Raw genomic sequence first — 56349 nt, 5'->3', positions numbered from 1 at the left:
TCAAGCCAGGGCGCAGCACAGGAATTACGGATGAAGGCGATGGCGCCGCGCACACCGAGTTCTTGATACAGGTTGCGTAACTGCCGGGTGAAACGTGCCAGGGTATTGAACACATGCGCCAGGCGCATGAGGAGGTGATAGCCTTTCATGGCATTCCAGTCGAGGGCAAAGGCATGCTCGTAGTGGTAGCCCTGATGTTTTTCGACGAGGAAGCCCGCTTCGATGCCCCAACGGTGGCGGGCACCGAGGTTGCAGCGCTCATGGACATTGTCTTGTCTGAGCGGTTGGCTGGAGAGCCAGGCGTGGCGCGATGTTTCGGTGACGGTCCTGGCCTGTTCATCGATCTTTTCCCAGCTTTCCTCACAGACCACCAGGTTCAGCTTGAGACGCTGACGCCCGTTGGCCGCGAAGGCGTAGTCGATGTCGTTGACCCAGCTGAAGTGTTGTCGGCGCCTTCCCCAAGCGCGCTGCACGGCTTGTGGCTTCAGGGCGTGGAGTGCGCGGAACTCCTGCCAGACCGTGGACAAATCCTTGTCCTTAAGCACGATAATGAACTGCCAGTGGGCGCGCAAGCAGCGCTGCATCACCGGCCCGTTGGCGTAAAGGCCGTCGAGCAGGAGCAGGATCGGCAGGCGGGGGAACAGCGTCTTGAGCCGGTCGCTCAAGCGCACAAAGCCGCGCAGCTCGCAGTCCTGCTTTTGCGCTTCGGTATCGCCCAGCGCGTGTTCGAGGAACTCGCTGAGCAGTGGGACGACCAGGCCGTTGTGGAAAGCCAGGCTGGCCTCGAGGACGTAGACGAAGTACTGGGTGTGGCGGGTTTCCTCCTTGCCGACGGTGCGCTGGAGGAGTTCCTCCGCCCAGAGGGTGTCGCCGGCGACCTTCTGCGAGCCGTCGATGGCGATGGGGTAGCAGTGGTTGATCAGATAGCGGCGGAAGCTCTTGCCGCGGATCAGCCGCTTCACCAGATCGACGTGGGCCTGCTCAAGGTGGTCAAGGTCGATGTCGCGCAGCAGCCGAAACAGGGTGTCGGCGTGTGGCAGGGTCTCGATCTCCGGGAACAGCAGGTGGAGGTTGGCCATGAACTGGGGACGGGATATTTCGCGGTTGGTCTCGCGCCGAGAGGAGAACTGAAAGACGAACATCAGCAGACCGTAAAGCAGCAGCGCGGTCAGCTTGTGGCGGCGCTTCCTGGGGTCTCTCGGGTCGGGAATTTGTTCCAGTTGCTCGAGCAAGGCGGGTAGCTCTTTGCGCAGGAGACGCGTCTTTTTGCTCACGGCGTCCTCGCGGGCCTCCCTTTCCTCGCCGACGGTCGCGAAGGCTGAGCATCGGTTGGGCAGAGAAGTGGGGGAGTGGAGGACTTGTCCACTCGCGCGCCGTTTCGCGTTCAGTGCCTTTTCCTGCCGTTTCTTCTCTGAGCGCAGCTCCTTGAGGGCAGCGCGTGTCGGGCGACGGCAGGGTTTGCTCATGGCCGGGAGCTCCCAGGGGCGGCACACAGCCGGTCGCGACAATCGGCGCTCAGCGGTTTGAGCCACACCTGGCGGGGCGTGCTGCGATACGACTGGCCGGGGCGGGCCAGCCCGCGCCCGCTGGTTGCCCCGAGCAACTGCCAACCGGCCGCGCGGTAACAGGTGCCGGTATAGTGACGAGGATCGACGAAAGTCTCCAGCAACAGGGGCTCGAAGCCCCAGTGATCGAGCCAGTCCGCGCGTGCGCGGCGCGCGAGTTGTCCGAGCACATGACTGGCCAGATGCGGCACCCGGACGTGGGGAAAGATCAGGAAGCGGCTGTTGTTCACCACCCGCGCCAGGTTCTCGCGGCGGGCCTGGGCCGTCCAGCCGATCCAGCGGTCGCGCACGGCGACCGCGCGGGCAGCGCCGGCCAGCAGGACGCTGCCGAGCCGCCGGTCGCCCGCCGTGATGAAGTAGCGCAGGCGGTAGCCGAAGGCCCCCTGGAAACCCAGTGGGTGCCAGCGCGCCACCAGCGCATCCCACTGCGCCACCAACGCCGCGTCGCGAACGACTTCCAGGCAGACCGGTGCGAGTGCCGACAGGGCGCAGTGCACGGGAAGCTCCCCGGTGACCGTATCTACGGGTGCCGCGGGCGGCGCGCAACGGCGTGCTGACGACGGCCTTATCGCCGGCAGTGTCAGCAGCCCGGCCGCCTGCAAACGCTCCAGAAACTCCAGGCAGGCGCTGATCTTCGCCGTCCCTGTCAGAGTGGTCCACCCCAGGTGCTCGCAGACCGTCGCCGCCAACTCCTTGCGCGCCAATCCCGGCAGCCACGCCACCGTCCCGCACACCTCGGCGATCTCCGCGGCGCTGAATACGCGACCGCAGTGCACCCACTCCCCTTCGCTCGTTGCAACCACCACGATACCTCCGGCTGAAACGTGGACCAATGACCCTCCACCTATCCTGCCAGAAGTCCCCCCGGCTGTCTAGCTCCCTTGTGCGAAACCTTTTTTGCCTGCCCACCGCAACGCCTTGCCAGTACTGGGCTGGCGCAGTCATGCTTCAGCGCTGCGCCCTCCTGCTGTTTCCAGGCGCCGGCACCGAGCAGCCACAGACCACCGCCGACGCCCTCCGGCAAATTGCCTAAGCCCCTGGCTTCCTTTATCCTTCGTCCCTCTTCTCATCTCGACCCCGAGCTCCACGCATGAGCATTACACTCAAGACCCCGCAGGAAATCGACAAGATGCGCGTCGCCGGCCGACTGACGGCCGAGGTGCTCGACTACATAGCGCCGCAGATCAGGTCGGGAATCACCACCGGCGAACTCGATCGACTGTGCCACGACTACATTGTCGATGTTCAGGGTGGTATCCCTGCGCCGCTCAACTACGCGCCACCGGGCTACCAGCCGTACCCAAAATCGGTCTGCACCTCGGTAAACCACCAGGTCTGTCACGGCGTTCCCGGCGATCGGCAGCTGAAAAACGGCGATATCGTCAATCTCGACGTGACGGTGATCAAGGACGGTTATCACGGCGACAGCAGCCGCATGTTCCTGGTCGGCGAAGCGTCGGTGCAGGCACGACGGCTGTGCGAGATCACCTTCGAATGCCTGTGGCTGGGAATCGCGCAGGTCAGGGCCGGCGCGCACCTCGGCGACATTGGTCACGCGATTCAGCAGCACGCCGAAAAATCGGGCTATTCGGTGGTCCGCGAGTTCTGCGGTCACGGCATCGGCGCCAAGTTCCACGAAGAACCACAGGTTCTTCACTATGGCCGACCACACACCGGTATCCGGCTCGAAGCGGGGATGGTTTTTACCATCGAGCCGATGATCAACGCCGGCAAGGCAGCCATCAGGACGATGGCTGACGGCTGGACGATCGTCACCAAGGATCACAGCCTGTCCGCACAATGGGAGCACACCATCCTGGTCACCGAGGCCGGGTACGACGTCCTCACCGTCTCCGAGGGTACGCGCCAACCTCCGGACAGCATCGGCTAGCAGACAATGGACGCCGAGGTTGTTGATCCGCAAGCGCTGGTCGCACGCTGCCGCGCACACTTGCAAGTCGAGCAGGCGGCAATCCGCGAGCACTATCTCGCCGACGGTAACGCGCCGCGCCTGCTGCGCGAGCGCTGCCGCCTGATTGACGGCGTCCTCTGCGACTTGTGGCAGGCTCTGCGTTTGCCAGCGTCGCTGGCGCTGCTCGCTGTCGGCGGCTACGGGCGCGGCGAACTCTACCCCGCGTCGGACGTCGACCTGCTGCTGCTGCTGCCGGAGCCACCCGACGAAGTGCTGACCAGACAACTGGAGCAGGCAGTCACTCTTTGTTACGACATCGGACTGGAAGTCGCGCCCAGCGTCCGCACGGTTGCCGAGTGCGCCGACGCCGCCGCCGGCGATCTGACGATTCAGACCGCCTTGCTTGAGTCGCGCCTGCTGACCGGCAGCGATCAACTCTTCCACGACTTCTCGACAGAACTGGAAAAAGTCCTTGATCCGCACACGTTCTTCGAAGCCAAGCGAAGCGAGCAGGACGAACGCCACCTGCGCTACGATGACACGCCCTACAGTCTGGAACCGAACTGCAAGGAAGGTCCGGGTGGCCTGCGCGATTTGCAGTCGATTCTGTGGATTGCCAGCGCCGCGGGCTACGGTCGCACCTGGGACGATCTGGCGCAATACGGCTTCCTGACCCACGAAGAAGAAAAGCAGCTGAAGCGCTGCATCGGCTTCCTGCAGCAGTTACGAACCCGCCTGCACATTCACGTCGGCCGCCGCGAAGACCGGCTCCTTTTCGACTACCAGACGGCGCTCGCTGAACAACTGGGCTACCAGGCGACGCCGACCCGCCGCGCCAGCGAGCGGCTGATGCAGGGCTACTACCGTACGGCGAAGGAAGTCACGCAGATCAACGCCATCTTGCTGCTGAACATCGGCGCCGCCATTAGCCCGTTGCCGGAGCAGCTGCCGCAGGCGATCAATGACCGCTTCCAGAACGCTCACGACTTGCTCGACGTGGTCGACGACGAAACCTTCCACCGCGATCCCGCCGCCATGCTTGAGGCTTTCCTGTTGATGCAGCAGCATCCCGAGCTGCAGGGAATGAGCGCGCGCACCCTGCGTGCCCTGTGGCACGCCCGCACACTGATCGACGATGCTTTTCGTAGCGAGCCCGGCAATCGTGGCCGCTTCCTTGAGATCATCAAGCAGCCGCGCGGCGTGCTGCATGCCATGCGGCTCATGAATCAGTTCGGCGTTCTTGGCCGCTACCTGCCCAATTTCGGCAAGATTGTCGGTCAGATGCAACACGACCTGTTCCATGTGTATACGGTCGACCAGCATATCCTGCGGGTCCTGCGCAACCTGCGGCGCTTTCTGGCCGACGAGTTTGCGCACGAATACCCGCTGTGCAGCGAGTTGATCAGCGATTTTCGTCACCCCTGGGTACTCTACATCGCCGCCCTTTTCCACGACATCGCCAAGGGTCGAGGGGGTAACCACTCGCGCCTTGGCGCCGTCGATGCCGCCGAGTTCTGCGCGGCGCACAAGCTCGACGCCGACGATAGCGAACTGATCGTCTGGCTGGTCGAGCAGCATCTGCTGATGTCAACCGTTGCACAGAAACAGGACATTGCCGACCCCGAAGTGATGGGCGCATTTGCCGCGATAGTCAAGAACGAACGTCACCTGATCGCACTTTATCTGTTCACCGTCGCCGACATCCGCGGCACCAGCCCGAAAGTCTGGAACAGCTGGAAGGGGCAGTTGCTCGAACAGCTGTTCAGGAGCACCTGCCGAACGCTGCTCGCCGGCGGCCAGGTGCCGGTCAGGCAAGGACTGATCGAAGAGCGCCAAAATGAAGCTTTGCGCCTGCTGCGCTATTTCGCCCTTCCCGACGCGGTGCACGAACGCCTCTGGAAGCAGCTTGACACCGTCTACTTCCTCCGCCATTCGGCGGAAGAGATCGCTTGGCATACCCGGGCACTGCACTATCGGACGAATGTCGAGCAACCGGTCGTCAAAGCGCGCATCAACCCGCAAGGCGACGGGCTCGAGGTGATGATCTATACGCTCGACCAACATGACTTGTTCGCGCGTCTGGTCGGCTTCTTTGGCCGCGCCGGCTACACCATCGTCGATGCCAAGATCCACACCACACGTCACGGCTATGCCCTGGACAGCTTCATGCTGCTTGACCTCAGCGATCGCGACAGCGATCGGTCGATGATCAGCTACGTCGAGCACGAACTGACGGTCCGCCTGAGCCGACAGAGTCCGCCCGAGGCGCCAGGCAGCGGGCGAATCTCGCGGCAAGTGAAGCATTTCCCGATTCAACCCATGGTCACCATCGAACCCGACGAAAAAGGCTCGCATTACGTGCTTTCGGTAAGTGCGGCCGATCGCCCAGGCCTGCTTTATAGCGTGGCAATGACATTGGCCACACATGGTGCTAATCTACATACAGCTAAGATCTCCACTCTCGGCGAACGCGTTGAGGACACTTTCCTGATCAGCGGCGGCGACCTCGGCAGAACGTCAAGCCGCATCAAACTCGAAACCGAGTTGCTGGAGCGTTTGAAACTTTGATCGCGCCGTTCGGCGCGTGGCTCATGAGCACAGCTTGGTGAGCCACCCCGGGAGCGGCGAAAAACCGAGGAGCAGCCACCGATGGAGACTGTCGGTTTTTTTTACACCCGGGCACTTCAGGGCTCATTCGAGAACGAGACAAAATCTCTATCAAGCTGATTTATAGATTTATATCTATTGCAAATCAGAAATGGCACGGAAGTTGCTTAAGGTCTATTGAAGAACTGTTTGTTCAGGAAAAGTGCGTAGCCGCGGCAGGAGCGTCCAGCATCTTTGGTCAAAACGTGACGTAATCGACAGTCAATTTGCGTCGCGAGAGCGAAGATAAGGGTCAGCCAGACAAGAACTGCGCGCCGCCTTGGCCACCCTAGCGAAGCGCTTGCTGATTGATCACCGCGGAACGAGCTTGTGGAAGCTGTCACACCTGCACCGCAGACGAAAACTTTTAGGAGCTGCACCGATGAAATCTACGGAACACCTTGACGACGCGAACAAGTCGGTCGATTTGTCATCTGCACCCGGTGCGACAGCCAACCCCGAAAGTGCTTTGATTTCGGACGCGAAGCGGCGGCGCCTGGTCCGCGGTGCAATGGCTCTCGCGCCATTGGTGCTGACTTTGCGGAGCGGCGCGGTAGCGGCGGCGGTATCGTGCACGGCTGCAAAAGCGATCGGGACGCTCGAGCAAGTTGTAACAACGGATGAAAACGGTCAAGCCATTACCCGATTCAAGATTAACGCTACAGAGGGCATTCCGAGCGGCCAGTCGGAAGTTTGCGCCACTGACGCGCAGCAATGCCCTGCCAATGGCGGAGAAGGGATAAAGATCAACGGCGGAGTTCAAAACGGCGTTGTCCTGGAACAGGGGGCGCCCGGCGGCGGCGTTGCCTATCGCTATTGCGATGGCGGCTTGTACAACAATAATCAGCCGGTTGCGATCCTCAGTGCTGCAAGCGCCACCTCCCTCTACGGTTAGACGTCTCGGCAAGCTTTTCTGGAATGCGATAGAATGCGCTCCAGAACTTTCCTGATGGCGGCGTGCACGGCGCGAGAGCCGAGCTGATGCTGGTGTCGCCGCTTGCTGATCGCTTGATCTGGCAAGAGTGGGATGATATCTACATTGTTTATCAGCCGGCAGCTGCCGCGACGCACGTTTTCAACGAGACCACCGTATTGATCTTGAAATGCCTGCAACAAGGTCCCCTGTCGATGGAAGTGCTCAGGCACCAAACCGAAGCTGCCCTTGGTGTTAGCCAGGATGAACTGGCCGCCAACGATTTCGAATTCGCTACGACGAGGCTGGAGGAACTGGGCCTGGTCGAGTTCGTGGACGACCCCAGCACCGCACAATGATCGTCGGTGACCTTAGTCGCCGGGAATTGGCTGATCGCTTGGCGGGAGAAGGTCTGGCACTCCAGTTCGGCCCTTTCAATCTCAGGATTCGCTCCAACCTCGGCTCCTTCGCGTCACTCGCCCATCAGCTGTACGAGCCCTACCCCCTGCCAGAGCCGGCAGCGATCAGCGACTTTCACGTCGACATCAGCGCACCGCGCGGGCTGCGCCGCTGGCTACGCCGGCAGGCGTGCTTTGGCATCGATGGACAATTGCCCTTCGCTCCCTATACCATCGAACATGCCTTTCCGGCGCTCGAATGGGGAATCAACTGGTGCGTTGCGACGCGCGCCCATCACTTGCTGCTGCTGCATTCAGCGGCGGTTGAGCGCAATGGCCGGGCGATCGTGTTTCCGGCCTCGCCGGGCGACGGCAAGTCGACGCTCTGTACCGCACTGATCCACTCCGGCTGGCGCCTGCTCTCCGACGAATTCGGAATTGTCCGGCCCGAAGATGGCATGCTGCTCCCCATACCGCGCCTGATCCCGCTGAAGAACCAGTCGATCGAGGTGATCCGGAAATTCAGGCCCGAGGCGATCATCGGGCCGTCCTTCCTGGAAACCCGCAAGGGCACGGTAGCGCATGTACGGCCACCGGTGGAAAGCATCAGGCGCGCGCAGGAGCCGGCGCGTCCGCGCTGGCTCGTTTTCCCGCGCTGGGTCGCCGGGGCGCCCTTCACCCTCGAAGCAATGCCGAAAAGCCAGGCTTTCCTGAGCGTGGCAACCAACGCGTTCAACTACGAGGTCCTCGACGAAATTGCCTTTCGGCTGGTTACCGAGATGGTCCGCTCCTGCGATGCGTATTCCCTGGTCTACTCGGATCTCGACGACGCGGTCAACGCGCTCGACAAACTTTCGCAGGCCAGCGATGGCTAAACCCGCCAGCGAAAACCGGCGAGCGCAGCGGCTTCTGTTCGAGGCGCTGCAGGCGCCCGAAAAACTGCCCGCCCTGCCACCTGCCGACTGGGAACTGCTGCTGCGCGTAGCCCGCCGCAACAGGCTACTCGGACGACTGCAGTCCGATCTCGAACAGGCGAATTTGCTCGGCCAGATCCCGCCCCGCGCCGCCGCCCATCTGCGGGCCTCCCACAACGTCATCGCGCATCGGCAGACGCTGATCTCCTGGGAAGTAAACCGTCTGCTGTGGGCGCTCAAGGGCATCGACGTGCCGCTGATCCTGCTCAAGGGCACCGGCTATCTGCTGGCCGGCTTGCCGCCGGCGCGCGGCCGGATCTTCGCCGACCTCGATCTGCTGGTGCCGGAAGATCGGCTCGGCGAAATCGAGGAAAGACTCGTCGAACGCGGCTGGTTCAAGACCGACATCGACCCGTACGACGACCGTTACTACCGCGTCTGGATGCACGAGATTCCGCCGCTCCGTCACCGCGAGCGGGGTACCGAAATCGACATTCATCATCGGCTGCTGCCGAAGACCAGCCACCTGAAATCGGACCCGGCACCACTATTCGCGGCGGCCCGACCACTCGCCGACCCGCGGCTACGCGTTCTTGCACCTGCCGACATGGTGCTGCACGCCCTGGTGCACCTGTTTCTCGAGGGCGATCCCGACGAGGGTCTGCGCCTGCGCGATCTGGTCGATGTCCACGATCTGCTTTGCCACCATGGCCAGGAGCCAGGATTCTGGGCGGGCCTGGCGCTACGGGCACGCGAGCTTGGTTTTCAGCGACCCTTATTCTACGGCCTGCATCATGCGCAACGACTTTTCGGCACGCCGATTCCCCCGGAGGTACTACGCGGGCTGGCCGACGCGGCGCCGGCCTGGCCGATCCGCGGGCTGATGGATCGCCTGATTCACCTGGCGCTGCTGCCTGAACACCCGGATTATCCCTCGCGCCTGGCGGCCCTCGCCCGCTGGCTGATCTATGTGCGCGCCCACTGGTTGCGGATGCCACCCGGCCTGCTGGCCCGACACCTGTCGCGCAAGGCGTGGTTGCGCTTTCGCGGCTTCCGCAAGCGGATCGATCTGGCGCAACTGGACCTTAAGCAGCAATAGCCGGCAAGACCGCGCCAGCGGCGGCAAACGCGAACAAATTCCGGACAAAGCGATATACTGTAAATAACAACAGTATTTCACGATGTCCGATACCCTGCCGCTCTACGCCGAACTGCACTGCTGCTCCAACTTTTCCTTCCTGCGCGGTGCCTCGCATCCCGAAGAACTGGTCGAGCACGCGCAGGCGCTCGGCTACAGCGCGCTGGCGATCACCGACGAAGCGTCGCTGGCCGGTATCGTGCGCGCGCATCGAGCGGCCAGCGCGCGTGGCCTGCCACTCATCATCGGCGCCGAATTTCGTCTCGCCAATGAATCGGGGGCCAGCCTCAGGCTGATCCTGCTGGCGCAGAACCGTGCCGGCTACGGCAATCTGTCGGCACTGATCACGCTGGCCCGTAGACGCGCGCGCAAGGGCGACTACCGCCTGTCCCGCGGCGACCTCGAGAGTCCCGGCAATTTCGCTGGCAGCAGCGGCGCCGTTCCCGATTGCCTGGCCTTGTGGATCCCGAGCGCTGACAGCAGCGCGACAGACGGGTGCTGGCTGGCAACGCGCTTTCCGGCGCGCTCGTGGTTGGCCGTCGAACTGCATGCCGGCGGCGACGACGCGTCGCGACTGGCGAGGCTGCTGGAACTGGCCAAAGCGAGCGGCCTGCCGGCAGTCGCCGCCGGCGACGTGCACATGCACCAACGCGCCCGCCGGCCACTGCAGGACACGCTAACGGCAATTCGCCTGAAGTGCACGGTCTTTGCCGCTGGCCGCGCGCTCTTTGCCAACGGCGAGCGCCACCTGCGCAGCCGCCTGCGGCTGGCACGGCTCTATCCACCCGCGCTGCTGGCAGAAACGTTGGCCATCGCCGGCCGCTGCAATTTCTCGCTCGCCGAACTGCGCTACGAATACCCCGACGAAGTGGTGCCAAACGGCCAGACGGCGTCGGACTTCCTGCGTGGCGAAGTGGAAAAAGGGCTGTGCCGACGCTATCCCGGCACGCTGCCGCCCGGCGTCCGCGAGCGTGTCGACCACGAACTGGCGCTGATCGGCGAACTCGCTTACGAGCCCTACTTCCTGACCGTCTACGACATCGTCAATTTTGCGCGCAGCCGCAACATCCTTTGCCAGGGACGCGGCTCGGCGGCCAATTCGGCGGTGTGTTACTGCCTCGGCATCACCGAAGTCGATCCGGCGCGCTCGACGCTTCTTTTCGAACGCTTCATCTCGCGTGAGCGCGGCGAGCCACCGGATATCGACGTCGATTTCGAACACCAGCGACGCGAGGAGGTGATCCAGTACCTCTACGCCAGGTACGGACGTGACCGCGCCGCGCTGACGGCCGCGGTGATCACCTACCGAACGCGTGGCGCGCTGCGTGACGTCGGCCGCGCGCTCGGCTTCGGCAACGCCCAGATCGACGCCCTGACCGCTTCGCTGGCCTGGTGGGACCAGCGCGATCAACTACCCGATCGCCTGCGCGCGGTCGGCCTCGATCCGGCGGCGCCGCGCGTTGCCAAATGGCTGGCGCTGGCCGACGCACTGCGCGGTTTCCCGCGCCACCTCTCACAACACGTTGGCGGCTTCGTCATCTCGCGCGGCGCACTGGCACGGCTGGTGCCGATAGAAAACGCCGCGATGCCCGAGCGGACGGTGATCCAGTGGGACAAGGACGACCTCGACGCCCTCGGGCTACTGAAGGTCGACATCCTGGCGCTGGGCATGCTCTCGGCGATCCACCGGGCGCTCGATCTGGTCGGTATCGGCTTGCCGGACGTCCCGCCCGAAGACCCGGCGGTCTACGACATGCTCTGTGCTGCCGATACCGTCGGCGTCTTTCAGATCGAATCGCGGGCGCAGATGGCGATGCTGCCGCGCCTCAGACCACGCAATTTCTACGACCTGGTGATCGAAGTAGCGCTGGTCAGGCCGGGGCCGATCCAGGGCGACATGGTCCATCCCTACCTGCGTCGCCGGCACGGCCAGGAAGCCATCGAGCCGATGCGCCCGGAGATCGCCGCCGTTCTCGGCCGGACCTGCGGCGTGCCGATCTTCCAGGAGCAGGTGATGCAGCTGGCGGTGGTCGCCGGCGGCTTCACGGCCGGCGAGGCCGATCAACTGCGCCGCGCCATGGCCGCCTGGCGACGCAAGGGCGGGCTCGAGCCTTTCGAAGAAAAACTGCTCAGCGGCATGCGCCAGCGCGGCCACGACGAAGCGTTTGCGCAGCGCATCTTTGCCCAGATTCGGGGTTTCGGCGAATATGGTTTCCCTGAATCACACGCCGCCTCGTTCGCCCTGCTGGTCTACGTCTCGGCGTGGCTCAAGCGTCACCATCCGGCGGCTTTCCTGTGTGCCCTGCTGAACAGCCAGCCGCTCGGCTTCTACTCGCCTTCGCAGCTGCTGCAGGACGCGCGCCGACACGGCGTGCAGGTTCTGCCAGTGACCGTGAGCGACAGCGGCTGGGACGCGCAGCTCGAATCGTCCGGGCCGGCGGTGAGCGCCAGCCGCGTCGCCGTCCGCCTGGGTCTGGCCAGTATCAGCGGACTGTCGCAGGCGGTCGCCACACGTCTGCTCGCCGCCCGCCAGCAACGCCCCCTGGCTAGCGTCGCCGACCTCGCAGCGCGAGCGCAACTGGCATCCAGCGAGCTCGCCATGCTCGCCGCTGCCGGCGCCCTGGCCAAGCTTGCCGGTCATCGCCGGCAAGCCGCCTGGGCAGCGGCCGGCGCCACCCGGCAACTCGACCTGCTCGACGGCGCGCTGGCAGCGGAGGTCGCGCTCGAACTCGCGCCACCGTCAGAAGCCGAGGAACTGATCGCCGATTACGCCAGTACCGGTCTGACGCTCGGTCGCCATCCGCTGACCCTGTTGCGCGTGCACCTGGCCGCGCAACGCTACGTTACCGCCAACGAGCTCCAGCACGCCGCCGATCGCCAGCTGTTGCGCGTGGCCGGGATTGTCAGCTGCCGGCAGCGGCCGGGCACCGCCAGCGGGATTGTATTTGTCACTCTGGAAGACGAAACCGGACTGGCCAACATCGTCGTACACTCACGGCTGGTCGAGCAGCAAGGCCGCGAGTTGCTGGCAGCACGCCTGCTCGGCGTCCTCGGGCAGGTGCAGCGCGAAGGCCAGGTCGTCCATTTGGTCGCCAAGCGCCTGGTCGACCTGTCGTCGCTGCTCGGTCGCCTGCCTACCAGCAGTCGAAATTTCCGTTGATTGGCCGCAGGCCAGCGCCTGGATGCCCGTCAAGCGTCGCTGGCAGCGACCTCGGCGTAAAGATCGTGCTCGTCGGCGTCGACCACCCGCACCCGCAGAAAATCGCCGGGCGCGGCGTCGAAATAGTCATTGATGAACACCAGCCCGTCGATTTCCGGCGCGTCGGCTGACGAACGCGCGATCGCCCCTTCGTCGTCGACCTCGTCGACCAGGACCTCGATTTCTCGCCCGATCTTGGCCGCCAGCAGCTCGGCCGAGATGTCTTCCTGCACTTCCATCAAACGCCGCCGCCGTTCCTCGCGAAGCTCCGCTGGCACCGCATCGGGCAAGGCATTGGCCGTCGCACCGTCCACCGCCGAGTAGGCAAAGCAGCCCAGCCGGTCCAGCCGAGCTTCCCGGATGAACGCCAGCAATTCCTCGAATTCGGCATCGGTTTCGCCGGGGAAACCGGTAATAAAGGTGCTACGCACCGTGATTTCCGGGCAGATCGCGCGCCATGCCCTGAGACGCTCGAGATTGTTTTCGGCGCTGGCCGGACGCTTCATCGCTTTCAGAACACGCGCACTGGCGTGCTGGAAAGGGACGTCGAGGTAGGGCAGGATACGGCCTTCGGCCATCAGCGGCAGCAGCGTGTCTACGCTCGGATACGGGTAAACGTAGTGCAGACGCACCCAGATTCCCAAATCCCCCAGCGCCTCGCAGAGTTCAAGCAGCCTGGTCCGCAGCGGACGGCCACCGACAAAACCGGTCCGGTACTTGACGTCGACGCCGTACGCGCTGGTGTCCTGCGAGATGACCAACAGTTCGCGCACACCGGCGTCGGCGAGACTCTTCGCTTCCTGCAACACGTCGCCGATCGGTCGGCTGACCAGTGGGCCACGCAGCGAAGGGATGATGCAGAAGGTGCAGCTGTGATTGCAGCCCTCGGAAATCTTGAGGTAGGCAAAATGCTGCGGCGTCAGTTTGACGCCGTGTGGCGGCACCAGGCTGGTAAACGGGTCGTGTGGCTGCGGCAGGTGGGCATGCACGTGCTGCAGCACCTCGTCGGCCGCATGCGGGCCGGTCACCGCCAGCACCTGCGGATGCGCCTTGCGGATCACGTCTTCCCGGGCCCCCAGGCAACCGGTGACGATCACCTTGCCGTTCTCGGTCAGCGCCTCACCGATGGCGTCCAGCGACTCCTCAACCGCCGCGTCGATAAAGCCACAGGTATTGACGACGACCAGATCGGCACCTTCATACGAAGGTGAAATCAGATAGCCCTCGGCGCGCAGCTTGGTCAGAATCTGTTCGGAGTCGACCAGCGCCTTCGGGCAACCCAGCGAAACAAAACCAACTTTTTTCGGCTTGGACATGGCGTACCACTTGTCTTGAATAGCCCGCCAGTATACCGCCAGCGGTCGGCCACCGAGCCGCCGTATTGATCAAGCGTGATCAAGCACGGCTTATGGCGCGCGCCCGATCAGCACCAGGAATCATTCGCGCGCGGGCAAGGAACGGGCAGCCAACACCAGCAGCAGAAAAAAACAGCCAATGACGACGCCGCCAATACCGGCCTGCAGGAGCGTCGCCAGTTGCAGCGTGCCAAGGTAGAAATTCCCGAGAAGACGCATCACCGCGGCGACGAGGCACAGGCCCAGGCCAACAATTCCGGCAGCGCGCCCGAGTAATAGAAGAAGACCGTCCATGGATACCCCCTTATGCGTGTAAACCAACTTTCCTTGCTCTACCGTCTCGGCAACAGCCGACACAGTCCTGGCGACAGCGACCGCGTCGAACGCAACACGTAGCGAACGCTTTCCGCCGGGATTGTAAGCGAGAGCGCTCCGGAGTCAAACCCTGGCCCGACTCGCAAGCGCGCTGGCACACGGCACGACCACGAACGACCGGCAAGCGCTGCTCGAGCATCGGCCAAACGCCGGCGCAGGTTTGTTGCCGCCCGACGCGGCGATCGCCGCAGTCAGTAGCGCCGTGGACACTCCCGAACCGCCGCCAGTGGGCGCTGTGCCAGGCTATCGCAGAATTCGAGATTTGCTCGACAGGTTACGAATGCTTCTCAATGTGCTATATAACGGTGCGTCATTACTTGCGTTGCGACAAGCACCGCGCCGCTTCGCCAGCAGCTGCGACGGTCAAGGCGGAGTGCCGGATGGCCGGCCCGCCATGAGCCCGCTGGGCACAACTCCGGCAGTCGGCAAGCGCCGTCTGGCGACCAAGGCCGAACGGAAGCGAAAATCATACGAAACTGAAGGAGGCCCGTCGATGAGCGAAAATCAAGCGCCAGGCAGCGAAAGCCCTGCCAGCCGCTTCCCGGTCATCCGCCGCGTGAAAGCTGGCGCCGTCGTCGGCTGGATGCGTGGCGGCTGGCATGACCTCTGCAAGAGCGGCCTGCCCAGCCTCTTCTACGGCTGCTGCTTCGCGACCGCCGGTTGGTTGATGCAGGTCGTTTTTGCCGAAGCCTACGCGCTCTTCGCAGGCTTGACCACCGGCTTCCTGCTGGTCGGCCCGTTCCTGACGCTGGGGCTCTACGATCTCAGTCGGCGGATCGAATTCGGCATGCCGCCACGACTGTTGCCGACGCTCGCCGCCTGGCGCCCGAACCTGCCGAACGTCGGTCTCTTTGCCGCCCTGCTGGCGATCGTCCTGCTGGTCTGGGCGCGCGCATCGATCATTGTTTTTGCGCTCTTCTTTATGGGCGGATTACCGACCTTCGGTAACGTCGTCCATGCCGTTCTGACTTTCGAGCAGCTCGACTTCGCGCTGGTCTACTTTGCCGTCGGTGGTTTTTTCGCAACTTTCGTTTTCGCCATCAGTGTCATCGCCGTACCACTCATGTTCGACCGCAAGACCGACGCAGTCACCGCGGCCATCGCCAGCCTCGTCGCCTGCAGCCGCAACCCGGTCCCCCTGTTGCTTTGGGGAGCGTGCATCGGGATCCTTGGCGTCATCGGCTTTGCGACCTTCTTTATCGGCCTGATCGTCACCATGCCGCTGGTCGGGCACTCAACGTGGTACGCCTATCGGGACATCGTCGCACCAGAAGACGACGACCCGAGCGCAACGGCCACGCCTTGAGTCGTGCCAGCCTACTCCGGCAAGCCGTTCAGGAAGTAGACGCTCTGCAGCGTCGGTCCGGGCTTGGCAAGGACGCCAAACCAGCGCTCATGGATGGCGTAAATCTCGCCACTGCGACTGAGACGCGCCAATTCCCGATTGACCACCAGGCGGAAGTCGGCGTCGTCGCGACGCAGCATCAATGCGTAAGGTTCATACGAAAATATTTCGTTGCCGAGCGCCCAGGAATCCTGGTTCCCCGAGTCGAGAGCCAGACCGATCAGCAAGGCTCGATCCGACGCGTAAGCAACGACATTGCCCTTGATCATCGCGTTGATCCCCTGCTGATGGTCACTGACCTTGACCAGCTCAGCGCCGACCCGGTTCTCGCGCAGAGCTTCGGCCAGCGTCCGTTCGGTCGTCGTGCCCGCGGCGACGGCAATTCTCTTGCCGGCCAGATCCTTCAGGCTCTTGATGCCGGCCGCCCAGGGCGACAGGTAGCTGCCGCCGTCGACGAAGATCGGCAGGCTGAAATCGACCTCTTCCATGCGCGAAAGCGAACTCGTCGTCGAGCCGCATTCGAGGTCGATCGCACCCGACTTCACTTTGTCGATACGCGTCTCCGGCGTCACCGGGACCCATTGCAACTGCAGCTCGTCAAGTCCAAGCTGCTTGACGAGCGCCGCCGCCACGTGCGTACACAAGTCGACCGAATAGCCCCAGGGCTGCCGGTCCTGACCGGTGTACGAGAACGGAATCGACGCCTCACGATAGCCAAGCGCAATCGTCCCCGACGCCTTGATCTTGTCGAGTGTGCCAGCCGCCTGCGATGGCGCGCTCAGGCAGACCACCAGTGCTGTCCCGACAAATGGAATCCAGCGATGCTGCACCATGACCTTCCTCCGCAACAATTCTTATTCAGACGGGATGATTGTGGCACAGCGGCAACGATTTGAGAATCACGTCTCCAGGCACTTCCTTGACCTGGCAGCGGCCACGCCGCAGCTGCCGGCAGCCATCGCGCCGTCGCCGAGAGACGCGCGCGCTACCTCACAACGCCAGCGGAGCCTGTTGAAATGAGCCGACTGATGAGTCCCCTGCTGCTCCTGACGCTGATCACCTGCACGCCATCGGCGTCGGCGCGTCCCGATGAAACGTCCTACCGTGGTCTGTGCGATGCCTCTGCGGCGGTGGCCCTCGGCTCGGAGCACTTCGTCGTCGCCGACGACGAAGTGAATGTGTTGACCATTTACCGGCTTGGCAAGCCAGACCCAACGGCCCGTATCGATCTCACCGACTACCTCGGCAATCGCCAGGCAAGTGGCAAGGCCAGAGAAGCGGATCTCGAGGGTAGCGCGCGCATCGGCCAGCGGATCTACTGGATTTCCTCGCATGGCCGGACCAGCAAGGGCAAGACCGCCGAGCCTCGGCAGCGCTTCTTTGCCACCGACATCATCGACAATACCAGCCCGCCAAGGCTACGGACGACGGGCACGGCGTCCTACTCGATCCTTCTCGAAAAGCTGATCGCCGACCGCCGCTTCGAGCTTCTGGCGCGCGCCAGCGAGCTCGCCATCTCGCCCAAAGCAGCCGGCGGCGTGAACATCGAAGGTCTGGCGGCGACAGCTGACGGAGCGCTGCTGATCGGCTTCCGCAACCCGCTTCGCGAAGGGCGGGCGCTGTTGGTTCCCTTGACGAATCCGGCGGCGGTGATCGACCACGGCGCGTCACCCCTTTTCGGCGATGCGATCTGGCTCGATCTCGGCGGACGCGGCATCCGCAGCATCGCAAGCGTCGCGGCGGGCTTCCTGATCGTCGCCGGGCCCTTCGGCAAAGACCAGCCCAGTGGCAAAGGCTTTGCGCTCTACAGTTGGTCCGGCGAGGCGACGGCAGCTCCGAAGCGGCTCAAGGACGTCGATTTCGGATCCTGGCACCCGGAGGCACTGTTTGCCATCACCGGCCGGATCTATGTGCTCAGTGACGACGGCAACCAGAAAACGAACGGCGTGCCTTGCAAGGAGCTGCCGGCGAGCCGGCGGTCGTTCCGCGGCCGCGCGCTGGAGTCGCTGGAGTAGCTGGAGTAGCCGACGGCTCGTCGGCGAGCGGGCGGGTAGCCGTCCGGATTGCCTTTCGGCTGGCCGAGCCCTGGCACCTCGCTGCAAAAGACACGCGCTCGCTGGCGGCCAGCCAGGCGGCACGCCAGCGAGCCGTCGCGGCTACCCTAGCGCCAGGCGGCCAGGAACTCCCGCCAGTGCGGCTTGCCGATTTTCTCGAGTTCGCCGCGAACAAAGGTCATCTCGGCGTCGTACTCGGCGCGCGACAGCTCGCCACGCAGCAGGCGGAAGCGCACTGACACCAGGTAGGTGTTCAGAGCATCGGTCTCGCAGTAGTCGCGAACATCGGCAGTTCCACCCGCCTGCCACGCCTGCCACACCTTGCCGCCATCCATGCCCAGCTTGCCGGGAAAACCGATCAGTTTGGCAAGCTCGTCCAAACGCACACTGGCGCGCGGCTGATACATCGCCAGGAGGTCCATCAGATCCAGGTGGCGCGTGTGATAGCGGCTGATGTAGTTGTTCCATTTGAAGTCGCGGCTGTCGCCGTAGTTGCCGTCACCGAGGTCCCAGTAGCGCGCCGCGACGACGCCGTGAATCAGCCCGCGATAATGCAACACCGGCAGGTCGAAGCCGCCACCGTTCCACGAGACGATCTGCGGCGTAAACTTCTCGATGCCGTCGAAGAAACGCTGAATGATCTCGCCTTCGCTCTGTTCAGGCTCGGCCAGCGACCACACCCGGAAATCGCTGCCGACGCGCAGGGCGCAGGAAATGACGGCTATGCGCTGCAGATGATGCGGCAGGAAATCGTTACCGTGGGCCGCCCGCCGGTGCTGAAATGCCAGTTCGGCAACTTCGTCGTCGGATAGCGCCGGGTCGAGGTCGTGCAGCCGACGCAAGCCAGCGACGTCCGGAATCGTTTCGATGTCGAAAGCGAGAACCGGCTTCATCGGCTTCTCAAGCGCTCCGCAAACGCTTCTCCAGATTTTCTCAAGCCGGAAAGACGCCGGTCGACAGGTAACGGTCACCACGATCACAAACGATGGTGACAATCGTCGCGTTGTCGAGTTCGCCGGCCAGCCGCAAGGCGACGGCCAGCGCGCCACCGGACGAAATGCCGGCAAAGATGCCCTCGTCTCTGGCCAGGCGGCGAGTCATTTCTTCAGCCTCACCCTGCGAGACGGATTCGATACGGTCGACCCGCGTGCTCTCGAAGATCTTCGGCAGGTAGGCTTCCGGCCATTTGCGGATGCCCGGGATCTGCGAGCCATCTTCGGGTTGGCAGCCGACGATGCAGACGCCAGCGTTCTGCTCCTTGAGGTAGCGCGAGACGCCCATGATCGTGCCGGTAGTGCCCATGCTGCTGACGAAATGCGTGATTCGCCCGTTGGTCTGACGCCACAACTCGGGCCCCGTCCCTTCGTAGTGCGCCAGGGGGTTGTCGGGATTGGCGAACTGATCGAGGATGATGCCACGGCCATCGCGACGCAGGCCCTCGGCGACGTCGCGTGCCGACTCCATGCCGCCGTCGCGAGGCGTCAGTACCAGCTCGGCACCAAAAGCCCGCATCGTCTGCCGCCGTTCGACGCTCTGGTTCTCCGGCATCACCAGGATCATCCGGTAGCCGCGCAGTGCCGCGGCCATCGCCAGAGCAATGCCGGTATTGCCCGACGTCGCCTCGATCAGGGTGTCGCCGGGCTTGATGTCGCCACGCTGTTCGGCACGCGAGATCATCGACAGCGCCGGCCTGTCCTTCACCGAACCGGCCGGATTGTTGCCTTCAAGCTTGGCCAGAACGAGATTGCCGCGCGCCTCGCAGGCGGCGCCTGGCAAGCGTTTGAGGCGCACCAACGGCGTCTCGCCGACGTAATCCTCGAGTGTCTTATCCACCGGCACTCAACCACTTGACATACTGCGGAACACCATCTTCGACGCCGGCGAAGCGCTGCTCGTAGCCCGCCTGGCGCAACTTCGCCAGGTTGGCCTGCGTGAAGCTCTGGTATTTTCCCCTGAGCGCCGGCGGGAACGGGATGTACTCGATCAGACCCTGCCGCACCAATTCGGCGAGCGCCAGTGGCGGCTCCCCTGACAGCGCCCGGCAGGCATTGACGTTGGCCACCGCCAGCTCGTTGAAGCTTTGCGCGCGCCCGCTGCCAACGTTGAAGATTCCCGAGGTCTGTGGCTGATCGAGAAAATGGAGGTTGACCCTCACCACGTCGTCGACATAAACGAAGTCGCGCTGCTGCTGACCATCGGCGTAGCCGTCGCAGCCGGCAAAGAGCTTGACCTTGCCGTCGCTGCGAAACTGCTGGTAGTGGTGAAAGGCGACCGAAGCCATGCGCTCCTTGTGCGACTCGCGTGGACCGTACACATTGAAATAGCGGAAACCGACGACCTGCGAATTGGCGCCACCAGCCGCCGCCAGGCGCTGGCGGACGATCTGATCGAAGAGAAACTTGGAATAGCCGTAAACGTTCAGCGGCGCCTCGTACTGCCGCTCTTCGCTGAACGTCGCGCCACCGCCGTAGGTCGCCGCACTCGACGCGTAGAGGAAGGGCACTTCCTGGTCGAGACACCAGTCGAGCAGCGCCAGCGAATAACGATAGTTGTTTTCCATCATATAGCGGCCGTCCATCTCCATGGTATCCGAGCACGCCCCCTGATGGAGAATGGCGTTGACGTCGCCATCGAAATCGCCGGCCAGCAAGCGTTCGAGGAATTCCTGCTTGTCGATGTAATCGGCGATATCGCAATCGACAAGGTTCCGGAACTTGTCCGCCTTGCGCAGGTTATCGACGGCGATGATCCGCCGCAGCCCGCGTTCGTTCAGCGCTTTGATGAGGTTGGCGCCGATGAAGCCGGCGGCACCCGTTACGATGGTATACATGGACTGGACTCACCTCACCTCAATGCCGCATCAAGCTCGGCACAGCTGACCACCGCCGTCCCGAGCTTGCCGACCACGACGCCAGCGGCAACGTTCGCCGCATGCACCGCGTCCGACCAACTGGCGCCACACGCCAGCATCACCGCCAGCGTAGCGATGACCGTATCGCCGGCACCCGACACATCAAAAACCTCTCTCGCCACCGCCTGCTGATGCACGGCACCCGCCGCATGGAAGAGCGACATCCCCTCCTCGCTGCGGGTCACCAGCAAAGCCTCCAGGCACAGCTCGCTGCGCAGCCTGGCCACCTTGCGAGCCAGCTCATCCTCGTCGTGCCAGCGACCGATCACCGCCCGCAACTCGCCACGATTCGGAGTGATGACGGTCGCCCCGGCGTACTTCGAAAAATCGTCGCCCTTGGGATCGACCAGCACCTTCTTGCCGGCAGCCCGCGCCAGGCGGATCATTTCGCCGATATGCGTCAAGCCGCCCTTGCCGTAGTCGGAAAGGATGACTGCGTCGCAGTCGGGCAGGCGCGACTCGAATTCGACAAGCTTGGCGCGCAACACCTCATGTGACGGAGACGTTTCGAAATCGATGCGCAACAACTGTTGCTGGCGACCGATGACGCGCAGCTTGACCGTGGTACTGATTGCCGGATCGACGTGCAGGCCGACATCGATCCGGCTGTCTTCCAGCAGCTTCTGGAGCGCCCTGCCCGCCTCGTCGTTGCCGACGACCGACAACAGGCCGACGCGCGCGCCGAGAGCGGCGACGTTGCGCGCCACATTGGCGGCGCCGCCCGGGCGCTCTTCGCGACGCGTCACCTTGACCACCGGCACCGGCGCCTCGGGCGAGATGCGCTCCACGTCACCGAACCAATAGCGATCCAGCATTACGTCGCCGACGATCAGCAGCCGCGCGGCCGACAGACTACCGAGGTCCATCGCGGCCTGTCTTGGCAGGGCGAGCGGCGCTCGCCAGGCGGCAACGCCCGCGGTCGGGCTCGGTGACAGGCAACATAATCCCCCTAAGGCGTCAGATCGAATTCTTCGGTGCGCTTCGGTGAGTAGGTTTCCCAACCACCACAAGCCGGGCAACGCCAATAGAACTGGCGCGCCTTGAAGCCGCAATTATCGCACCGATAGCGTGCCAGGCGGCGGGTGTAGCCCTGCACGATGCCCTTGGCCAGGTCGAGGTCGGGACGAATTTCCGGCGAGGCGAAGAGCAGTCTCGCCTCCAACAGCTTGTCGAAGCCGAGCAGCGTCGGATTGCGTCGCAGCTCGTCGCGAACCAGCCGGTACGCCGCTTCCGGCCCACCGCTCTCGAGTACCAGCTGAAAGACGACGTCGAGCAGGTCCAGCGATGGGTAATGCTCAAGATAGCCGCGCAAGAGCTGCAGACCCGCCTCGCGGCGATCCTGCTGGCGAAAAGCGTCGAGCAAGCGCTTGGCGACCAGCGCCAGATAAGTCGGATCCTGCTGCTCGATGCGCTGCCACGACGCGATCGCGGCAGCGAACTGATCCTGCTGGAAGAGCAGATCACCCTGGAGAAGGCTGGCGCGAACGCACTTGCGGTTGCGTTCGAGTGCGGTCTGCAGGTAGCTTGCCGCCAGCTCCCGGCGCGAGCGGATCATTTCGGCGGCGGCCAGCTCGCAATAGTATTCGGCGATTTCCCGGTGCGAGGCGAAGTCCGGCAGCTCGGAGGCGATGGCTATTGCCTTCTCCCAGTCTTTTTCGAGCTGATAGATCTCGAGCAGGTTGCGCTTGGCGTCTTCGGCCATCGCCGAGTCGCGCAACTTCTCGAACACCGCTTCAGCACCGTCGAGCAGGCCCGCCTTGAGATAGTCCTGCCCCAGTTCGGCCAGCGCCTGCAGCTTCAGGTCTTCGGCAAGATCGTCACGGTCGACCAGATGCTGATGCATGCGGATCGCACGCTCGGTTTCACCGCGGCGACGGAACAGGCTACCAAGCGCGAAGTGGATTTCGATAGTCTGTGGATCGACCTTGACGGCTTCAACGAAAGCCTCGATGGCGCGATCGGGCTGCTCGTTGAGCAGGAAATTAAGGCCCTGGAAATACGAGCGCGGCAGCGCGCGCGACTCCTTCACGAGGTGCCGGATATCGATCCGGGCGGCCGCCCAGCCCAGCCCGAAAAACAGGGGAAAAAGCAGCAGCTGCCAGTACTCGAACTCGATCATGGCGTCGACTTCAGGCCACCCACCGCTTGCTTCCCGGGCGGCGTCACATCTGGTGCCCCTGCGGGCCGACGACGCTGGTCTGCGCCACCCTGAGCGCACGCTTCAGCCGGGCCACTTCGCGACGCTGAGAAAACAGCGTGGTAAACAAGGACAGTGCCGCAAACACCGCGCCGCCGGCGAAAGAAGCCAGCAGAACAATCACCAGGGGTGCCTGCCAGACGGTGTCAAGGAAGAAGCGAACGCCCACCGGGTCGGTGTTCTTTATGGCGAACGCAAAAATAACGAGAAACAGGATAATTCTCAGAAACCACATCACAGAACTCATCAATCACCTTATCGCAGGAAACGGGCGACAACTTTCGTTGCCGCCCGCAGACCGACATAGCAGACCACAGAGCAATCAGATCAAATCCAGCACACCGTCGACGCGCTCCCGCAATTCCTTGCCTGCCTTGAAATGCGGCACCCACTTTTCCGGGACATCAACCTTCTCGCCCGATTTGGGATTGCGGCCTACTCGTGGCGGCCGATAGTTCAACGCGAAACTTCCGAAGCCGCGAATCTCGATGCGATCACCTTTGCCCAGGGCCTCGGCCATCGCCTCGAGAATCATTTTTACTGACAAGTCCGCATCCTTGGCGACCAGTTGAGGGAAGCGCCCGGCCAACTGGCCGATAAGGTCTGACTTGGTCATCTACCAACCCTACTGGGGATTGTTCAGCTTGGCTTTGAGCAAAGCACCAAGGTTGGTGGTGCCCGAACTGGCGCTGTTATCGGCAGAGAACTTCTGCATCGCCTCGTTCTGCTCGGCCTGATCCTTGGCTTTGATCGACAAGCTGATCGAACGAGTCTTGCGATCGACGTTGATAATCATCGCTTCGAGCGTATCGCCTTCCTTGTACACCTTGGTCAGATCGTCAATCCGGTCACGCGACACTTCCGAAGCACGCAGGTAGCCCTCCATGTCGCCATCGAGCATCACCACTGCGCCACGCGCATCAACCGACTTGACCACCCCGCGGACGACGCTGCTCTTCTCGTGGGTCGCGATATAGCTGGTGTAGGGATCGCCGTCGAGCTGCTTGATACCCAGCGAAATTCGCTCCTTGTCGGTATCGATGGCCAGCACCACCGCATCCACCTCGTCGCCCTTCTTGAAGTTGCGAATTGCTTCTTCGCCGGGAAGCGACCACGACAGGTCGGACAGATGGACCAGCCCGTCAATGCCGCCTGGCAAGCCGATGAATACACCAAAGTCGGTGATCGACTTGATCGCGCCGCGGACGCGATCACCCTTCTTGTAATTCATCGAGAAGTCGTCCCACGGGTTGGCAGCGCACTGCTTCATACCCAGGGAAATACGACGCCGATCTTCATCGATTTCGAGGATCATCACTTCGACTTCGTCACCCAGCTGGACGACTTTGGACGGATGCACGTTCTTGTTTGTCCAGTCCATCTCGGAGACGTGCACCAGACCTTCGATACCCTGCTCGATCTCGACAAAGGCGCCGTAATCGGTGAGATTGGTGACTTTGCCGAAGAGGCGGGTAGACGACGGATAGCGGCGGGAGATACCCACCCACGGATCTTCGCCAAGTTGCTTGAGACCCAGCGAAACACGGTTCTTTTCCTGATCGAACTTGAGGATCTTGGCCTGCAGCTCGTCGCCGACCGCGAGGACTTCGGAGGGATGACGAACGCGGCGCCATGCCAGGTCCGTAATATGCAGCAGGCCATCGATGCCGCCGAGATCGACGAAAGCGCCGTAATCGGTGATGTTCTTGACCACACCCTTGACGATGCTGCCTTCCTTGAGCGCTGCCAGCAGTGCATCACGCTCTTCACCGACGCTCGCTTCGAGAACGGCGCGGCGCGAAACCACGACGTTATTACGCTTGCGGTCGAGCTTGATGACCTTGAACTCGTAGGTCTTGCCTTCGTACGGCGTGGTGTCCTTGACCGGCCGCATATCGACCAGCGAACCCGGCAGGAAGGCGCGAACGCCGTTGGTCATCACCGTCAAACCGCCCTTGACCTTGCCGGTGATCGTACCGGCGACCAGGCTACCGTCGTTCAGCGCCAGCTCCAGCGCATTCCACGCGGCGACGCGTTTGGCCCGGTCACGTGACAGGCGCGTTTCACCGAAGCCGTTCTCCAGCTGCTCGATGGCCACCTGGACGAAGTCACCGACACCGACTTCCAATTCACCCTGATCGCTCAGGAATTCTTCGAGGTCAATATAGCTCTCGGACTTGAGGCCGGCATTGACCACGACAAAATTCTGGTCGATGCGCACCACTTCGGCGGTGATGACCTCGCCTGGGCGCATTTCCTGGCGTCCGAGGCTTTCTTCGAAAAGATCGGCAAAGCTTTCTTGCATTGTGGGATTGTCTGACATATGGATTGAGTTACCTAACCGCAGAGCTGCGGGGTGAGTTGAAAATCATCACCAGCCCCAACCGCTACCGACGCCTCAGCAGAACCGGCAGCGAGGACACGACACCATCACACCCTGAGGCGAACTTACCGCTGGGCAGACGGAACGACGCGTGGAACTGGTAACACCTTGGGCCAACGGCAAGCGCCGTTTCACCCTTGTTCGGAGACCTTGTTGACCCAGTCCAGCACCTGCCCCACCGCACTGGCGATGGTCAGGTTTGTCGTGTCGAGCAATTCAGCATCCGCACTCTGCTGCATCGGCGCGACGCTACGTTGACTATCGCGTTCGTCACGTTCGCGCAAATCTCGCAAGAGGGCTGCAATATTAGCAGCGATTCCTTTTTCGATCAACTGCTTATGACGTCTCTCCGCGCGCACCTCGACAGCCGCGGTGAGGAAGACCTTGGTCAGCGAATCAGGGAACACCACCGCGCCCATGTCGCGCCCGTCGGCCACCAGTCCGGGATGTCGGCGAAACGCCCGCTGCCTGAACAACAGCGCTGCCCGCACGGCGGGAATTGCCGCCACCAGAGAAGCGCCCGCCGAGATCTCCTCGCTGCGGATGGCGTCACCGACATCGTCGCCCGACAGGGTCATCGCGCCGCCAGCGAAACTGGCGTCGAGTGCAGCGGCAATCGCCGCCACGCCGGCCTCGTCGTGCCAGTCGACCCCAGCCCGGCGAGCGGCCAGCGCGGTCAGCCGATAGAGCGCGCCAGAGTCGAGGTAATGCCAGCCGAGCGCCGCGGCGACCCGCGCGGCGACCGTCCCTTTGCCCGAAGCCGAGGTGCCGTCGATGGCGACCACGGGTACCGGCTGTGTGAGCTTGGCGAAGCACGCAAAATAATCCGGGAAGGTCTTGGCGACGGTCTGCGGGTTGTTGATCCGCAGTGGCGTCGCCAGCGCCGCCAACGAAAAACACATCGCCATGCGGTGGTCATCGTAGGTGTCGATGACCGCCGGCCGCAGACCCTGGCCCTTGAGCGGCGGCCAAACGCGGATGAAGTCGTCGCCGGCGTCGACCGTCGCCCCCAGCTTGCGCAATTCGGTGGCCATCGCCGCGATGCGATCGGTTTCCTTGACTCGCCAACTGGCGATGTTGCGCAAGGTGCTCGGCCCTTCGGCAAACAGCGCGACGATGGCCAGCGTCATCGCCGAATCCGGAATGTGATTGCAGTCGAGCTCGATGCCGCGCAGCTTGCCCGTCGCCGGCGCCGACGCTTCGATGCAGTCGGCACCAAAAGTAATCGTCGCGCCCATCGCCGCCAGCGCGTCGGCAAAACGCACGTCGCCCTGGAGCGAATCGCGACCGACGCCGGCAACGCGCACCGGGCCACCGCCAATCGCCCCGAGGGCCAGGAAGTACGACGCCGACGAGGCGTCACCCTCGACCTCGACGACGCCCGGCGAATGGTAGGCACTGTCAGCGGCAACCGTGAAGCGCTGGCTGCCGTCACGCCGTACCGAGACACCAAAACGTGCCATGGTCGCCAACGTGAGATCGACGTAGGGTCGAGAAATCAGCTCACCAACGACTTCCACCGTCGTCGCCACAGCACGCAGTGGCAAGGCCATCAGCAGACCGCTGAGAAACTGGCTCGAGACGTCGCCGCGCAGCGTCACGACCTCGGCCGCGGCCTGATCCAGCGCCAACGAACGCGGCGTCGCAGGTGCCCGCGGCGGCGCAATCGCCAAGGGCGGAAAGCCCTGCTCCTCGAGGTAGCTGATCTCGGCGCCCAGCTGCCGCAAGCCATCGACCAGGTCGGCGATCGGTCGCTCGTGCATGCGCGCGACACCGGCGAGTCGGTAATCGCCGCCAGCCAGCGCCAGGACCGCGGTCAGCGGCCGCAAAGCCGTACCGGCGTTGCCGAGAAAGAGGTCGGCCCGGCGCACCGGGAAAACGCCGGCGACACCGCTGACGCGAAGCGTGTTTTCGGCCACCGTTGCGATGCGCACGCCGAGTGTCCGCAGCGTCTCGAGCATGCGCGCCGTGTCGTCGGAGTGCAGCAACTGGCGAACCTCGGTTTCGCCCTCGGCGAGCGCCGCCAGCAGCAGTACGCGGTTGGAGATACTCTTCGAGCCGGGCAGGCGAACGCTGCCGCCGGCCGTGACGAGCTGCGGCAGGTCAAGAAAGTCCACGGTCAGTCCTTCGTTTTGTTCTCGACCCACGCCCGCCGCGCTGTCCGCGCCACGTCGAAGGTCTCGTGCAGGCGAGCGCCGTTGTTGTCGTGCAGGGCTGCCCGCAAGTCGTCGAGCTGCGCCCGGTAGCGGTCGAGTTCGTCGAGCAAGGCCGTGCGATTGGCCAGGCAGATGTCGCGCCACATCTCCGGGTGGCTGGCGGCAATCCGGGTGAAGTCGCGAAAGCCGCTGGCGGCGAAAGCAAACAGCAAATCGCGGTTATCACGCCGCGCCAACTCGTGTACCAGGGCAAATGACAGCAGGTGCGGTAGATGGCTGACCGCCGCGAAAACCCGGTCGTGCTCGGCCGGCGTCAACTCCCTGATCAGGCCACCGCAACACTCCCACGCCGCGCGCACGCGAGCGATGCTCGCCGGCGTGCTTTCCGGCAGCGGCGTCAGTACCACGTGCTTGTGGCAATAGAGATCGGCACGCGCCGCCAGCGCGCCACTGTTTTCGGCGCCGGCGATCGGATGCGCCGGGACAAACTGGCCCAGGCGCTCGCCGAAATTCGCGCGCGCCGCAGCGACCACGTCCTCCTTGGTACTGCCGGCGTCGGTGACGACCGTCTGCGGCCCCAGGCAGGGGGCAATGCGCGCCATGATTTCCGGCGTCGTCCCGACCGGTGTGGCGATCAGCACCAGGTCGGCAGACGACACCTCCTGGCCGATATTGAAACCGACGCGGTCGACAATTCCCAGTTCGAGCGCCTGCGTCAGCGAACCCAGGCTGCGCCCGAAACCGACGACCTCGCCCACCTGCCCCGCGGCTTTGAGCGCCAGTGCGAATGAACCACCAATCAGGCCGACGCCAAAAACGACGACCTTGTCGAAAGCAGCGGTCGCGCTCATGACCGCCAATCACTGCCGTAGTTGATCATGCTGACGCCTCCAGCGCCGCCAGGAAGCGGCTATTTTCGTTTTCGGTACCAATCGTCACGCGCAACCAATCGGGCATCCCGTAGCCGGCGATCGGCCGGACGATCACCCCATGCTTGAGCAGCCGCTGGTTCACCGCCGCCGCGTCGGCCAGCCGGAAGGTGACGAAATTGCCGTGCGATGGAATGTGGCCATAGCCCAGCCGCTTGAGTCCGCCGACGATCTGCTCCATGCCGGCGCGATTGAGCGCGTAGCTGGCAGCGACGAACGGGTGATCGTCGAGAGCCGCGACGGCGCCGGCCAGCGCCAGGTTGTTGCAGTTGAATGGCTGTCGAACACGATTCATCAGGTCGGCGATCGCCGCCGAAGTCAGCGCATAACCGATGCGCAGACCGGCCATACCGTAGATCTTCGAAAAGGTGCGGGTGATCACCAGGTTCGGCATTTCGGCCAGCCAGGCGGTAGTGTCTACGCGCTCGGCCGGCGGCAGGTATTCGTTGTAGGCTTCGTCGAGGACGGCCACCACGTCCGGCGGCAGCGCTTGCAGGAAGAGCTTGAGCTGTGGATACGCCAGCAAGGTGCCCGTCGGGTTGTTCGGATTGGCTATCCACAACAGCCGGGTATCGGGCCGGATCGCCGCCCGCATCGCCTCGAGGTCATGCGAGAAGTCACTGGCGGCCGCGGCGATCGGCTCGGCGCCAGCCGACAGGGTCGCCAGCGGATAGACGGCAAAAGCGTATTCGGAATAGACCGCCGAGCGACCCGGCGCGAGAAAAACGCGCGCCACCAGGTCAAGCACGTCGTTCGAGCCATTGCCGAGAACGATGCGCTCGACCCCCAGGCCGCTACGCTCGGCCAGCGCGTGCTTGAGCTCGAAATCATCCGGGTAACGCGACAGCGTCGCCATCGCCTCGATCACTGCCGCCCGCGCCTTCGGACTCATTCCCAGAGGATTTTCGTTGGACGCCAGCTTGACGATCTGGTCTACGGCAAAACCCAGCTCGCGCGCCAGCTGCGTAATCGGTTTGCCGGGCTGGTAGGGCGAAATGGCCCGGATGTACGGTAAGGACTGCGTGTGCGGCGCCATCGGCGTTCCTCGCAAAGAAGTCAATTGGCCTAGTAGGCGGCCATCGGGTAGGAGCCGAGAATCTTCAGGTAGGGCGCACGCCGCGCCAGTTCGGCCAGCGCCGCTCGAACCGCCGGCTCGTCACGGTGGCCTTCCAGATCGACGAAGAAAACGTAGGCCCACAAGGTATGCCGCGCCGGTCGCGACTCGAGCCGGGTCATCGACACACCAGCGTCCGAAAACGGCGCCAGCAGTTTGCTCAGCGCGCCGGTCTGGTTGTGCGCCGACATGATCAGGGACGTCCGGTCACGCCCCGAAGGCCCAGCCTCCTGATGGCCGAGGACGACGAAGCGAGTGGTGTTGTTCGGCTCGTCCTCGACGTTGCTCGCCAGTTGCGGCAGCTGATAGCGGTCGGCAGCGGCCTGTCCGGCGAGCGCCGCCGCGCCCGGCTCGGCGGCCGCCAGTTGCGCGGCCTGCGCATTGCTGCCGACCGAAATGCGCTGCGCTTGCGGCAGCGAGCGGTTCAGCCACTCGTGGCACTGTGCCAGCGACTGGGCGTGCGAATAGACCTTGCTAACGGCGCTCAACGAAGTCTCGTTCGACAGCAGATGCTGGTGGATGCGCAACACCACTTCACCGCAAATCTTCAGCGGCGTCGTCAACAACAGATCGAGCGTCCGGCCGATGGCGCCCTCGGTCGAGTTCTCGATCGGCACCACCGCATAGTCGGCATGCAGAGCCTCGACCTCGCGGAAGACATCGTCAATCGAGGTCTGCGGCAGCAGGCGCGCCGCGTGGCCAAAGTGCTTGGTCGCGGCGCCCTCTGAAAAGGTCCCCAGTGGGCCGAGAAAAGCGACGCCCAGCGGCTGCTCGAGCGACAGGCACGCCGACATCACCTCGCGGAAAAACCAGGTGACGGTCTCGCCCGACAGCGGCCCCGGGTTCATCTGCTGGATGCGGTGCAGCACCTGCGCTTCGCGCTCGGGTCGATAAATGAAACCCGCTTCACCGTGCCGCGACTTGATCTCGCCGACCTGCTGGGCAAAGCGCGCGCGCTGGTTGAGCAGTTCCAGCAATTGCCCGTCGAGCCGGTCGATCTGCTCGCGGACAAGACCCAGCTCGCTCTGCAGGTCGTCGTTCATCGAACGGCGGCTGCCAGCGCTCGGCAGCGCGGCGCCGGCGATTTGCCTGCGCCGCCGACGCCCGGCAGCAGCGCGCCGGCGAGGCGCACGATGCAAAGCATGCGCTTTACTCCTGATCCGGATCGGCGGCCGGCTCGTCGACCTCTGGCGGAGCCGCTTGTTGATCCGCTTCGGCGGCTTCGCCCGCCTCGCCCGCCTCGGCCAGCTCGCCAACTTCGGGCACTTCGGGCACTTCGGGCACTTCGGGCAGTTCGGAATCGTCTTCGCTCTCGACGACCTTCTCCAGGCCGGCAAGCTTCTCGCCAGCGTCGAGCGCGATCAAGGTAACGCCCTGGGTCGCCCGCCCCAACTCACGAATCTCGCGGACGCGGGTGCGGATCAGCACCCCACCGGTGGTGATCAACATAATCTCGTCGTCGTCGCAAACCAGCCGTGCGGCGACGACCTTGCCGTTGCGTTCGCTGGCGGCAATCGCCTTGACGCCCTGCGTACCACGCCCCGAATGCCGGAAGTCAGCCAGAGCGGTACGCTTGCCGAAACCGTTTTCGGTCGCCACCAGAACGGTTTGCTGGTCGTTATCGGCGATCAGCAGCGACAACACGCGTTGCTCATCGGCCAAGCGCATGCCGCGCACGCCACGTGCCGTGCGGCCCATCGGCCGGACGTCTTCCTCGTCGAACCAGACCGCCTTGCCGGCGTCCGAGACGAGGATCACGTCCTGGCCGCCATTGGTGATTTCGGCACCGATCAGGAAATCGTCGTCGTCGAGCGCGACGGCGATGATGCCGCTCTTGCGCGGGTTCGCGAAATCCGACAGCGGCGTCTTTTTCACCGTCCCTTGCGCCGTTCCCATGAAGACGTAGCGGTCCTCGGCAAAATGCTTGACCGGCAGAATGGCACTGATCTTCTCGCCCTCCTCGAAGGGGAAGACGTTGACCACCGGCTTGCCGCGGCTGGTGCGCGTTCCTTGCGGCACTTCATAGACCTTGAGCCAATAGACCCGACCGCGACTGGTGAAGCAGAGGATGAAGTCGTGGGTATTGGCGACAAACAGGTGATCGACGAAATCGTCGGTCTTCATCGCGGCGGCCTGCTTGCCACGGCCGCCGCGTCGCTGCGCGCGGTAGTCGGCGAGCGGCTGCGATTTGATGTAGCCGGTGTGCGAGAGCGTCACCACCATGTCGACCGGCGTGATGAAATCGGCGATGCTCAGGTCTTGCGTGCTGACGACGATCTCCGAGCGGCGCTTGTCGCCGAACTGCGCACGGATACCGGTCAGCTCGTCGACGATCATCTCGGTAATCCGCTCGGGGCGCGCCAGGATGTCCATCAGGTCGGTGATCCGCGCCAGCAGTTCGCCGTAATCGGCAACGATCTTGTCGCGCTCGAGACCAGTCAGGCGCTGCAGGCGCAGTTCCAGGATCGCTTGCGCCTGCGCCTCCGACAGCAGATAACCGCTCGCCGACAGACCGTATTCGAGATCGAGACCGGCGGGACGCGTGGCATCGAGCTTGGCGCGCTGCAGCATCTCGGCGACCGTCGGCGAGGTCCACAATCTGGCCATCAGCCCGCGGCGCGCATCGGCCGGCGTCGGCGACGCCTTGATCAGGGCGATGATCTCGTCGACGTTGTCGAGCGCCACCGCCAGGCCTTCCTGAATGTGCGCGCGCTCGCGAGCCTTGCGCAATTCAAAAACCGTACGCCGGGTGAGCACTTCGCGCCGGTGCCAGAGGAAACACTCGAGCATCTGCTTGAGGTTGAGCAAGCGCGGCTGGCCGTCGACCAGCGCCACCATGTTCATCCCGAAGGTGTCCTGCAGCTGCGTCTGCTTGTACAAACAGTTGAGCACCACTTCGGCGACTTCGCCACGCTTGAGCTCGATCACCACGCGCATGCCCGACTTGTCGGACTCGTCGCGCAGATCCGAAATGCCGTCGATGCGCTTGTCGTTGACCAGTTCGCCGACCTTTTCGAGCAGCGTCCGCTTGTTCACCTGGTACGGCAGCTCGTCGATGATGATCGCCTGCCGATGACCCCGATCGAGGTCCTCGAAATGCGTCCGGCCGCGCATCAGAACGCGGCCGCGGCCGGTCCGATAGCCCTCGTGCACACCGGCGATACCGTAGACGATGCCGGCCGTCGGAAAGTCGGGGCCCGGCACCAGCTCAATCAGTTCGTCGATCGTCGCCGCCGGGTTACGCAGTAAGGCCAGGCAGGCATCGACGACTTCGCTGAGGTTGTGCGGCGGAATATTGGTCGCCATACCGACGGCGATCCCCGACGAGCCGTTGATCAGCAAGTTCGGAATCCGCGCCGGCATCACCAGAGGCTCTTCCTCCGAACCGTCGTAGTTGGGTCCGAAGTCAACGGTCTCCTTGTCGAGGTCGGCCAGCAACTCGTGACCGATACGCGCCATGCGCACTTCGGTGTAGCGCATCGCCGCCGCATTGTCGCCGTCGACCGAACCGAAGTTGCCCTGCCCATCGACCAACATGTAGCGCAGCGAGAAACTCTGCGCCATACGCACGATGGTGTCGTAGACCGCGATATCGCCGTGCGGATGGTATTTACCGATGACGTCACCGACAATCCGCGCCGACTTCTTGTAAGGCTTGTTCCAGTCGTTCGAGAGCTCGTGCATGGCGAACAGAACACGACGATGCACCGGCTTGAGACCATCGCGAGCGTCCGGCAGGGCGCGTCCGACGATCACGCTCATCGCGTAATCGAGATACGATCGACGCATCTCGTCTTCGAGGCTGATGGGCAGGGTTTCTTTGGCGAAGGCTTCCATCATTTTTCCCGCTGGCGACGTGACTTCCGGAGCGATGTCATCGTCTTGATCAAGCCCGCAATTCTAGCACGGCAAGGCCATCGCCGGGCCCGGCAAGTCGGTGATTCTCGGACGTTCTGGCGGCAACGCTGCCGAGAACAAGATCCAGCAAGTTATCTTCGACGGTTGGCGCGCACCGCGGTCCACTGAGCGCGCGACCCGAACGCCTGCCGCACGGCTCCTCAACTCAGCGAAAGGTCCGCGCTGCCTGGCGAGCAGGAGCTGCCAGCCAGAACGTGTGCAGCGATCGACCCGTAGGGTCAGGCACGAGACCTGCCTTCACCGTCTGGCACACGCCCGCGGCGATCAACTTTGTCGACAAACACTTGCCACGCCGTGGCCTCGGCAGACGGCGCGACAGGCGTGGCTGTCGGCCGTGATTCGCGATCGCCGCTGGCGAATGCGGCGCGACCAAGCGTTCGGTCAGTTCCTCGCCGCGGGCTTTGCCAGACGCGCGGCGTTGGCGTTCACCTGGCGAAGTATCGGCTGCAGTCCTTGACTCGCGACATCGGCGGCGACGCCCCACAGCTGAAACCAGCCGAGCGTGGCGTTGATCAGCGTCGTCGCCAACGCTCCCTGGCGCGCCCGGAAGTCATCGGCGCTACGGCTGCCAAGCAGCGACACGCTGTCGCTACCGCACGCCAGTGTCGATTCGGCGGCGTGCGTCCAGAAACGCTGCGCAGCTGGAATCATCGCTGACGCCATCGCGATCGCCGACTCCAGCGGCACCTCGACCTTCTCCTGGACCATTAGCGCGACTTCGGCGCAGACCGCCTGGCCGGTCGTCGGCCCGGCGCGCAGCAAGCGGCTGCTGCGCTGACTGATAACCTCGCTCGAGGCGACCATCAACTGGCTGGTCTGCCGCCCGAGCCGGGTGCACTGCAGAACCGGCGCAAGCAACTGGTCACGAAGTTCTTCTCGATTCATGCTTGATTCTCCTGGACGTCTGACGGACATGTGAACACACATCCATGAGTGGCTGATGGGTGACTGCCGATGGCAGCGTTCAGTGCGCATCCTGGTCCGCGGCCTGGAGCATGGAATAGGCCGCGCTGGCAGCGATGCGCCGCCCGGAGTTTACAGGGAACGCGCCGCCGCGTCGAAATTGATTAACCGTGCAGGCGCTTCGGCGCGCGCGCAACGGAGCAGCACGAACGCCCTCTGCCGCGGCGACTCGCCGCGCAGATCGGCCAGACAGAAATCGATGTCGGCGGCGTGCTCGGTGCTCGCTTCGTCGATCAGCACGTTCATCGTATTCAGGCGCACACTTTTCTGCTCGACCCGCAAATAGCGCTGCGGGTTGGCGAGCACTTCCTGCAAGCACGCCAGCTCCATTTCCAGCGCCGACATGCTGTCACCGACGGCTTCCAGTTGCTGCTCGTTTTCGCGCAGCATCGCTGCCAACTGCTCCTGCTCGGAAGCGTTCGAAGCGGCCGCTGGAGCGGCGCCAAACATCCCGCCCAGACCTGAACCCTGCTGACGAAGTAAACGCAGGCGGGCCCGGATCAAGGCGCGATTGCCCTCCAGCTCCTGTCTTTTGACCCGGTCCTCGCCAATTTCTGCCAAGGCCTGCGCCAGCAGATACTCGAAGGCCTGCACACCGATGAGGCGGCGCAGTTCGGCCTCGTCGCGCCCGCAGATGTGTGCCCGGTGGTCTGAAAAGCTGACGCTGGTTTGCACGACATCGCGACGAACGATCGCCCCGTGCAACGCCGTGCCGAGGGACTGCTGCTCGCGGAAGGCCATGCCGAGGAGCAGCCAGGCCTCGTCAACTGCGGGATATTTTTCGAACAGTATGCGCAGATTTTCAGCGCGGCTGAGCGCTGTCGGAATATCCGCGGCGGCGACAAAAAATGCCCGCAGAGCGCGATCGGAAGACCAGATCGCCGTCGCCAGGGGTCTGGCACCGGGCAGCGTCTCGACCATCTCCTGCAGGAAGGCGATCGCCGTGCCTACCACCGGAGCCAGGCGGGCATGACACGACGGCAGTACATTCAGCCGTGGGTTGGTCAGCATGATCGCCTTTTCGGTCGCCGCGCGCAGCATCGCGCCGGACAACCGATCGCTATCGAACTGCGCCGGGCGGTTCTTGAACCAGGCGATAATTCCCATGCCTGCCTCCGTCGATTGCCAGCACCGGCGGCATCATATCAAGGAACGACAAGCTATCCAGAGGTCGCCGGCGGCACCGCACCGCACAGCGCAGCCTCTACCGGCTGCGGCAGCGCCGACGTTCGCTGCGGCGAGCGGGCGGCAGGGTAACCGGGGGAGCGGCGCTCAAGCCAGCGGATGGCGACGGACAATGGTCTCGGCACGTTCCGGACCGGTCGACACGATGTCGATCGGCACGCCGCACAGCTCTTCGATTTGATCCAGATAGCTGCGCGCGGCGGCCGGCAAGGCGTCGATGGTACTGGCGCCAACGGTCGACGTCGACCAGCCAGGCAAGGTCTCGAGTAGCGGCTCGCAAGCGGCCACCTCGTCGGCGCCCATCGGCAACAGGTCGATGGTCTTGCCGTCGAGTCGATAGCCGGTGCAGATTTTCAGCTCGAGCAGGCCGTCGAGGACGTCAAGCTTGGTGATGCACAGGCCGGTCACCCCGTTGATCTGGATCGACCGCCTGAGGGCGGCGATGTCGAGCCAGCCACAGCGGCGCTTGCGGCCGGTGACGGTGCCGAATTCACGCCCTTTTTGCGACATCTGATAACCCGGCAGGCCCTCTCTTTCGATATCCAGTTCACTCGGGAAGGGGCCACCACCGACGCGCGTGCAATACGCCTTGGTGATTCCAAGAACATAATGCAGCATGCCCGGCCCAACCCCGGAACCCGCCGCTGCCTGGCCGGCAACGCAGTTCGACGATGTGACAAATGGGTAGGTGCCGTGATCGATGTCGAGCAGCGCGCCCTGTGCGCCTTCGAATAGCAGGTTGTGCCCGGCCTTGTTGAGCGCATGCAGGGCGGCCGAAACGTCGCTCACCAGCGGCTTGACTTCCTCGGCGTCGGCCATCGCCTGCGCCAGAACGGCTTCGAAGTCGACTGCCGCGGCGCCGAGATGACGGGTCAGCACAAAGTTGTGGTAGTCGAGGTTTTCCCGCAGTCTCTCGGCAAAACGCGCCGGATAACAAAGGTCGTAGACCCGTAGCGCACGGCGAGCCACTTTATCTTCGTAAGCCGGGCCAATGCCTTTGCCGGTGGTGCCGATGCGCAGATCGGCGCACTTCGCCGCCTCACGCGCGTGATCAAGGGCGACGTGGTAGCCGAGGATCAGCGGACAGCCCGGACTGATCTTTAAACGCGAACGCACGTCAATGCCGCCCGACTCAAGCACCCGGATTTCGCTGATCAGGTGGTGAATATCGAGCACCACGCCGTTACCGATGAAGCACTCGACGCCCTCACGAACGATCCCCGAGGGCACCAGATTGAGCTTGTAGACCTTCTCGCCGACGACCAGCGTGTGACCTGCATTATGGCCGCCCTGAAAGCGCACGACACCCTTGGCGTGATCGGTGAGCCAGTCCACGATCTTGCCCTTGCCCTCGTCGCCCCATTGGGTGCCGACCACTACGACGTTCTTGGCCATTCCTGTCATCCGTTCCTGTTGATTGCCTCGATTAGCCATTGTCCGTCGCCTTCGAGCAGGCGGCGGTCGCACCACGGACCATCACTACGATCCTCTCCCGGCAGGAGTTCGACGACAATTTCGCCCTGCGCGCGCAGGGCGGCTATCGCCATCGCCAAGCCCGGATTGGCGGCCGCGTACGGCGCCAGGATCGCTCCGGTCGGTGCCGCGCGCACCGCCAGCCGTGCCAGCTCACGCAAATCCATCGAAAAACCGGTGGCCGGTCTGGCGCGGCCAAAGGCCTTGCCAACGCCGTCATAACGCCCGCCAAGCGCGACAGCGCTCGAGAAAGCCGCGTGATAGGCCGCAAAAACAACGCCGTTGTGATAGTGGTAGCCACGCAGATCGGCCAGGTCGAATGACAGCGGCAAATCGGGCAGCGATTCGTGCAAGGCGCGCAAGCTGGCCAGCGCAGCCCTGATCGCCGGCAGTTCGGGCAGCACTCTGGCCGCCGCGGCGAGCACTTCCACGCCACCGTAGAGATCGGGCAAGGCGAGCAGTGCGGCGCGAAAGGGCTCGTCCACAGCGCTGCAGCGCTCACGCAGGCTGGGCACGTCCTTGGCTCGCAGCAGCTGCAACAGCGCTTCCTCGGATTCACGGTCAAGGCCAGCCGCATCGGCCAGCGCGCGGAACACGCCGACATGACCGAGGTCGATACGCGCCGCCGCAGCGCCGGCAATCGCCAGGGAATCGGCCATCAAACGGATCACCTCGCGATCAGCCGCCAGACCCGCATGCCCGTAGACTTCGGCGCCCAACTGAATCGGTTCACGAGTCGCCGCCAGCGACGCCGGCAGGGTGTGCAACACGCTGTCGCAGTAGCACAGCCGCGTCACTCCCTGGCGGTTGAGCAGGTGCGCGTCGATGCGGGCGACTTGCGGCGTCATATCGGCACGCAGGCCGAGCGTCCGTCCGGACAGCTGATCGACGAGTTTGAAGGTGCGCAGCTTGAGATCCTGTCCCGACCCGGTCAGCAGGGAGTCGAGGTGTTCGAGCAGCGGCGGCATCACCAACTCGTAGCCATGCACGCGGAAGAGATCGAGCAGACTACGGCGCAGCCGTTCGATCTGGGCCGCTTCTGCCGGCAGGGCATCGGCGATATGTTCGGGAAGTAGCCAGTTCATCTGAAAACCATCAACAGGACCAGACCGATCAGCATCGAAGTCAGGCCGACAAAGCGGATCTGCCCGTCCGACAAGCGAATCAGGCGACGGAATGTTTCACGCCAGGCGTTCGGCGCCATGAACGGCATCAGCCCTTCAAGCACCAGCATCAGAGCCAAGGCCAGCAACAGATTGTCGGTCACAGCCGGCCAATCACTTCGGGGCTTTTTCGCCGCCTCGGCCGCCGCTCTTCATGTACTTGAAGAAGTCCGAACTGGGTTCGACAACGATCACGTCGTTCTTGCCGCTGAAGCTGTTGCGGTAGGCTTCGAGGCTGCGATAGAAGGCGTAGAACTCGGGATTCTTTTCGAAGGCCTGGGCGTAGGTGGCGGCCGCTTTGGCGTCGCCCTCGCCCTTCATCTTCTGCGCGTCACGATACGCCTCGGCAACGATCACCTCACGCTGCTTGTCCGCGTCGGCGCGAATCTTCTCGGCTTCGGCAGCACCCTGCGAACGCAGCTCGTTGGCGACGCGCTTGCGTTCAGCATCCATCCGGCGATACACCGATTCGCTGACGTCAGTGGGCAGCTCGACACGCTTGACGCGCACGTCGACGATCTGCACGCCAATCTTGCGCGCATCCAGGTCGGCCTTTTCGCGCATCAACTCCATCAGCTGGTCGCGCTCACCCGACACGACGTCATGCACGGTCCGCTTGCCGAACTCCTCACGCAGGCCGGCATTGACGGTCTGCGAGAGACGCGTCTTGGCGCGTGATTCATCACCGGCAACCGAGACGTAGTAGAGCTTGGGATCGACGATCCGCCACTTGGTGAACGAGTCCACCAGGACGTTGGTCTTTTCGGAGGTAATGAAGCGTTCGGGCTCGGCGGCGTCGAGGGTGAGGATACGCTTGTCGAAATAGCGCACGTTCTGGATCATCGGCCACTTGAAATACAGTCCCGGCTCCTCGATCACGCGCCGCACCTCACCAAGCTGGAAGACGAGCGCGTGCTGCCGCTGATCGACGGTGAAAATGGTCGCCCCGAGGACCACCAGGACGGTCACGAAAAGCGCCGCCAGGATATTCATGCCGGCTTTCATCAGCGGGCCTCCCGATCACGCTGCCGCAAGGTGTCGCGCGAACGCGATTCGTTCAGTTGCGGCGGCACCTCGTTGGAAATCGGCGGCGACGAGCGACCAGCCGCCGCCATCTCCGGGCTGCCGCTGGCGCCACCAGGCGACGCAGCGACTGCGCCAGCAGCCTGGATCAGCTTGTCGAGCGGCAGGTAGAGCAGATTACCCTGCCCTTTGGTATCAACCATCACCTTGCTGGTATTCGAATAGACCTGCTGCATGGTGTCCAGGTACATCCGCGTACGCGTTACTTCCGGCGCCTTGGCGTATTCGGTATTGATCTGCGAGAAGCGGCTGGCATCACCCTCGGCGGTGGCAATCACCCGCTGCTTGTAACCCTGCGCTTCCTCGTTCAGGCGCGCCGCCGTACCTTGCGCCCTCGGGATGACGTCATTGGCGTAGGCCTGACCTTCGTTCTTCTGACGCGCGCGGTCCTGCGATGCCTTGACCGCGTCGTCGAACGCGGCCTGAACCTGCTCCGGCGGCTGCGCATTCTGCATCGTCACCTTGGAGATCAGAATGCCGGTCTTGTAGCGATCGAGAATCTCCTGCATCAGCTGCGAAGCATTGACGGCGACCTGCTCACGACCTTCGTAGAGGACGAAGTCCATCTTGTTCTTGCCGACGATCTGACGGATGGCGGTTTCGGCAATCTGCATCACCGCCTCGTCGGGATCCCGGTTGGCGAAGACGTAGTCGACCGGGTCCTTGAGGATGTATTGCACGGCAAACTGAATATTGATGATGTTTTCATCATCGGTGAGCATCAGCGCTTCCTTGAGAACCTTGTTCCGCTCGCTGCCGCGGTAACCAACCTCGAGAGTGCGGACGCCGGAAATATTGACCAGCTCGTGCGACTGGATCGGATAAGGCAGTCGCCAACGCAGTCCCGGATCAGAGCTCTCCTTGTAGCGGCCGAACTGCAGCACCAGACCCCTTTGCCCGGCGTCCACAATGTAGAAACCGCTGGCCAGCCAGACGATCACCACCAGAACCAGCAGTAGGCCGATGCCGCCACCGAGAAACTTCGGACTGAATTGCACCGGCGGGCGCTCGTCACCACCATCGCCACTGCCGTTGCCGCCACCGCGCTTCTTGTCGAAGATCCCCGACAAGCGGCGGTTGAGGTCACGCCACAACTGCTCGAGGTCTGGTGGCCCCTGATTGGGGCGCCGTCCACCGCCACCCTCATTGCCGCGATTCCCCCACTGCGGATCATTCAACGACATAAGTACTCCAAGGCTCGCCATCATGCACAACCATCTGAATCAGAAAGCATATCAATATCCTGTAATGCGTCAGCACGAAGCGCCCAATGGCGCTTGTTCTGGGCCTTCGCCATGGCCATTTCGGCCAGCGCCTCGCGCAGCAGAGACAGACCGTCGCCACATCGGGCGCTGACGCGAACCCGCAGGATTGTACCATATTCGTCCCGCTCGACGGTCGGCGGCAGGCCGCTCAGATCGAGCTTGTTGAGAACCAGCAACTGCGGCACGGCGGCAGCGCCGATCTCGGTCAGCACCTTGTTGACGTCGGCCACCTGCTCGTCGCGCGCCGGGCTGGCCGAGTCGACGACGTGCAGCAAGAGGTCGGCCTCGGCCGTCGCTTCAAGCGTCGCATGGAAAGCGGCGACCAGCGTGTGCGGCAGATCGCGGATGAAGCCGACGGTATCGGAAAGCACGATATGACCGGCCTCGGGCAACCACAGCTTGCGCGTCGTGGTATCGAGCGTCGCAAACAACTGGTCGGCAGCGAAGACGCCGGCATGCGTCAGGGCATTGAACAGGGTCGACTTGCCGGCGTTGGTATAGCCGACCAGCGAGACGTTCAGCAAGTCGCCGCGCCCGCGTGCCTGCCGCTGAACACCGCGTTGACGCTCGACGCGCAGCAGCCGTTCCTTGAGCAGCTTGACGCGGATCCCCAGCAAGCGACGGTCGGTTTCGAGCTGCGTTTCGCCCGGACCACGCAGACCAATACCACCTTTCTGCCTTTCGAGGTGCGTCCAGCCGCGCACCAGTCGCGTCGCCAAGTGTTCGAGTTGAGCCAGTTCGACCTGCAGCTTGCCTTCCGAACTCTGCGCGCGCTGCGCAAAGATGTCGAGGATCAGGCTGGTCCGGTCGATCACGCGACACTGCAGCACACGCTCCAGATTGCGCTCCTGGCCGGGACTGAGTTCGTGATTGAAGATCACCAGAGTGGCTTCGTGGGCCAGCACTTCGGCAGCCACCTCCTGGACCTTGCCTTTGCCGGCATAGGTCGCCGCGTCGGGGCTGTGGCGGCGTCCATGGACCACGGCACACACCGCTGCGCCCGCCGATCGAGTCAGCAGACGAACCTCTTCAAGCTGTTCGGTGAGGTCGTCACGCCCAAAGTCGAGCTGGACGATGATCGCCCGCTCGTCGGCCGATGGCCGCTCATGCATAGTGATGATCCTGGAAGAGTTGACGCCAGCGTGCGCCGTAAGAGCCGCTCAAGGCAGCGCTGGGCGAAAGCGCTCCGCAATACCTGCTGGCTGGCGCAGCAAAAACGGTGGGGCGACGGATCAGGCCTCGCTGTTGGCATCCTGCTGAATCGTAATTGGACGCGACGGCACCACCGTTGAAATCGCGTGCTTATAGACCATCTGGGTAACGGTATTCTTGAGCAAAACAACGTACTGATCGAACGATTCCACCTGACCCTGGAGCTTGATACCGTTGACCAGATAGATCGAAACCGGAACGCGTTCGCGCCGCAGCGTATTGAGGAACGGGTCTTGTAATAGTTGCCCTTTGTTAGTCATCCTTGGAACTCCATCTCTAGTCATGTTTATCGTGAAAATCGCTTCCGCGATTGACAATTCGCCTCTCCCGCATGCGGAAGAGTGGTCGGGGTGATGGAAACGGTCAAAGCGATCGTCAGCGCGAAGATCTTGGCGAGCCAGGGGCCGTTTTCGAGAGACCAGCATAATTGATTTTCTTCTCGTTTGCCATATCAAGGCCAGCACCGGGGCAACGCCCGGCCGTCGCAGATGCTCGCCGCACTCAGCAGACGGCGACGATTTCGGACCGCAGGGCAGGCGACCTGGCGCCGATGCGGCTCGCGCATCGGCAAAAACGAAGATAATTCGTCAGTCGCAAAGGCGCCTTTCACGGTAGGCAGCGAGGAGCAATCAATGACTTTGGAAGCACTGGCCAGCGCCGATTGGCGTGCCATGGCACTGCTGACAATTATCGCCGTGGCCATCGTATGGGGCTTCGTCTTCTTTCTACGGCATAACCGCCAGGATCTCGACAGCCTGCGGGAAACACTGAAATCCGATCGCGAGGACGATGGCGAGTGACTGCTGTGGTCAGGCGTACATGCTTCAGCAAGACCCCTGCCCTCCCGGGCATGACCGTTTTCCGCCCCTGGCGGCGAGCATTCCAGCTTGCGCGGTGACATCGCTGGGCCGTTTCCTCGATGCTCGCCAGCGACGATGGGGCGATGGGGGCGTCGCAGACGCGGCTTTGCCGCTTGCCGCTACGGCAGACAGAATCGCTTTTCTTGAGCATCGGCTATACTGGCCGCCAGTTCACCTCCAGGCCAGGATCGCGAGTCGACGAATGATCGCTGCCATTACCCTGCTCCTGCTTTTTCAGCTGCTCGGCGAGGTCATCGCCAAGACGCTGGCCTTGCCGATTCCGGGTCCGGTGATCGGCATGGCGCTGCTGTTCGCTGCCCTGGCTGCGCGCGGCGGCCCCACAGCCAACTTGCGCCAGACCGCGCAGGGGCTTTTGCAGCACCTCTCGCTGCTCTTCATTCCCGCCGGCACCGGCGTCATGCTGCACTTTCAGCGGCTGTCCGACGAGTGGCTGGCGCTCGCGCTTTCCTTGTTCGGCAGTACCCTGCTGACCATCGCCGTGACCGCCCTGGCCTTGCGCTTTCTGGCCCGACGGCGGGACGTCCGGAGCGACCCGCCGTGAGGCCATGAACGCGCGCTTCGACGAAATCTGGGTCTACCTGTCCGCGTCGCCACTGCTCGGACTAACGCTCACGCTGCTCGCCTACCAGGGCGCGGTTTACGTAAACCGGCGCTGTCGTGGGCATCCGCTGGCCAATCCGGTGTTGCTCGCCGTCGCCGCGCTGGTCGGGCTGCTGTGGCTTACCGACACACCGTACGCCACCTACTTCGACGGCGCGCAGTTCGTGCACTTCCTGCTCGGACCGGCGACCGTCGCGCTGGCGATTCCGCTCTATGCCCAGTTCGAGCGCCTGAAGCGCCTGGCTGTGCCGCTGCTCGGCGCACTGCTCGTCGGCTCGCTGACCGCCGCGCTGTCGGCCGTGGCGATTGGCGGCGTTCTTGGTGCCAGCAGGGCGACGCTGCTGTCGATGGCGCCGAAGTCGGTCACCACGCCGATCGCCATGGGCATCGCCGAACGGATCGGTGGTCTACCGTCGCTAACCGCGGTGCTGGTGATCTGCACCGGCGTTGTCGGTGCCATTGGCGCGCGCTACGTCTATCGCGCCCTGCACATCGAAGACGACGTCGTGCGCGGCTTCGCGCTGGGCATCGCTGCGCACGGAATCGGGACAGCACGCGCTTTCGAGGAGAGCGAACAAATGGGCGCTTTTGCCGCGCTGGCGATGGGTCTCAATGGCCTGACCACGGCACTGCTGCTACCCGTTCTGATACCGTGGCTACTGCCTTAGCTTGATCAGCCGGCAGGTCAACACCAGCGGGCGAGTGGATTTCCTGCTGACGCCGGGCCTTGTCCTATCATTGCAAGACTCCCATGCCATCGCGAAGGTCAGCCAAAGCCATGCCGCAATTCCGTCTGACGCTGCTCGGCCGCTTCCGCCTCGACGACGAGAACGGCCGCGAAGTGGCCGTCGCGTCGCGCAAGACGCAGGCCATGCTCGCCGTTCTCGCCGTGCACAGCCCCGCCGCGGTCACGCGCGAGCGCATCGCCGGGCTGCTCTGGGGCGATCTTGCCGACGAGCGCGCCCGCCACAGCCTACGGCAGGTACTTACGGCCTTGCGGCGTGAGGCCGCCATTGTCGAGGCCAGCAGTGAGACCTTGTGTCTGGATAGCGACGCTTGCACGTCCGACGTGAGCGAATTTGCCGCGCTCGCCGCGAACACCGAGGCCGCTGAACTGGCGCGTGCGCTGACTCTCCACGGCGGCGATTTTCTCGACGGGCTGGCGAGCAAAGAGGAAGCGTTCGCTGAGTGGCTAAGCGCCGAGCGCACGCGGCTGGCGAAAGCGGCAGTGACAATAATGTTGCAGCTGGCCGCATTCCACGCCGGGCGTGCAGAGCATCAAGCCGCCGTGCAGCTGCTGCAGCTCATACTGGCCGGCGACGCCCTGAACGAAGGTGCGCACCGCGCCTTGATGCGCTCACTCGACACCCTCGGCCGGCGCAGCGATGCGCTGCAGCAGTATCAGCTGTGCCGAGAACTGCTCCTGAAGGAGCTCCAGGTCGAACCCGACGCGGCGACGCGGGCGCTCCACGATTCGCTGCGAGCGGCAAGCGGCACGCCGCGCAGAAGCGAAGGAGGCGGACGGCCCGTCGTCGCCGTCGTGCCCTTCGCCAACGTCGCGCGCGCGCCTGAAATCGACTCGCTGGCGACCTCGATCGCCGATGAGATCAGCCGACAGCTCGCGCACGCACCCGGCTTCCGGGTCGTCGTACAGCCCGCGGTCCTTGCCGCGATGCAGCCGAATCCCGACGATTTGAGGCAGCTCGCGCGCGTCCTGGGCGCCACTTATCTGGTCACCGGCAGCCTGCGTCAGCCCGAAAGCGGCTGCCTGCGCATCGCCCTGCAGATCGTCGACGGCGAAAAGGCCCAGTACCTGTGGAGCCTGCAACAAGATCTGTTGCGCGGCGGCAAGGCCGCGGTCGACGACTTCGTTGCCGGCAGCGCGGCCAGGATCGAACAGCAACTGAGCGTCGCCGAGGCCACCGCCGGCGATGCGCACGACGACCGGCACGATGCCTGGCACAAGACGCACCAGGCCGCCAGCGCGCTGTTTTCGGCCGGCTGGTCCGAAACCGCCGTGGCCACCGCCGTGCAGCGCTATCGCGAAGCCATCGCGCTCGATCCCGACCTCGCGCTGGCGTACGCGCACAAGGCGATGATCATCGCCTTTGCCCAGGACTGGGGGCTGCTGCACCGCGACCCGGCCCGGGACGAGGCGCGCGCCGACGCCGAAAAGGCGCTGGAGCTGGCACCAAGCCGCTCCGAAGTCCTCGGCATGGCCGCTTGCGCGATTGCCCACCTCGGCGATCCGGCGCGCGCGGTGCCGCTGCTCGAGCGGGCGATCGAGGAGAATCCAAACAATGCGCAAGCCTGGGCGGCGCTCGGCGCCACGCGCTTGCTGCAGATGCAGTTCGCGGCGGCCGTCGAGGCGCTGCGCCGCGGCCTGCGCACCAGCCCGACCGACTACCGCCGTTCGGTCTGGCTGACGGCGCTGGCCAGTGGCCTGGTGCGCCTGAACCGGCTCGACGAAGCGCTCGATGCGGCGCAGGGAGCTTGCCGGTCGGATGCAAAGTTCTATCCGGCGCGAATTGTCCTGGCGATGGTCCTGGCGAAGCTCGAGCGCGATGGCGAGGCGCGCAAGGCGCTCGCCGACGCGACGCGCCTTCGCCCGCAGCTGACGCTAGCGGAAATGCGGCGCTTTGTCGGCAGCGCCCTCGACCGTCTCGGCGCGTCTGCCGGCTTTTAGAAAATTGCCCAGCGCTTGACGCTGGATTGACGCTGGATTGACGCTCGATTGACGCCCGTGCATGAAACTCCTTACGAGCCGCAGACCGACAGCAAACGCTCGCCGGACGATCTAGAGGCCGTAAGGAGAAAGCAGATGAAGCAGCAGACCATGCAAGCCGCGCTGCAACGCGCCGAGCATATTTTTTTGCAGCGTCCGGAAGCGGCGCAGAGGCGCACGATTGCGCGGGCGAGCGTCCGCGACGGCATGCGCTGTGAATTCAGCGAAGACCAGTGGCGCTTCGTCGCCGACATGCCGGAGGCCATTGGCGGCAGCGCTACTGGAGCGACGCCGAGCACCCTGGCGCGGGCGGCGCTCAGCACCTGCCTGGCGATCGGCTATGCGATGCGGGCGGCCTACCTCGGCGTCGCGATTCGCGGCGTCGAGGTCGAGCTGCGCGCCGAAGCCGACCTTCGCGGCCTGTTCTGCGGCCAGGCTGAAGTGCCCAACTACCGCTCGCTCGCCTACCTGGTGACCTTCGACAGTGACGCGTCCGACAGCGAACTGCAGCGCGTCCTCGACGAGGCCGACGAGCGTAGCCCGGACTTGCAGCTGTTCACGAAACCACAGAGCCTGAGCCGCGAAATGCGCGTCATCAGAACAGCGGCCGCGTGATGGACGCGCGACTGCAAAGACGCATCCAGCGCTACGGCTGGGACCGCGCCGTCGATTTCTATGACCAGCTGTGGCTGAAGCAACTCCTGCCGGCGACGCAAAGCGTCCTCGAGCGCGCCGCCATCGGGCCAGGAGAAAGCGTTCTTGACGTCGCCTGCGGCACCGGCGTCCTGGCGATTGCGGCGGCAACCACCGTCGGCAAGGAAGGATCGGTGGTCGGCATCGATCTCTCGGGGAAGATGGTCGACGCGGCGCGTGCCGCCGCTTCGGCTCTCGGCCTCGACAACTGTCGCTTCGAACGCGACGACGCCGAGGCGCTGGCCGATCTCGAAGGCGTTTTTGACGTCGCCTTGTGCGGCCTCGGGCTGATGTACATGCCCGACCCGGAGCGCGCGCTCGCCGTGATCGCGACAAAGCTCGTGCCGGGTGCTCGCCTGGCGGTATCGGTCTGGGGGCAGCGCAGTCGCTGCGCGTGGGCGGCAATATTCCCGATCGTCGACGCCCGCGTCGAATCCGAGGTTTGCCCGCTGTTCTTTCGCACCGGCACCGGCGATACGCTGCACCAGGCTCTCGATAGCGCCGGCCTGAGCGGCGTCGCGACGGAGCGTATGGCGGTCACTCTGCGTTATGACAGCGCGGCCGACGCCTGCGATGCGGCCTTCCTCGGCGGACCGGTCGCGCTCGCCTACTCGCACTTCGATGAAGCGACGCGAACTGCCGTACGTGCGGCGTATCTGCAAGCTGTTGAACCCTGCAGAATCGGCAATGCCTACGCCATTCCGGGCGAGTTCCTGATCGGCTACGGTGTCAAACCGGCAGCCGCCTGAAGTCATCCAGCCCGGATGAACGCTGAACACACGCTGAACACGAGCAACGCCATGCGAGCCAAGACGATTGCAGGCCGCGCGGCCGAGCACGAGGAGCTGCGCAGCGCCCGGGAGATTCGCCGGGGCCTGTTCGGACGACCAATGATCTATCGGGATGGGCTGCAAGGCGCCGCGATGCGGCTCTCCAAGCTGACCAGCCGAAGCACTGAGAGGTGACGACAATGCCCGTACCCGTCTGGATGTTGCTGGGATTTGCGGCCTGGACCGTGTTGTTGTTGGTGGCGACGGTTGGCGTCTACCGCTGGAGCCTGATTCTGACGCGAGGTGTGCCGATAGCCAGCTTCCGGGCTGATCAGCCCGAAGGCGCAGACCGCTACAAACGCGCGCTGCGAGCGCACGCAAACTGCATCGAGAATCTTCCGGTTTTTGCCGCCATTGTGATCGCGCTGCACATCGGCAAGGTCACCGGTGCGCTGGTCGATACGCTTGCCGTGGCGATTCTTGTGGCCCGCATGCTGCAGTCGCTGGTGCATGTATGTTTTGCCCAGAGCAACGCCGTGACATCGATCCGATTCGCTTTCTTTTTCGTGCAACTGGTCGGCTTTCTCGGCTTGACCGGGATCATCGTCGCCAGGCTGAACGGCAGCGCCTGATCCCTGACTGGCGCCGCGCTTCAAGACGCACCCAAGAAGCACTCAACAAGCACGCAAGAAGCACAAACTCGCTGACCACGCGGTGGTCGGAGCAGCGCGCTTGAGTGCCAGCGACGGTCGTGCGATGATCGCCGCGCCGCCGGCGGTAACAGCGGCCGGCTCTCGCCAATTCCGGCCGTGCCGACGACAAGCACGCGCGCTGTACGCAGCGACAGCGGCGAACACGCTTGCCGACCCATCCAACCGCAGGACTCCTAGCGCATGCTCTGGTTCATCCCCGGCCTCCTGGCCCTGATCGTCGGCGCCGAACTGCTGGTCCGCGGTGCCTCGAAACTTGCTCTCTCGTTCGGCCTCTCGCCGCTGGTGGTCGGGCTGACGGTCGTCGCCTTCGGCACCAGCTCACCCGAGCTGGCGGTGTCGGTGCAGTCGGCGTGGTCCGGCCAGGTGGACATCGCGCTCGGCAATGTCGTCGGCAGCAACATCCTCAACGTCCTGTTCATCCTCGGTATTTCGGCGTTGATCGCGCCGCTGCTGGTGCATCGGCAGTTGATCCAGCAGGAAGTGCCGGTGATGATCGGCGTCTCGCTGCTGCTCTGGGCGCTGGTCGCCGACGGCGGCATCAGCCGTGGCGATGGCCTACTGCTGGTCGGCCTGCTGCTCGCCTACAATTTCGTGATCATCCGCCAGAGCCGCCGCGAAAACGCGGCGGCAAGCGAGCCAGCGTTGGCGGCCGATGCCGCTGGCGGCAAGGCCTGGGACGCCCATTGGCTGGTGCAGGCGCTGCTGGTTGTTGCCGGGATGGACTTACTGGTGCTCGGCGCCCACTGGCTGGTCGACGCGGCCGTCACGCTCGCCCGGCGGCTGGGAATGAGCGAAGCGGTCGTCGGCCTGACCATCGTCGCCGCCGGCACCTCGCTACCCGAAGTAGCCACGTCGATCATGGCCGCCGTCCGCGGCGAGCGCGATATTGCCGTCGGCAACGTCGTCGGCAGCAACATCTTCAATATCCTCGCTGTACTGGGAATCTCGGCCAGCATCGCTCCCGGTGACCTGGTCGTCGCGCCGTCGATTCTCGCTTTTGACCTGCCGGTGATGGTCGCCGTCGCCGTCGCCTGCCTGCCGATCTTTTTCACCGGCCACCTCATCGCGCGCTGGGAAGGCACGCTGTTCCTGGCCTACTACGCCGCCTATACCACCTACCTGATTCTTGACGCCGCCGGTCACGCCGCGCAAAGCGGCTTCTCGCTGCTGATGAGCGGCTTCGCGCTACCGCTGACGACGATCACCCTGATCGTACTCGCCTGGCGGCAGCGGCAGCACGTGCGCGACGCCGGGCAGTGACGCGGCACGCCAGCCCACCCACCGGCACCTACTGTGGATTGGCGAAATCGGCCGCGTACTTGCCAACCCATTCCAGCGCGGCTTCTTCGGGGCCGAGCTGGCGGCCTTCGAGCTGCCGCACCTCCTGCCGATAGTGCTCGATATGGCAGATCTGCTCGACCATACGCACCGTAAACGCCGCCTCGGCGCTGACGAACTGCACGCCGACGTCGAAATGCCGCTCGCAGCCCTGGCACCAGACGACGCGCCCACGGGTCTCGAACGGCGGCCGCACGATGGTGATCCGCACACGCACGATTGACCCCAAGGGCAGTGAGTGTTCGCATGCAAACGCCAGACCGCCAACGCCGACATCAGACAAGCGCTGCCCGGAGCCGCTGACGGACGCTTGCTCGGCGTCGATTTCGATCGGAATATCGGCTGGGTGACGCATGAAGGAACGCGCAACAGGATCGGCTACGGTCATTATTCTTCTCCTCGCCGCCCGGGCAAAGATCCCCTGACGGTCGTGACACGAGCGCTCCCCGCGGTAGCGAAGCCTGGCCGACAGCGCTGATGGGGACATCGGTGAGTCGCTGCCGCGGCTTTCACGGGAAGTAGCACCTTACAATTGCTTGGACGCAACGCCAGCAGGCAACGTTCCATCGGGCGGACTCGGCAGACGGTGCGTAACAGGAGCCGACTCGCTCTTTTCCTGCCTCTCGTCGGCCGGCGACCGGCAGTGCCGTGCTAAAGTCGAAGCCGCCATGGAAACCAGACGAATTCATACCCTACACCGAGCAGCCGTCGGCCCCGCGCGTTCGCCACAACTGCTTTTTGTCCACGGCGGTTACGCCACGGCCGGCTGCTGGGACGTCTATTTTCTGCCTTACTTCAGCCGCCTCGGCTTCGACTGCCGGGCGGTCGACCTCGCCGGTCACGGCGCCAGTGACGGCCGCGACCGTCTCGACTCGTTCGGGATCGACGACTACGTCGACGACGTGCTGCAGGTCATGCAGGGCATCGCCGGGCCGCTGATGCTGATCGGGCATTCGATGGGCAGCCTCGTCGTCGAGCGCGTTCTCGAACAAAAGCCAACGCAGGCGGCGATCCTGATGGCGCCCGTGCCGCCCGGCGGCATCCTTGGCGCGACGATGAACATCGCCTTCAGGCAGCCGTCGTTCTTCGGCGAACAAGCGCGCGCCACGCAGGACGCATCCACGGCCACGCCGCAAACGCTGCAGACCATCCGTGACGTCTATTACTCGCGCGAAACGAAGACCGACGATCTGATTCGCTTCGGGCACCTGTTCCAGTCCGAATCCCGGCGCGCGATCATTGATCTGACGATGCTGGCGATGCGCATCGGCCGACGCCGACCCGAGCTTCCCGTTCTCGTCGTCGGCGGCGAAGCCGACGCCGTGTTCCAGCCGAATCTGCTGAGCTTCACCGCCAGCCGTTGGCGGGCCGAGGTGGAAGTCATTCCTGGCGCCGGCCACACCTTGATGCTCGACGCCCACTGGCAGGCCGCGGCGGCGAGCATTGCCGACTGGATCAAGCGCCAGCCGTAGCGGCACACGGCCGGCCGACCAGGCGCGTGTGCCGACGCGAGCGCGCTTGGCCGTCGAGCAATCGCGGCAGATCGTGCATCCGGCTGAAGACCGCACTGGCGCCAGCGGCGAGCAGCGCTTCGGCATCGCCGGACCGCATGTGAGCACCGCCGGTAAAGCCGACGACGCGCATTCCCGCCGCTCGCGCTGCCTGTACGCCGGCGATGCTGTCCTCGATCACCAGGCAGCGCGCCGGCGACACCGCCATGCGCTCGGCCGCGAGCAGAAACAGGTCGGGCGCCGGCTTGCCGCGGGCGACCATCTCGGCGCTAAACAGATGTGCTGCGAAGTACGGCAGCAGACCGGTCAGGGCAAGATTGCCGCGGATCTTGTCGAGCTTTCCCGAAGACGCCACGCACTTCGGCAAAGCCAGGCCGGCCAGCATAGCGGCCGCTCCAGCCATCGCTTGCAGTTCGGCGGCGAAAGCCTGGCGATCGCGCAGGCGGGCAGCAAAATCTGTCGGCAGCGCACGCCCCCACTCGGCCGCCACCTGTGCCAGCACCGCCGGCAGGCTGATACCGGTATAGCGATCGATCGCCTGCCGCGGCGTCAGGGAAAAACCAAGCTCAGTCAGCGTTTCGGCAAGCACCCGGCTGGCGATCGGCTCACTGTCGACCAGTACGCCATCGCAGTCGAAGACCAGCAAGGCGGGCGTCACTCGCTTCATTCGCTGGCCGCCTGCACGGCAAGTGGCGCGGCGATCAGGCGCCCTCGGCGGGCGCGGCGACGGAACAGGCGGGCGGCGGCCGCTCTATCATCGGTGGTTTCGTCTCTCATGGTCAGTACTTTACCGTCAGCAGCCCGGCACGGGACTCGCCAGAACAGCAGCACTGCAATAGACTCACGCCTGCTATGAGCGACCCGCGAAACCCATGAGCCCTCCCCCGACCGCATCGTCGACGCCAATCCCGACGGTAAACGTCGTTCCCCTTTCTGCGCCCCTGCAATGGCTGGCACTCGGGTGGCGCGACCTGCGGCGTTGCGGCGGCCTGAGTCTGGCGCATGGGGCATTGCTGGCGGCTTTCGGCCTGGCCCTGATGGCCATGGCAGCGCGGCAGTTCTGGTTGCTGGCGGGTGCGTTTTCGGGCTTCCTGGTGGTCGCGCCGGTATTGGCCACCAGCTTGTACGCGATGAGTCGCGCCATCGAGCACGGGCGCACGATCGGCTGGCAGCTGCTGCGCGACACCTGGCTGAGCTGGCAGCAATCGCGATTCATGGAAGCGGGCGGCTACTGGTGCCTGGTGCGTTTCGGTCTGCTCCTGGCGCTGGCCGGAACCGGCTGGGTAATGACCTCGGCGGCGCTGATCACGCTGCTCGCGCCGGCCCCCGTCAACTCGCCGGTGGACTTCCTGCGCCACGTCGTAGCGGCACACGACAACTTCCTGTTCGAGGCGTGGCTGGCGATGGGCGGCGTGCTCGCCGCGCCGATCTTTGCCTCCAGCATCGTCGCCATGCCGCTGCTCCTCGACCGCCGCGCCAACCTGCTGACGGCTGTCCTGACCAGCTGGCGAGTGGTTCTCGCCAACCCCGGCGCGATGGCACTGTGGGCGGCACTGATCATGTCGCTGGTGCTGATCGGTTTTGCGACGGCCTTGCTGGGCCTGATCGTGTTTATACCGATCCTCGGCCACGCCAGCTGGCACGCCTATCGCGCGCTGGTCGATGCCAGCGAACTTCCGGAACGTCCGCGGGGTCATTGAGCGAGCCCATGTTTGGTTTTTCCGAGGAACAAATCGCCGGCTTTGGCCTCACCTTCGGGATTGGCGGCTTCATGCTCTACATGTTGTTCATCATCGGACAACTGGCGTGGGAGTCCAAGGCCGGCAAGTTTGGGACTTTCGTGATCTTCCTGGGGCTGGCCTTCGGCATGCTCGGCTTCGTCGCCAAATACCTGATTCAGTGGCTGCTCGATATTTCTTGAGCGGCCACCGCTCAAGCGGCAGACCGGGCGGCCAGCTCGCCCAAGCCGAACGCGCCAGGCTCCGGCGAGCGCCACGTTATGCGGCCAGCAGCGCTCAGTCGGGCGGGAAGCGAGCGGCCAGCTGCGCGATATAGAGCATCTCCGCGGCTTCGATGCAGCGGGCGCTGCCAGTCGCCAGCAGGTCGGCATAGACCAGCGCCGGAGCAACCGTATCGGGCCGCCCGCCGTCCTGCAGCGACGCACCCCAGAAAGGCTTGCGCAGTTCGAGCAGGTGTTGGTAGGCCGCCGGCGACGCCGTTTCGAGCTGCTGCTCGGCAATCAGCCGCGCCGGCAACTTATCACCGTAAATCGTCAACGCCGTCGGCGTCAGTTGGTCAACGAGCAGAAGAGCCGCCGCCGTTTCGCCACCCCAGCGAGCGTTGGCCGGGTTGAGCTGCCAGTCCGGCCAGTCGTCGAAGCGCGGCGCCAGGAAGCGACCGATCAGCGCCTTGCCGCGCAGACCGAGAGCATAGGCCTGCGCCCATTCGTCGAGCACTCGCTTGCGGGCAAACAGCGACCGGCTCTTCGCAGAGACGATGAGCGACCCGTGTTGCTGGAGGTCGGCGATCACCGCCGGCATGGCGCCGAGCGCGACGTTCGCCGCGGCGGCGATCGTGCGGTACGGCGCGCCGGCCAGATCAGGATCGCAGATCAGTGCGAACAGCACCTTCAGCCGGGTCGCGGTGAAGCCACGGCTGGCACGCCGCGCGAGCTGTCTTGGCTGCAGCTTGCGGCCACTCACATAGACAAAAAGGCCGCGGCCTTCCAGGTAGGTATTGCCCGCCGCATCGGCGAATTGCTGCCGGCGTTCGCGCAGTTGCGCGGCCAGCGGCGACGCCACGTAGTCGGTGAGCAGCAGCGGCGGCGGTTCGCCGATGTCCAGCGGCTGGCGTAGCGACGCCAGAACGGCGCCGATGGAAGTCGACGACAGCCGGCGTTTGACCACCGCGGCGTAGTCGAGATCGGCCCCGTCTCGGCACACGCGCAGCAAGGCAGGCGACGGCCGCTGCCCGTCAGCCGCGCTTGCGTCCTGGACGCTGAGCAACAGTCCATGCGCGCGCAGCGCTTGCGCGACGCTCTCCAGAAGAGTGCTTTGCTGCTCCTCGTCCATCGCTGCGCACCATCGTCGTTATGAACAGACGGCAATTATGAACGTAGATCGGCTGCGCTGGCGTGTTTTGCAGCCTTGACTAGCCGCTCGGTCGCCGCCGCCGAGCGGCGAACAGCACTCGTCGGCGAAGCCGGCGTCTTGGCAGCGGTTTTACAGCCGCTACGCGGCGCCGACCGGCGGCGAACACGCCGGCAGCGACGGTGTCGGCCGCGGCTCGCGCAGCGGCAAGTCGCGGCGATTGCGCCAGAGCCGCGGCAGCGTCGCCAGGAGCGACTCCCGAAAAAGACTCCCAAGCGCGCTGCTCAAGGGATTCGCCGCTTTCAGGAAGCGCACCCGCCCACTGCCGATGCCTTCCAGCAAGGCCAGGCCGCGACCACAAACGAGGTGGCTGTCGCCGGCCGCCAGGAAAAAATCGCCGGCTTCGCCTTCGACGGTCAGCCAGACTTTCCCGGCCGTGCAGACGATGCGCACGCCGCTGGCCGACATCAGGCGCACCGGCGCGTTGTCGGCAAGACATAGCTCGCTGTTGTACAGGTCGAAGTTCATGGCGTTCTCTCCTTACGTTGCTTGTTTCGATGCAGAGCAGTCTAGACCCGCGCCGGTTGATAAAACAGTCACAAAATGACAGAATTGTGACCAGCACAGTTTGCGGCATACGCAACTGTATCGATCGAAATCAACAACAACTGTATTGGTGGGGCCGATGGAAAACGAACTGATGCTTTACGAGCGACTGGCTTCGGATTTGAGTGGCATCATCGTCGCCGGCAATCTGCGGCCGGGCGAGCGACTACCCTCGGTGCGCCGCCTGGCGCGCGAGCGACGGCTGTCGGTGTCCACCGTGCTGCAGGCGCTACGCCAGCTCGAGGACCGCGGTCTGGTCGAGGCACGGCCGCAGTCGGGCTATTTCGTCCGCCATGCGTCGGCGCGATTGGCGCAACCGAACGTCCGCTCGACTCCCGACGAAGCCGTACCGGTCGACGTCAGCCAGCGCCTGATGCAGGTCCTGCAGACCGGCATCAAGCCGGGCGTCGCACCGCTGGGTGCCGCCCTGCCCTCGTCGTCACTGCTACCGCTGGCAGCACTGCAGAGACTCTATGGCGGCGTGATACGGCGTCATCCGCAGCTGCTCGAAGGTGGTAGCCACATCAATATCGACGAAGCGGCGCTGGTCCGCCAGTTGGTCCTGCGCTCGGTCGGCTGGGCCGGTCCTCTGGCGGCGCGCGAGTTCGTGATCACCAACTCGTGCACCGAGGCGCTCGCGCTCTGTCTGCGGGCGGTCACCAAGCCGGGCGACACCGTCGCGGTCGAATCGCCGGCGTACTACCTGATGCTGCAATTGCTCGAGCTCCTGGGGCTGAAAGCGCTGGAAATCCCGACCGATCCGTGCACCGGGCTATCGATCGAGGCGCTCGACCTGGCGACCCGCGACGGTGGGGTCGCTGCCTGCCTGCTGGTGGCCAACGCCAGCAATCCACTCGGCAGCATCATGCCCGACGAGCACAAGCGTCGGCTCGCCCATTTGACCGCCGAACGTGGCGTGGCGGTGATCGAGGACGACATCTACGGCGACCTGTACTTTGGCAACACGCCGCCGCGAACCATCAAGGCCTTCGACAAGGTCGGCAATGTGATGCTCTGCTCGTCCTTTTCCAAGTGCCTGTCGCCGGCGCTGCGCATCGGTTTCGTCGCCGCCGGCCGCTACCGTCGGCAGGTCGCCCTGCAGAAGACCGTCACCAGCGGCGGCACCAACCCGGTCACCCAGCACGTCCTCGCCGAGTACCTCGAATCGGGGTCGTACGATCGCCACATGCGCGGCCTGCGGCGGGCCTACGAGCACCAGGTCGACGCCATGCGCGCGGCGGTCGCCCGCCACTTCCCGCCGGCGACGCGAATCACGCAGCCGCAAGGAGGCTTCGTGCTGTGGGTCGAACTGCCCGACGAGGTCGATACCAGCGCGCTCTACGACCGGGCGATCGCCGCCGGTGTCGCCTATGTTCCGGGCGAGCTGTTTTCGGCCAGCGGCATGTATCGCAACTGCCTGCGGCTGAACTGCGGCAACCCGCATACGCCCGAGATCGAAGATGCCGTCCGCCGCCTCGGCGCCCTGATGGCGTCGTGAGCCGGCGCGCCCGGTGCCGCGCAGCGACCACCGTCACTCGTTGATCGGCACGGCTATGAAGGCGTCGCTGGCCTCCAGTCTGGCGGCCAGCGCTTCGAGCGTCGGGTAGTCGCCGGCTGGCCACTCGTGCGGCAGGACATATCGCACAAAAGCAATCCC

General features: G+C 64.2%; 54 protein-coding genes (2 of these 54 only partly in view). 22 read left to right on the top strand and 32 right to left on the bottom strand.

Annotated features, from left to right (window positions below; translation table 11 throughout):
* Positions 1-1466, bottom strand: the 5' portion of a protein-coding gene (locus QZ656_RS22920) for a transposase family protein (protein WP_291992703.1). The gene continues 55 nt to the left of window position 1, outside the view; only the first 1466 of its 1521 coding nucleotides appear in the window; its start codon is at positions 1464-1466; the stop codon falls past the left edge of the window.
* Entirely contained in the window at positions 1463-2371 is a 909-nt protein-coding gene (locus QZ656_RS22915; protein ID WP_291991618.1) for a DUF4338 domain-containing protein, read from the bottom strand. Before QZ656_RS22915 ends, QZ656_RS22920 begins: the two co-directional genes overlap by 4 nt.
* Before the next feature lie 284 nt (positions 2372-2655).
* Here QZ656_RS22915 and map point away from each other — a divergent pair, with 284 nt between their 5' ends.
* The 7 genes from map (at position 2656) to QZ656_RS22880 (ending at position 12646) form a co-directional block, all read left to right on the top strand.
* Complete coding sequence (gene map / locus QZ656_RS22910; protein ID WP_291995558.1) at positions 2656-3456, top strand: type I methionyl aminopeptidase; 801 nt, start codon at positions 2656-2658, stop codon at positions 3454-3456.
* Positions 3457-3462: 6 nt separating this feature from the next.
* A complete protein-coding gene (locus tag QZ656_RS22905) occupies positions 3463-6045 on the top strand; it encodes a [protein-PII] uridylyltransferase (RefSeq protein ID WP_291995557.1) in 2583 nt (860 codons plus the stop codon).
* Positions 6046-6505: 460 nt separating this feature from the next.
* A complete protein-coding gene (locus tag QZ656_RS22900) occupies positions 6506-7018 on the top strand; it encodes a hypothetical protein (RefSeq protein ID WP_291995556.1) in 513 nt (170 codons plus the stop codon).
* Positions 7019-7104: 86 nt separating this feature from the next.
* On the top strand, positions 7105-7395 hold the full coding sequence (locus QZ656_RS22895; protein ID WP_291995555.1) for an HPr-rel-A system PqqD family peptide chaperone: 291 nt from the start codon (positions 7105-7107) through the stop codon (positions 7393-7395).
* A gap of 26 nt (positions 7396-7421) precedes the next feature.
* Complete coding sequence (locus QZ656_RS22890; RefSeq protein ID WP_291995554.1) at positions 7422-8309, top strand: HprK-related kinase A; 888 nt, start codon at positions 7422-7424, stop codon at positions 8307-8309.
* Positions 8302-9447, top strand: coding sequence for a nucleotidyltransferase family protein (locus QZ656_RS22885; RefSeq protein ID WP_291995553.1), 1146 nt, complete (start codon positions 8302-8304; stop codon positions 9445-9447). Before QZ656_RS22890 ends, QZ656_RS22885 begins: the two co-directional genes overlap by 8 nt.
* 82 nt (positions 9448-9529) lie before the next feature.
* Positions 9530-12646 (top strand): error-prone DNA polymerase, encoded by a 3117-nt coding sequence (locus tag QZ656_RS22880; protein ID WP_291995552.1) that lies wholly within the window; start codon positions 9530-9532, stop codon positions 12644-12646.
* Between the two features lie 29 nt (positions 12647-12675).
* Here the strand turns inward: QZ656_RS22880 and rimO are convergent, their stop codons facing one another.
* Together rimO and QZ656_RS22870 are read right to left on the bottom strand one after the other, a co-directional pair.
* Complete coding sequence (rimO, locus tag QZ656_RS22875; protein ID WP_291995551.1) at positions 12676-14001, bottom strand: 30S ribosomal protein S12 methylthiotransferase RimO; 1326 nt, start codon at positions 13999-14001, stop codon at positions 12676-12678.
* A gap of 120 nt (positions 14002-14121) precedes the next feature.
* Positions 14122-14334, bottom strand: a complete 213-nt coding sequence (locus tag QZ656_RS22870; protein ID WP_291995550.1) for a hypothetical protein — start codon at positions 14332-14334, stop codon at positions 14122-14124.
* Between the two features lie 574 nt (positions 14335-14908).
* On the opposite strand from QZ656_RS22870, the gene QZ656_RS22865 reads away from it, so the two are divergent.
* Positions 14909-15721 (top strand): DUF2189 domain-containing protein, encoded by an 813-nt coding sequence (locus tag QZ656_RS22865; protein WP_291995549.1) that lies wholly within the window; start codon positions 14909-14911, stop codon positions 15719-15721.
* Between the two features lie 11 nt (positions 15722-15732).
* Here the strand turns inward: QZ656_RS22865 and QZ656_RS22860 are convergent, their stop codons facing one another.
* Entirely contained in the window at positions 15733-16593 is an 861-nt protein-coding gene (locus QZ656_RS22860; protein ID WP_291995548.1) for an amino acid ABC transporter substrate-binding protein, read from the bottom strand.
* Between the two features lie 183 nt (positions 16594-16776).
* On the opposite strand from QZ656_RS22860, the gene QZ656_RS22855 reads away from it, so the two are divergent.
* Positions 16777-17775: a DUF3616 domain-containing protein gene (locus QZ656_RS22855; protein ID WP_291995547.1), complete on the top strand. Its 999-nt coding sequence runs from the start codon at positions 16777-16779 to the stop codon at positions 17773-17775.
* 146 nt (positions 17776-17921) lie between these two features.
* Here QZ656_RS22855 and QZ656_RS22850 read toward each other — a convergent pair whose 3' ends face one another.
* The 22 genes from QZ656_RS22850 to hfq all read right to left on the bottom strand — a co-directional run bounded on the left by QZ656_RS22850 (position 17922) and on the right by hfq (position 42026).
* Complete coding sequence (locus tag QZ656_RS22850; RefSeq protein ID WP_291995546.1) at positions 17922-18707, bottom strand: 3'-5' exonuclease; 786 nt, start codon at positions 18705-18707, stop codon at positions 17922-17924.
* A 40-nt stretch (positions 18708-18747) separates the two neighbouring features.
* Positions 18748-19647 carry a cysteine synthase CysM gene (gene cysM, locus QZ656_RS22845; protein ID WP_291995545.1) on the bottom strand — a complete coding sequence of 300 codons (900 nt, stop codon included), beginning with the start codon at positions 19645-19647 and terminating at the stop codon, positions 18748-18750.
* Entirely contained in the window at positions 19640-20644 is a 1005-nt protein-coding gene (rfaD, locus tag QZ656_RS22840; protein WP_291995544.1) for an ADP-glyceromanno-heptose 6-epimerase, read from the bottom strand. The genes cysM and rfaD overlap by 8 nt, the downstream gene beginning before the upstream one ends.
* Positions 20645-20658: 14 nt before the next feature.
* On the bottom strand, positions 20659-21591 hold the full coding sequence (gene rfaE1 / locus QZ656_RS22835) for a D-glycero-beta-D-manno-heptose-7-phosphate kinase (RefSeq protein ID WP_291995543.1): 933 nt from the start codon (positions 21589-21591) through the stop codon (positions 20659-20661).
* Between the two features lie 83 nt (positions 21592-21674).
* Complete coding sequence (lapB, locus tag QZ656_RS22830; protein WP_291995542.1) at positions 21675-22844, bottom strand: lipopolysaccharide assembly protein LapB; 1170 nt, start codon at positions 22842-22844, stop codon at positions 21675-21677.
* 43 nt (positions 22845-22887) lie between these two features.
* Positions 22888-23157, bottom strand: coding sequence for a LapA family protein (locus QZ656_RS22825; protein ID WP_291995541.1), 270 nt, complete (start codon positions 23155-23157; stop codon positions 22888-22890).
* A gap of 87 nt (positions 23158-23244) precedes the next feature.
* Entirely contained in the window at positions 23245-23538 is a 294-nt protein-coding gene (locus QZ656_RS22820; protein ID WP_291995540.1) for an integration host factor subunit beta, read from the bottom strand.
* Between the two features lie 9 nt (positions 23539-23547).
* Entirely contained in the window at positions 23548-25245 is a 1698-nt protein-coding gene (gene rpsA, locus QZ656_RS22815) for a 30S ribosomal protein S1 (RefSeq protein WP_291995539.1), read from the bottom strand.
* Positions 25246-25436: 191 nt separating this feature from the next.
* On the bottom strand, positions 25437-27422 hold the full coding sequence (locus tag QZ656_RS22810) for a bifunctional 3-phosphoshikimate 1-carboxyvinyltransferase/cytidylate kinase (protein WP_291995538.1): 1986 nt from the start codon (positions 27420-27422) through the stop codon (positions 25437-25439).
* 2 nt (positions 27423-27424) lie between these two features.
* Entirely contained in the window at positions 27425-28312 is an 888-nt protein-coding gene (locus QZ656_RS22805; RefSeq protein ID WP_291995537.1) for a prephenate dehydrogenase/arogenate dehydrogenase family protein, read from the bottom strand.
* A 25-nt stretch (positions 28313-28337) separates the two neighbouring features.
* Complete coding sequence (hisC, locus tag QZ656_RS22800) at positions 28338-29426, bottom strand: histidinol-phosphate transaminase (protein WP_291995536.1); 1089 nt, start codon at positions 29424-29426, stop codon at positions 28338-28340.
* Between the two features lie 29 nt (positions 29427-29455).
* Positions 29456-30547 carry a prephenate dehydratase gene (gene pheA / locus QZ656_RS22795; RefSeq protein WP_291995535.1) on the bottom strand — a complete coding sequence of 364 codons (1092 nt, stop codon included), beginning with the start codon at positions 30545-30547 and terminating at the stop codon, positions 29456-29458.
* Between the two features lie 106 nt (positions 30548-30653).
* Entirely contained in the window at positions 30654-33341 is a 2688-nt protein-coding gene (gyrA, locus tag QZ656_RS22790; protein WP_291995534.1) for a DNA gyrase subunit A, read from the bottom strand.
* 462 nt (positions 33342-33803) lie between these two features.
* On the bottom strand, positions 33804-34307 hold the full coding sequence (locus tag QZ656_RS22785; RefSeq protein WP_291995533.1) for a hypothetical protein: 504 nt from the start codon (positions 34305-34307) through the stop codon (positions 33804-33806).
* 150 nt (positions 34308-34457) lie between these two features.
* Complete coding sequence (locus QZ656_RS22780) at positions 34458-35492, bottom strand: hypothetical protein (protein ID WP_291995532.1); 1035 nt, start codon at positions 35490-35492, stop codon at positions 34458-34460.
* Positions 35493-35657: 165 nt separating this feature from the next.
* Positions 35658-36965 carry an adenylosuccinate synthase gene (locus QZ656_RS22775; RefSeq protein WP_291995531.1) on the bottom strand — a complete coding sequence of 436 codons (1308 nt, stop codon included), beginning with the start codon at positions 36963-36965 and terminating at the stop codon, positions 35658-35660.
* A 5-nt stretch (positions 36966-36970) separates the two neighbouring features.
* Entirely contained in the window at positions 36971-38128 is a 1158-nt protein-coding gene (locus tag QZ656_RS22770) for an ATP phosphoribosyltransferase regulatory subunit (RefSeq protein ID WP_291995530.1), read from the bottom strand.
* Positions 38125-38310, bottom strand: coding sequence for a DUF2065 domain-containing protein (locus QZ656_RS22765; RefSeq protein ID WP_291995529.1), 186 nt, complete (start codon positions 38308-38310; stop codon positions 38125-38127). Before QZ656_RS22765 ends, QZ656_RS22770 begins: the two co-directional genes overlap by 4 nt.
* Before the next feature lie 10 nt (positions 38311-38320).
* Positions 38321-39211 carry a protease modulator HflC gene (gene hflC / locus QZ656_RS22760; RefSeq protein ID WP_291995528.1) on the bottom strand — a complete coding sequence of 297 codons (891 nt, stop codon included), beginning with the start codon at positions 39209-39211 and terminating at the stop codon, positions 38321-38323.
* A complete protein-coding gene (hflK, locus tag QZ656_RS22755; RefSeq protein WP_291995527.1) occupies positions 39211-40473 on the bottom strand; it encodes an FtsH protease activity modulator HflK in 1263 nt (420 codons plus the stop codon). Before hflK ends, hflC begins: the two co-directional genes overlap by 1 nt.
* A gap of 20 nt (positions 40474-40493) precedes the next feature.
* Complete coding sequence (gene hflX / locus QZ656_RS22750; RefSeq protein ID WP_291995526.1) at positions 40494-41666, bottom strand: GTPase HflX; 1173 nt, start codon at positions 41664-41666, stop codon at positions 40494-40496.
* 120 nt (positions 41667-41786) lie between these two features.
* Complete coding sequence (gene hfq / locus QZ656_RS22745) at positions 41787-42026, bottom strand: RNA chaperone Hfq (RefSeq protein ID WP_291995525.1); 240 nt, start codon at positions 42024-42026, stop codon at positions 41787-41789.
* Positions 42027-42398: 372 nt separating this feature from the next.
* On the opposite strand from hfq, the gene QZ656_RS22740 reads away from it, so the two are divergent.
* The 9 genes from QZ656_RS22740 to QZ656_RS22700 all read left to right on the top strand — a co-directional run bounded on the left by QZ656_RS22740 (position 42399) and on the right by QZ656_RS22700 (position 49408).
* The gene (locus tag QZ656_RS22740) at positions 42399-42566 is read left to right on the top strand and encodes a hypothetical protein (protein WP_291995524.1); all 168 of its coding nucleotides are present in this window, start codon (positions 42399-42401) and stop codon (positions 42564-42566) included.
* 262 nt (positions 42567-42828) lie between these two features.
* Complete coding sequence (locus QZ656_RS22735) at positions 42829-43188, top strand: CidA/LrgA family protein (RefSeq protein ID WP_291995523.1); 360 nt, start codon at positions 42829-42831, stop codon at positions 43186-43188.
* Between the two features lie 4 nt (positions 43189-43192).
* Positions 43193-43915 carry an LrgB family protein gene (locus QZ656_RS22730; protein ID WP_291995522.1) on the top strand — a complete coding sequence of 241 codons (723 nt, stop codon included), beginning with the start codon at positions 43193-43195 and terminating at the stop codon, positions 43913-43915.
* Between the two features lie 110 nt (positions 43916-44025).
* Positions 44026-45933 (top strand): BTAD domain-containing putative transcriptional regulator, encoded by a 1908-nt coding sequence (locus QZ656_RS22725; RefSeq protein ID WP_291995521.1) that lies wholly within the window; start codon positions 44026-44028, stop codon positions 45931-45933.
* Positions 45934-46068: 135 nt separating this feature from the next.
* Complete coding sequence (locus QZ656_RS22720) at positions 46069-46587, top strand: OsmC family protein (protein ID WP_291995520.1); 519 nt, start codon at positions 46069-46071, stop codon at positions 46585-46587.
* Complete coding sequence (locus QZ656_RS22715) at positions 46587-47414, top strand: methyltransferase domain-containing protein (RefSeq protein WP_291995666.1); 828 nt, start codon at positions 46587-46589, stop codon at positions 47412-47414. The genes QZ656_RS22720 and QZ656_RS22715 overlap by 1 nt, the downstream gene beginning before the upstream one ends.
* 15 nt (positions 47415-47429) lie before the next feature.
* Positions 47430-47630: a hypothetical protein gene (locus QZ656_RS22710; protein WP_291995519.1), complete on the top strand. Its 201-nt coding sequence runs from the start codon at positions 47430-47432 to the stop codon at positions 47628-47630.
* Between the two features lie 5 nt (positions 47631-47635).
* Entirely contained in the window at positions 47636-48067 is a 432-nt protein-coding gene (locus tag QZ656_RS22705; protein WP_291995518.1) for an MAPEG family protein, read from the top strand.
* 261 nt (positions 48068-48328) lie between these two features.
* Positions 48329-49408, top strand: a complete 1080-nt coding sequence (locus tag QZ656_RS22700; protein WP_291995517.1) for a calcium/sodium antiporter — start codon at positions 48329-48331, stop codon at positions 49406-49408.
* Positions 49409-49436: 28 nt separating this feature from the next.
* Here QZ656_RS22700 and QZ656_RS22695 read toward each other — a convergent pair whose 3' ends face one another.
* The gene (locus QZ656_RS22695; protein WP_291995516.1) at positions 49437-49874 is read right to left on the bottom strand and encodes a PilZ domain-containing protein; all 438 of its coding nucleotides are present in this window, start codon (positions 49872-49874) and stop codon (positions 49437-49439) included.
* A gap of 280 nt (positions 49875-50154) precedes the next feature.
* Between QZ656_RS22695 and QZ656_RS22690 the strand changes: the two genes are divergently transcribed.
* Positions 50155-50958, top strand: coding sequence for an alpha/beta fold hydrolase (locus QZ656_RS22690; protein WP_291995515.1), 804 nt, complete (start codon positions 50155-50157; stop codon positions 50956-50958).
* Here the strand turns inward: QZ656_RS22690 and QZ656_RS22685 are convergent.
* Positions 50942-51664 carry an HAD family hydrolase gene (locus QZ656_RS22685; RefSeq protein ID WP_291995514.1) on the bottom strand — a complete coding sequence of 241 codons (723 nt, stop codon included), beginning with the start codon at positions 51662-51664 and terminating at the stop codon, positions 50942-50944. The genes QZ656_RS22690 and QZ656_RS22685 overlap by 17 nt on opposite strands.
* Positions 51665-51869: 205 nt before the next feature.
* On the opposite strand from QZ656_RS22685, the gene QZ656_RS22680 reads away from it, so the two are divergent.
* Together QZ656_RS22680 and QZ656_RS22675 are read left to right on the top strand one after the other, a co-directional pair.
* Positions 51870-52697 (top strand): DUF2189 domain-containing protein, encoded by an 828-nt coding sequence (locus QZ656_RS22680; RefSeq protein ID WP_291995513.1) that lies wholly within the window; start codon positions 51870-51872, stop codon positions 52695-52697.
* 8 nt (positions 52698-52705) lie between these two features.
* Positions 52706-52918 (top strand): DUF2788 domain-containing protein, encoded by a 213-nt coding sequence (locus tag QZ656_RS22675; protein WP_291995512.1) that lies wholly within the window; start codon positions 52706-52708, stop codon positions 52916-52918.
* 94 nt (positions 52919-53012) lie between these two features.
* Here QZ656_RS22675 and QZ656_RS22670 read toward each other — a convergent pair whose 3' ends face one another.
* Together QZ656_RS22670 and QZ656_RS22665 are read right to left on the bottom strand one after the other, a co-directional pair.
* A complete protein-coding gene (locus QZ656_RS22670) occupies positions 53013-54068 on the bottom strand; it encodes a type IV toxin-antitoxin system AbiEi family antitoxin (RefSeq protein WP_291995511.1) in 1056 nt (351 codons plus the stop codon).
* Between the two features lie 159 nt (positions 54069-54227).
* A complete protein-coding gene (locus QZ656_RS22665; protein ID WP_291995510.1) occupies positions 54228-54614 on the bottom strand; it encodes a DUF2917 domain-containing protein in 387 nt (128 codons plus the stop codon).
* Positions 54615-54771: 157 nt separating this feature from the next.
* Here QZ656_RS22665 and QZ656_RS22660 point away from each other — a divergent pair, with 157 nt between their 5' ends.
* Positions 54772-56190, top strand: coding sequence for a PLP-dependent aminotransferase family protein (locus QZ656_RS22660; RefSeq protein ID WP_291995509.1), 1419 nt, complete (start codon positions 54772-54774; stop codon positions 56188-56190).
* Between the two features lie 33 nt (positions 56191-56223).
* Here QZ656_RS22660 and QZ656_RS22655 read toward each other — a convergent pair whose 3' ends face one another.
* Positions 56224-56349: the 3' portion of a glutathione S-transferase family protein gene (locus QZ656_RS22655; RefSeq protein ID WP_291995508.1), read on the bottom strand. Its footprint extends 534 nt past the window's final position; 126 of the gene's 660 nt are visible here — the last part of the coding sequence; the start codon falls outside the window, past its right edge — the gene reads right to left on this strand; it ends in the stop codon at positions 56224-56226.

Origin of the sequence: Candidatus Accumulibacter sp. ACC003 (assembly GCF_907163085.1) — a bacterium.
Classification (GTDB): domain Bacteria; phylum Pseudomonadota; class Gammaproteobacteria; order Burkholderiales; family Rhodocyclaceae; genus Accumulibacter.
Note: the sequence above shows the minus strand (reverse complement) of the source record. Positions and strands in the feature narration are given on the sequence as shown.

What these genes read in the sequence shown, in the direction of transcription:
- map (WP_291995558.1), top strand. Translation starts at nt 2,656, where the DNA reads ATGAGCATTACACTCAAGACCCCGCAGGAAATCGACAAGATGCGCGTC.
- QZ656_RS22905 (WP_291995557.1), top strand. Translation starts at nt 3,463, where the DNA reads ATGGACGCCGAGGTTGTTGATCCGCAAGCGCTGGTCGCACGCTGCCGC.
- QZ656_RS22900 (WP_291995556.1), top strand. Translation starts at nt 6,506, where the DNA reads ATGAAATCTACGGAACACCTTGACGACGCGAACAAGTCGGTCGATTTG.
- QZ656_RS22895 (WP_291995555.1), top strand. Translation starts at nt 7,105, where the DNA reads ATGCTGGTGTCGCCGCTTGCTGATCGCTTGATCTGGCAAGAGTGGGAT.
- QZ656_RS22885 (WP_291995553.1), top strand. Translation starts at nt 8,302, where the DNA reads ATGGCTAAACCCGCCAGCGAAAACCGGCGAGCGCAGCGGCTTCTGTTC.
- QZ656_RS22880 (WP_291995552.1), top strand. Translation starts at nt 9,530, where the DNA reads ATGTCCGATACCCTGCCGCTCTACGCCGAACTGCACTGCTGCTCCAAC.
- rimO (WP_291995551.1), bottom strand. Translation starts at nt 14,001, where the DNA reads ATGTCCAAGCCGAAAAAAGTTGGTTTTGTTTCGCTGGGTTGCCCGAAG.
- QZ656_RS22870 (WP_291995550.1), bottom strand. Translation starts at nt 14,334, where the DNA reads ATGGACGGTCTTCTTCTATTACTCGGGCGCGCTGCCGGAATTGTTGGC.
- QZ656_RS22865 (WP_291995549.1), top strand. Translation starts at nt 14,909, where the DNA reads ATGAGCGAAAATCAAGCGCCAGGCAGCGAAAGCCCTGCCAGCCGCTTC.
- QZ656_RS22860 (WP_291995548.1), bottom strand. Translation starts at nt 16,593, where the DNA reads ATGGTGCAGCATCGCTGGATTCCATTTGTCGGGACAGCACTGGTGGTC.
- QZ656_RS22855 (WP_291995547.1), top strand. Translation starts at nt 16,777, where the DNA reads ATGAGCCGACTGATGAGTCCCCTGCTGCTCCTGACGCTGATCACCTGC.
- QZ656_RS22850 (WP_291995546.1), bottom strand. Translation starts at nt 18,707, where the DNA reads ATGAAGCCGGTTCTCGCTTTCGACATCGAAACGATTCCGGACGTCGCT.
- rfaD (WP_291995544.1), bottom strand. Translation starts at nt 20,644, where the DNA reads ATGTATACCATCGTAACGGGTGCCGCCGGCTTCATCGGCGCCAACCTC.
- rfaE1 (WP_291995543.1), bottom strand. Translation starts at nt 21,591, where the DNA reads ATGGACCTCGGTAGTCTGTCGGCCGCGCGGCTGCTGATCGTCGGCGAC.
- lapB (WP_291995542.1), bottom strand. Translation starts at nt 22,844, where the DNA reads ATGATCGAGTTCGAGTACTGGCAGCTGCTGCTTTTTCCCCTGTTTTTC.
- QZ656_RS22825 (WP_291995541.1), bottom strand. Translation starts at nt 23,157, where the DNA reads ATGTGGTTTCTGAGAATTATCCTGTTTCTCGTTATTTTTGCGTTCGCC.
- QZ656_RS22820 (WP_291995540.1), bottom strand. Translation starts at nt 23,538, where the DNA reads ATGACCAAGTCAGACCTTATCGGCCAGTTGGCCGGGCGCTTCCCTCAA.
- rpsA (WP_291995539.1), bottom strand. Translation starts at nt 25,245, where the DNA reads ATGTCAGACAATCCCACAATGCAAGAAAGCTTTGCCGATCTTTTCGAA.
- QZ656_RS22805 (WP_291995537.1), bottom strand. Translation starts at nt 28,312, where the DNA reads ATGAGCGCGACCGCTGCTTTCGACAAGGTCGTCGTTTTTGGCGTCGGC.
- hisC (WP_291995536.1), bottom strand. Translation starts at nt 29,426, where the DNA reads ATGGCGCCGCACACGCAGTCCTTACCGTACATCCGGGCCATTTCGCCC.
- pheA (WP_291995535.1), bottom strand. Translation starts at nt 30,547, where the DNA reads ATGAACGACGACCTGCAGAGCGAGCTGGGTCTTGTCCGCGAGCAGATC.
- gyrA (WP_291995534.1), bottom strand. Translation starts at nt 33,341, where the DNA reads ATGGAAGCCTTCGCCAAAGAAACCCTGCCCATCAGCCTCGAAGACGAG.
- QZ656_RS22785 (WP_291995533.1), bottom strand. Translation starts at nt 34,307, where the DNA reads ATGAATCGAGAAGAACTTCGTGACCAGTTGCTTGCGCCGGTTCTGCAG.
- QZ656_RS22780 (WP_291995532.1), bottom strand. Translation starts at nt 35,492, where the DNA reads ATGGGAATTATCGCCTGGTTCAAGAACCGCCCGGCGCAGTTCGATAGC.
- QZ656_RS22775 (WP_291995531.1), bottom strand. Translation starts at nt 36,965, where the DNA reads ATGGCCAAGAACGTCGTAGTGGTCGGCACCCAATGGGGCGACGAGGGC.
- QZ656_RS22770 (WP_291995530.1), bottom strand. Translation starts at nt 38,128, where the DNA reads ATGAACTGGCTACTTCCCGAACATATCGCCGATGCCCTGCCGGCAGAA.
- hflC (WP_291995528.1), bottom strand. Translation starts at nt 39,211, where the DNA reads ATGAAAGCCGGCATGAATATCCTGGCGGCGCTTTTCGTGACCGTCCTG.
- hflK (WP_291995527.1), bottom strand. Translation starts at nt 40,473, where the DNA reads ATGTCGTTGAATGATCCGCAGTGGGGGAATCGCGGCAATGAGGGTGGC.
- hflX (WP_291995526.1), bottom strand. Translation starts at nt 41,666, where the DNA reads ATGCATGAGCGGCCATCGGCCGACGAGCGGGCGATCATCGTCCAGCTC.
- hfq (WP_291995525.1), bottom strand. Translation starts at nt 42,026, where the DNA reads ATGACTAACAAAGGGCAACTATTACAAGACCCGTTCCTCAATACGCTG.
- QZ656_RS22740 (WP_291995524.1), top strand. Translation starts at nt 42,399, where the DNA reads ATGACTTTGGAAGCACTGGCCAGCGCCGATTGGCGTGCCATGGCACTG.
- QZ656_RS22735 (WP_291995523.1), top strand. Translation starts at nt 42,829, where the DNA reads ATGATCGCTGCCATTACCCTGCTCCTGCTTTTTCAGCTGCTCGGCGAG.
- QZ656_RS22730 (WP_291995522.1), top strand. Translation starts at nt 43,193, where the DNA reads ATGAACGCGCGCTTCGACGAAATCTGGGTCTACCTGTCCGCGTCGCCA.
- QZ656_RS22725 (WP_291995521.1), top strand. Translation starts at nt 44,026, where the DNA reads ATGCCGCAATTCCGTCTGACGCTGCTCGGCCGCTTCCGCCTCGACGAC.
- QZ656_RS22720 (WP_291995520.1), top strand. Translation starts at nt 46,069, where the DNA reads ATGAAGCAGCAGACCATGCAAGCCGCGCTGCAACGCGCCGAGCATATT.
- QZ656_RS22715 (WP_291995666.1), top strand. Translation starts at nt 46,587, where the DNA reads ATGGACGCGCGACTGCAAAGACGCATCCAGCGCTACGGCTGGGACCGC.
- QZ656_RS22710 (WP_291995519.1), top strand. Translation starts at nt 47,430, where the DNA reads ATGAACGCTGAACACACGCTGAACACGAGCAACGCCATGCGAGCCAAG.
- QZ656_RS22705 (WP_291995518.1), top strand. Translation starts at nt 47,636, where the DNA reads ATGCCCGTACCCGTCTGGATGTTGCTGGGATTTGCGGCCTGGACCGTG.
- QZ656_RS22700 (WP_291995517.1), top strand. Translation starts at nt 48,329, where the DNA reads ATGCTCTGGTTCATCCCCGGCCTCCTGGCCCTGATCGTCGGCGCCGAA.
- QZ656_RS22695 (WP_291995516.1), bottom strand. Translation starts at nt 49,874, where the DNA reads ATGACCGTAGCCGATCCTGTTGCGCGTTCCTTCATGCGTCACCCAGCC.
- QZ656_RS22690 (WP_291995515.1), top strand. Translation starts at nt 50,155, where the DNA reads ATGGAAACCAGACGAATTCATACCCTACACCGAGCAGCCGTCGGCCCC.
- QZ656_RS22685 (WP_291995514.1), bottom strand. Translation starts at nt 51,664, where the DNA reads ATGAAGCGAGTGACGCCCGCCTTGCTGGTCTTCGACTGCGATGGCGTA.
- QZ656_RS22680 (WP_291995513.1), top strand. Translation starts at nt 51,870, where the DNA reads ATGAGCCCTCCCCCGACCGCATCGTCGACGCCAATCCCGACGGTAAAC.
- QZ656_RS22675 (WP_291995512.1), top strand. Translation starts at nt 52,706, where the DNA reads ATGTTTGGTTTTTCCGAGGAACAAATCGCCGGCTTTGGCCTCACCTTC.
- QZ656_RS22670 (WP_291995511.1), bottom strand. Translation starts at nt 54,068, where the DNA reads ATGGACGAGGAGCAGCAAAGCACTCTTCTGGAGAGCGTCGCGCAAGCG.
- QZ656_RS22665 (WP_291995510.1), bottom strand. Translation starts at nt 54,614, where the DNA reads ATGAACTTCGACCTGTACAACAGCGAGCTATGTCTTGCCGACAACGCG.
- QZ656_RS22660 (WP_291995509.1), top strand. Translation starts at nt 54,772, where the DNA reads ATGGAAAACGAACTGATGCTTTACGAGCGACTGGCTTCGGATTTGAGT.